The organism is Microcoleus sp. A2-C3 (genome assembly GCF_036706065.1).
Lineage (GTDB): Bacteria > Cyanobacteriota > Cyanobacteriia > Cyanobacteriales > Microcoleaceae > Microcoleus.
In genome coordinates this window covers 1-44,373 of the sequence record NZ_JAUBVX010000052.1, presented here as the reverse complement: position 1 = coordinate 44,373, position 44,373 = coordinate 1, and the positions used below count along the sequence as shown (strand labels likewise).

The window sequence follows — 44,373 nt, the reverse complement described above, 5'->3', positions numbered from 1 at the left end:
GCCATCAATTTTACCCTCGCTGATCCACGAATCAACACCAGTTTACTTGACGATAGGGCTTAACCGAGAAGTATTGGGAAGCAACCGAGAATCAGGCTGTTCTTGTGTAAGTTTTGTTCAAGACAAAAGAGTTTACAATACTTAACAGTAGCTTCGCTCTGAGTATCAACTGTGTTTTTTAATCTAAATTAATATTATGTCAACTTTTTCTCTCAAGCGCTTAGCAGCTAAACTTTCAGGAAAAACGACGCTGCAAACTGTACTCATAGTTCCGTTTGTCTTGCAAGTATTTGCCGCGGTGGGAATTGTGGGATATTTATCATTTAAGAACTCTCAAAGAGCAGTCAACGATCTTGCGGATCAGTTGATGGGAGAAGTGAGCAATCGCATTGAGCAAAATTTGAAAACTTATCTGCAAACTCCGCACCAAATCAATCAAACCAAGCTGGATTCAATCAAACTGGGTTTTGTGAATATAAAAGACTTGTCAGCTTGGGAAAAGTATCTGTGGCGGCAAGTGCAATTATATCCTTATATCAATTTTACCTCGTTCGCCAATCGCAATGGAGAATACCGCACCGGCGAAAAGATGTCGGATGGGACTTTGTTGATTAACGCCTCCGGCCCGTCTACCAAATTTAATTTTTATTCCTACAATACTAATGATACGGGCGATCGCACCAAACTAGCAGCCACCATCAAAAACTTCGATATCAGACAGAACCCTTTATACAAAGATGCGTCTCTAGCAGGCAAACCCACTTGGAGTTCAGTTGATATCTCCTTGCTAGAACCCACACTGATCGTCAGCGCGCTGCAACCAGTTTACAACAACCAGAAACAGCTAGACGGAGTATTAATTACTGCTTTGCGTCTGGACGGTATCGGTCAATTTTTAAACAGCCTCAAAATAGGCAAATCCGGTCAAACTTTTATTATCGAAAGAAAGGGAACGCTGCTGGCAACTTCCACGCGCGAAAAACCTTTCCGCAACAAAAACGGTAAAAAAGAACAGTTTCAAGTCAAAGCAAGCAGCGATATCGTAACGCAGAATACAGCTAAATACTTAGAAAGTCACTTTCAAGATTTGCAGCAAATTACCAAATCGCAACTAATCCATTTTGAAATAAACGGCCAGCCGCAATTTTTAAAAATCCTGCCATTTAAAGATGGCAAAGGTTTAGATTGGCTGATTGTCGTCGTCGTTCCCGAAGCCGACTTTATCGAACAAATTAATGCTGGCAATAGAACTACAATCTTGCTATGTCTGGCAGCTTTGGCCATAGCAACTGTGCTAGGAATTCTCACTGCTCGCTGGATTACCAAACCAATTTTACAATTAAAAGATGCAGCAATAGATTTGTCTGAAGGACAATTTGACAGAACTGTCAATCTCGATCGTTCCGACGAGTTGGGCGTACTTGCCGCTGCTTTTAACAGCATGGCAGCACAACTGCAAGCATCTTTTAGTGCCTTAGAAAATAAAAATACCGAATTGCAGCGACTGGACAAACTGAAAGACGAATTCTTAGCCAATACTTCCCACGAACTCCGCACTCCCCTCAACGGTATTATTGGGATTGCAGAATCTTTAATAGACGGTGCTACCGGGAAACTGCCAGAAACAACTAATTTTAACTTAGCTTTGATTTCATCGTCGGGAAAAAGATTGTCTTCTTTAATTAACGATATTCTCGATTTTTCTCAGCTCAAACACAAAACTCTAGAACTGCAAACTAAGTCCGTCAATCTCCGAGAAATAGTCTTTATAATTCTCAAATTATCTCAACCATTGGTAGGTATAAAAAACTTGCAATTGATTAACTCAGTTGCTCCCGAATTGCCGCCAATAGCAGCCGATGAGAATCGCTTGGAGCAAATACTTTACAACTTAATTGGCAACGCGATTAAATTTACTGAAAGTGGCACAGTTGAGATTTCAGCAGCATTGATAACGAGCCATGAAGAATCATCGCCTAATCCCGAATTGGCCATTACGGTATCTGACACGGGAATTGGCATCCCCGAAGATAAATTAGAACGAATTTTTGAATCCTTTGAACAAGCTGACGGTTCCACTGCTAGAGAATATGGTGGCACAGGTTTAGGGTTAGCTGTTGTCAAGCAATTAGTGGAATTACACGGCGGTAAAATCTCGGTATCTTCAGATGTCGGGGTCGGTTCCCAATTCATCTTTACTTTGCCTCTATCTGATAGTCAGCCGGAATTTAGTAGCAAACAGCCGCGTTTGACTGAGGGCGAGGGGATTTTAATTACTCCTGAATTAGATCCCCAATCATCTCTAGTAAATTCTACTCTCTCAGCCCAAAGGAACTTGATAGAAGAAGGTGAAAAAATAAAAGTTTTGGTAGTCGATGATGAACCAATTAATATTCAGGTCATTGCCAACAATCTTGCTGTGGAAAACTATGCGATAACTCAAGCGAGCAACGGCAGAGAAGCTTTAAATTTGATTGAATCGGGATTTAAGCCCGACTTGATTTTACTCGACGTAATGATGCCACAGATGACTGGTTATGAAGTCTGTCGAGAAGTTCGCAAAAAATACTCGCCTTTAGAAATGCCAATTTTAGTGCTGACTGCAAAAAATCAAACTAGCGACTTGGTAGAAGCTTTTAATTCAGAAGCGAATGATTATCTAACTAAACCTTTTATCAAAAAGGAATTGTTGGCGAGAATCAAGACACAAATTACCCTGGCAAAACTGAATGCAGCTTACGGCAAGTTTGTGCCACACGATTTTTTAAATTTGCTTGAAAAACCGAGTATTATTGAAGTCAAATTAGGCGACAATCAGGAAAAGAATATGACTGTACTCTTTGCTGATATTCGTTCTTTTACGGTGCTTTCAGAACAGATGACACCTGCTGAAAATTTTGCATTCATTAATAGTTACTTGGGAAGGGTTAGCCCTGCAATTAGGAAAAATAACGGATTTATTGACAAATATATCGGCGATGCAGTTATGGCTTTGTTTCCTACATCTCCATCAGATGGTGTGCGAGCAGCAATTGATATGCAAAAAGAATTGAATATCTACAATGAGCAGCGAGAACAAAACGGCTTGTTGCCGATCGCGATCGGCATTGGTTTGCACGCGGGAAATTTGATGTTGGGTACAATTGGCGAGCCAGAACGGATGGAAAGTACCGTGATTTCTGATGCGGTGAATCTCGCGTCTCGTTTGGAAGGATTGACTAAGGTTTACGGATCGGGAATTCTCGTTAGCGGTGAAATTATCGATCGCCTAAACGATTCAGAAACATATAACTACAGATTTGTCGATCGAGTAACGGTGAAAGGAAAGACAACTGCTGTGTCGGTATTTGAAATTTACGATACAGAAACAGAGAAGAGCATTCTCCTCAAGCAGCAAACTGCGGAGAGTTTTCAAGAAGCTCTCAATTTTTACTACCAGAAAAAATTTGTTGCCGCCCAAAAAATATTTGAGAATATTTTAGACATCAATCCTGACGATCTGGTAGCAACGCTGTATTTCAAACGCTCTCGCAAGTATCGAATGTATGGAGTGCCGGAGGGGTGGTCTGGGGTGGAAGATTCGGCCGAAAAATAGGCGGTTTTTTGGCAGGAAAAGGGCTCGCTTCGGCTGCGCTATTCGAGTAAAAAGAGGGAAGAGGGAAGAGGGAAGAAGGCTTTAGTGAGCTAGGAGAGAAGACTTTAGTTCTGGAGGAGAGAAGGAATCGATCGCATTGGTGTCAGCAATTAAAAACGTCCTCAGCATCGGGCCAGGTTGCAATAAAAGATAGGGCGCGCACTGCACGCCCTACTCTGTTTAAGATATGGTAGTACAAACTTTAAAATACAGTTGTACAAACGCCCAATTTATTCCAAGTTTTGGGGCCGACAATGCCATCAGCAGCGATTTGTTTTTGCTGCTGAAAACTGATGAGTGCTTGTTGGGTTTTCGGGCCGAACGATCCATCAGTATTTAGGGAAGCTCCACTGACATTTAAAAGTCGTTGGAGGTAGCGGACATCCTCATTTTGAATGGTGGCATCTTTGCGTTGGAGTAGGGGAAAATAACGGCAGGAAGGTAATTCAATGCGAGTTGCGTTTGTGGTTTGCATGGTTTGATTATCTATTTATTGTTTGCAAGTTGCGATCGACAGAGAAGTGCGGGAAAATGTTGGCAGTGATTTAACAAGGAGGTTCGGTAACGCAAGCGCCTAATTTATTCCAAGTTTGCTGGCCGACAATACCATCAACAGTAATTTTATTTTTCTTTTGAAAGTTGATGACTGCTTGTTCGGTTTTGGCGCCGAAGAATCCATCAGTTGCTACGGGATATCCTTTTTTTAGTAAGGATTGTTGGAGATAGCGCACGTCTTTATTGGAAGCGCTGCTATGATTTCGTTCCAGTGTGGGCAAGGAAGAGCACATAGGTAATTGAGCTTGAATTTCGTTTGTGGTTTGCATGGTTTGATTGGGGATTAGTGGTTTGCGAGTTGTTTGAACTTGCTATTCCCCAGTTGTAGCTGTGGAGGAAAGTGCTTTAACAGTCGCTTTTTTTAGTGACACTTATCTGGGGTAGCTTAAATGAGTGACAGAAGAAAGGAATTTCCACAATGGATTGAACGGATGTAACAGATGGATGTTGAGAGTTGAGGGTTGAGAGTTGACTCAATTAGACATTCTAGGAGGCCGAACTTAATTATGTAAAGTTTCAGGGAATAATTGTGTAGCATAGATTTATAGCATAAGGTATAGCCTTTCTCAGAAAGATCAGGTACGCTTTCGGAATAGGGCATAGGCTTCCGTGGGCATAGGGCATAGGGCATACCTCACCACGCTTGAGAACCGCTATATTAGAGAGCGATGTCGATCGCACCGACGAAGTAGGCCAGCTAGCCAAATCCTTTGCCAGCATGGCATCTCAACTACAAACATCCTTCGCCGGATATCAACCGATTCAAGTCGGCGTAGGAGTGCATTTCGGACACATGATGGTGGGCATAGTTGGGGAAGCGGAGAGAATGCAGGGAGATGCTTTTTCGGATAATGTGAATTTAGCTTCTCGTCTGGAAAGTCTCACTAAGTTATAGGTCGTATCTTTGATAATTTCCGAGAAAGTTTTAGATAATGTCAACCATTTGATTGAGAAGGGCGTACCGGAAAATTGGTCTGGGGTTTGGACTTTAACTCAGAAGTGATATCGTAGTATCGGTAGATCGTAGATTTGCGGCTTTCAAACAACTTGAGAATTGAGTCAACGACAATTTCTGTAACTCTTGGGTTAAAGTCGGAAATAAAGTTATCGGCTGCCAAATTTTCCCGAAAAAACTCCTTAGCCCGATCGCACTGATAGCGCATTTCGTCAAAACCCACAATTTTGACGATAAATGTTGTGAGGGGCGAGTTTTCCAAATCGGTATTATAACTGCTTTTCGCCCGCCCATTTTCTAATAAATTCAATACTTCCGTTTCTAAAGCAGTTTGAGGTTGGTGAGGTTTATCTGTTTCTGGAAAAAAGCTTTCCAGACGGATGCCTCCAGCGGCTCTATCTGGAAGTTCTCCCATCATCATCACCAGAGAAACATCGAGTCCCAAACCCGAAGAAAGGGCTTCCAGCAGGGCGATAGCAGCCAGTTTGCATCCCAGATAAAGCTGGGCAATTTGGAGATTGTACTTAGCGGTAGTTTCCCAGCGTTGATATGTGCGATCGTCTGGATATCCCTCAAACTGCCGGAAAATCACCTCTGGCTTGAGATAACTCAGAAAACCCTCCATCTTCTGCAAAGCAATTCGGTAGTCGCGAACCGTGTAAAAACCGCAGCAGGTGAGATTGTGATTAGTTTCCGGCAGTAAATTCCAGGTATTTGCCAAAAAAATGGCTGAACTCTGGTAAGCAAAACTGATCACATCCCGGTTAGCGATTCGCACAGCTTTTTTCACAGTTTCCCGCATTTCCTCGTCAGTCAAACTGAGGTTAAACAGGTTAGTTATTGCTTGCAAGCGGTGATAAAGGCGCTGGCTTGCTGTGATTCCCGACTCGGCGGCGGCGCGAAACGGGATTGTGGCTTCAATGCAGCCTGCAATTTGAAGCAATTGCTCGCGTTTGAGAAATGGTTCGAGAGCTTTTGCCGCCACCACAGCGCTGAGAAATTCGTTTTGTCCGGCGAAGGGATTGAGCACTTCTCCGGGTACAAAACCGAATACCAGCATTACGATCTCGAATGTAGCATCAGCAGACAGTTCAGATCGATCGCGAATCTGTAGCTGTTTGTTAACCTCTTTGGTAACAGGAGTGATGTAGTAGCTGACGTTAAAGTTAATGCTGCGATCGACTTGCACGTAGACGATATCGTGAAATAAAGCTGCCAAAACCTCGATCGCATCTTCATTTCCTCCCACCTCAAAAATATGTTCGGGAGTGTGAAAAAACCGCCAGGGCCCGGTCATCGGCTCAACTATCAGTTCGGCAATCCGAGCGAGTTCAGTTGGTTCGACTTTTACGTTTAGGCGATCCGTCGCCCAAATCAGCTTTTCTAAGCATTCTAAGTATGCTTCTTTGCTATCAATCACAGTCTTTTCCAATAACATTACTGTCACGTCAGCTATCCTCTTGTTAGTTGGATCTTTTCGTAGATGTGCCCCGATTTTTTTGGTTTCTAAGTTTTTTGTTGAAGACTTTCGCTGAAATTTAGGAGGCAAATACTTACTTAAAATCCACTTAATTTCCGGTAGCTGACCTCCCCTGTTTCCCCAATCTAATTACCACAAAGTATGACAAGTAAACCACATAAATTGCTAAACCTGTCAGACCCAACAATCCCAAAAATTGAGGGTTTGCCCTACCGTGAAACATCTCTTTGTACAGCCAAGGTGGATCTAACCAAATGCGGCAGAAAGGTTCGTCAATTACCTGACTTTGGGATTTAAAGGCACAGGTTAAGAAGGGAATTTGAACTAGAGCGCCCAAACCGCTGTAAACAGTAATCGCCCACCGCCAAGCTGTAAAGGCCAGTTTTAAAGACGACTGGGGGCGATCGGCAATTTCCTCGTTTAAATCCTGCCAAAACCATAGACAAGCAGGAATCAAAGCCCTACCCATCACTGACGACACAAAGCTCAGAGGCATCGCAGCCATCATCAGGTAAAGTGTAATTGCCAGCAAACTCGCCACTCGCCAATAAATCATCAACAAACGGGCGATCGCATCAGCCTTTGCAAAAACAGCCCAAATCAGCACTACCAGCGGGATCGAAATTGTTAATAACACCGACAAGCGGTAATCCATCCAGACAAGCGGTTGAAACCAAGGCCCGGTGGCTGCTAATAAAAGACTCAACATATTGGGGAAAATATACTCACTTATTTGTGACAGATTCTACTACAAAAGCGCTCAAGAAGATAAGACGGCGGTTGAAACCGCTTCTTGTCAAACGTAGGCGTTAGCCTTCGGGAAGGGTAGTCCGCCGACGCGGTGTAAAGAAAACAACTTAATTTCAAACATCGGTTCTTCAACCCGCTTGGAGTGGGTTTTGTCTGTGTAGACGCGGTTTCAACCGCCCGGTCTTCTTGACAAGGTAATTTATAAACCGATGAAAGAATCCCGCGCCAAAAGCTAAATTTCGGCGCGGGAGGGAAGACAAGGAGCTAAATTCCTCGCTTATTCGTCGTAGATGCGGCACTCAGCAGCGTCAGGATTGTCGTCGCAATACTTTTCAAAAGAATTTTTAGGTTTGACTTGCTTTTGGTGGGAAGCTTCAGCTTGCAGTTCTTCAACTGCGTCCCACGCCGCAGCGCATTCCCCGGAAGTTGCGCCCTTGATGTCACAGACGGTACGAGCGCTTTCTAGTTCTTCTTCAATTTTTTCTTCGATGTTGCCCGCGGGTGTTGTTGTCATAAACTTATTGACTAAGAAAGGTTTTCTTTTTGGATGTTAGCTTGTGTTTGACTTGCAGTTTCGCTCTGGCGACCTCAACTAATACTAGCTTGAGATGCGCTGCTGTGGCAGCCCAGATAAAAACCATCCATAACTGCGATCGCAGTAGCGGTCTCTACTTCCTGCTTTACTTTAGCCGATCGGCGGATTCTAGTCCACAGGCATCAATGCAGGTCGAGCCGACCTGACTTTTGATAAAAACATTACAGGAAGTTGTGGTGTCAAACTGTATTGAGCTTTATCTTTTAAGATTTCGCTGAAGACAGCATTTAACACTCAACAGATTGATTCGAGACTCATGTTAACTTATGTTAACACAAGAACGGCCAGGGAAGGGAATCGATCGCCCCAGAAAACCGTCCCGCCAGTGGCCAGTTCCGGTTAGCCTAATGTAAGACATAGTTTTATAAAAAAGTTCGCCTTATGGACAAGCAAAACCAAATGCAATGGGTCAGCGCCTTATCAACCCGTCCGTCTTTGGAATCAGCCCTCAAAGAAGTTGTAGAACAAGCCGATCGCGAATTAGAAGGCCCGGCCGATTTAGCGCTGATTTTTATCTCATCTGCCTTTGCCAGCGAGTATTCTCGACTGATGCCTTTACTCGAAGAATTACTGCCAGTGCCTGCGATTCTGGGCTGTGGCGGTGGAGGAGTCATTGGCACGAATCGGGGCGGGCTCACCGAAGAAGTAGAGGGTTCTCCAGCAGTCAGCCTGAGTCTCGCCCGCTTACCGGGAGTAAACGTCAGAACATTTCACATCAGTGCAGAAGAACTACCGGACTTAGACAGTCCGCCGGATACTTGGGTGGATTTGTTGGGCGTGCCAGCCGACGAAGAACCGCAGTTTATCATCTTGGCCGACCCTTTTTCGGCAAAAATTAACGATTTGCTGCAAGGGCTAGATTATGCGTATCCGGGTGCGCCGAAGGTAGGGGGACTCGCCGGCGGGGACGGTGCGGGCAGGGGCGCGGCGCTGTTTTGCGACTATCAGCTTTACCGAGAAGGGACGGTGGGAGTGGCTTTGAGCGGGAATATAGTTTTGGAAACGATCGTTGCACAAGGCTGTAGACCGATCGGGCATCCTTATCGGGTGACGGAAGGAGAGCGCAATATTGTGCTCAAACTCGAAGAACAAACCGACGATATCGGCACCAGGAGTGTCGAGCGATCGCCCTTAGAGGCCCTGCGAGAGTTAGTTCAAACTTTGAGCCAAGCAGACCAAGAATTAGCGCAGCACTCGTTATTTGTCGGCTTAGTCAGCGATGAATTCAAGTTTAAATTAGAGCCGGGAGATTTTTTAATCCGCAATCTGTTGGGAGTAGATCCAAAAGTGGGGGCAATTGCGATCGGCGATCGAGTCCGTCCCGGACAGCGCATCCAATTCCACCTGCGGGACGCGCGCACCTCCGCAGAAGACCTAGAAATGCTGCTCGATCGCCATCAGCGGGCGGCCGAGTACAGCGGTACATCCAGCGCCGGTGCCTTGATGTTCTCTTGTCTGGGGCGCGGCGAAGGGCTTTATGGCCAATCGAATTTTGACTCACGACTGTTCGGCAGATACCTCAAAAACATCCCGTTGAGCGGCTTTTTCTGCAACGGCGAAATCGGCCCCGTCGGCGGCAGCACATTTCTGCACGGCTACACATCCGTATTCGGGATTTGTCGGCAAAATTCCTAATTTTGTTGACAGTTGACTGTTGGCTGATGACCGATCAAATTGGTTTGTAGATCAGACGGCGGTTGAAAACCGCCTCTACAAAAACGAAGATCAGACGTACGGTTGAAACCGCTTCTATACAAACCAAGTCCGCCTCCGCGGACTAAAGAAAATCAAGAATTCCCACGCGCTTGGAGTAGATTTTGTCTCCATAAATGTGGTGTCAAGACTTACTCTTCAACCTGCGGAGGCAGGTTTTGTTTTTATAGACGCGGTTTCAACCGCCGGAGTCTTCTGAACCCAGGCGTCTTGACCCATAACCAAAAACTAAAAGCGGCAGGTGACTGCCGCTTTTAGCTCTAACTAGATGTCTGGAAACCTTAGAAACTAAAGGTTGTCCGCAGGACTCCTACCCAGATATCGTCATTGCGTTTGTTTTGTTCGGGATTCAGAATCACGTAAACGCCCGGTGTCACCGAAATAAAGTCATTCACTTGGAAGCGATAGAAACCCTCTAAGTGATAAGAGGTGTTGCGGTCTCTGGCGACATCGCTCTCAGTAACTTTTGGCGGTACGCCGGCGATCAAACCGAGGAGGTTCCCAGGCTTACCAAAATCTGGCAGCGCCAAGAAAACAGCACCATTCTGAACAGTAGCGTCATTGTGGCCGCCCCGTTCTTGCTGAGCCTTCGTGTAACCGTACCAACCGCCAAGCTGGAAGCGGCGGCTGGGTTTGAAGTTAACTTGCACCCCATAGTTATTGGATGTAGTCGATGCTTGACCGAAGGGGCGGTTAGCCAAGGCACTACCCGTACCGCCCATGATCCCAACATCGCCTCCCCGATTGTATTTGTGGTTGTAGCTAACACCAATGTCAAATGCTTGGCTCAGATTTAAGTTGAGCTGACCCAAAGCGCTGAAAGAACCGTCGGCAATGCCCCGGCCGTTGGCTGGGTCGGGAGCGTCGCCGTCGGAGGCAAGATAGGCTGCTGTGGCTCTCACGGGACCCAAGTTGTATTTCAGAGCAGCACCTGCTCCTTCGGGACCGCGGAACACTGCTGGGTTGTAACGTCCAAATCTGGAGAGAGCACCGTTGCCACTACTTTCCAAGGGAGCAGTAAGCTCAGCAACGTCATCGAGCCTCAGTCCTTTCGGGCCGAAGTAGACTGTAGCGTTGCCTACCGGAAAGCGATACCACAATTGATCGAGGGAGAATTGGCTGCCGTCTTCGCCGTCGATGGCGACGCGAGCCATGTTCGTACCAGTGGCAGTTGCTGCACCGTAGTTGGCGATGTTTCTAGCTTGCAAGCGGGTTCTGAGCAAGTCTTTACCCGTGAAGCTGGTGTTGAAGTTCAACCGCACTCGGTAGCCGAGGTTGGTCACAGTTTTGTCGTCCCGCAGCCCAACACCATCTCCGAAGGTGTCGCTGGCGAGAAAAACGGCTTCTCCTGCCAGTTTGGTTGTGGTGGAGAACTGGTTGGCTTCGAGTTCTGCGGTGCGAGCTTCTAGGCCATCTACTCGTCCGCGCAGGGTAGCCAGTTCGGCTGCAAATTCTTCTTGCAGGCGTTGCAGGATTGCTAAGTCGTCTTTGGTGACGAAGGTACCTGTTGATGAGCTAATTAGCTTGGTTACTTGGTCTAAGCAAGCGTTGACGCCGGCTGCAAATTCGTACCGAGTCAGGGCGCGGTTGCCGCGGTAGGTTCCGTCGGGATAGCCTGCGATACAACCGTAGCGTTCGACTAGGGATTGCAGGGCTTGGAATGCCCAGTCTGTCGGCCGCACGTCGGAAAGTTGAGAGACCGATGTCACTTGGGACATGGCTCCAGATGGTTCGGCGGGGAGGGCTTGGGGTGCTGCTGGGACGATCGGGCCACCCATGCCTGCGGGTGCTGTCTGAGCAATTTCTACCTTGGCGGCTGGGGTGCTAGCAATTGCTGGCACTTCAGTTTTGGCGGTTGCTGCCGGGGTGCTTTCCACTGCCAAGTCTGAGGCTTGGGGCGATGGTTCGGCTGTGGTGGCAGCAGCTAGGGGCTCGGTCGCGGCCGCTGTGGTGGCAGCAGCTAGGGGCTCGGTCGCGGCCGCTGTGGTGGCGGGGGCGATGGGGGCTGCTGCATTGATATCAATCGCTGCTGTTTGCAGTGCTGTGGCGCTGGTTTCTGGTGCGATTGCTGCCAGTTTTTGGGCGTCTGCCGAGGCCGGAGCGATGCTGTTTAAAGCCAGCTTTTCTGGGGCAGCAGGGGTTGCTGCAACTGGTTCTGCAATTTTTGACTCAGATGACTGAGCTGTGGCTACTTGGTTGGCTTCAGCGGTTGCGGTCGCTTCGGTGGCGATCGCACTGGCACTGACAACTGATGATAGCCCCAGAATAGCCGGGGATACTAGCAATAAATTCCAAAAAATTCTGTTCATTTTCCTCACACCTTCACACTATAAATTCAACTTGATCAGCAATTCTCAACTGCTAATTTTTGTGGTTGCTTGCCTGCTGACAATAACAACTGCCAAAATAGAACATATCCATAGCTGCTGATTCACAGTAGGCGTGTTTAGTTCCCGCTTGAACGTAGGGGCTGGCCCCTTCTACGGCCCAGGCATCTATTCAGGTCAAGCCCACATTACCTTACGGTTGATTATATCATCACCTGGTGACGTACCCACACGCTATGCGAAGCATACAGTCTGGGCTTCCCGTTTCAACCGCCGCTGCCTATACCATTTTTGAATGATGTTGGTCTTATGCAGCGTCCGGAGGTTTGACAAGCCATCTTGTCCTCACTCCCATCGCACGGCGTGCGATCCGGGCAGACTCCCTGCGCCCCAAGGAGTTCATTGTTTGATTCGTAGAACACACCAGGGGATTTACTGCAATGGCATACCAGTTAGGCGTATTCTTTCCCCGAGCTCTGGTCTTTCTGTGGCAAGCGTATCACCGCTACTTTAACCTGTCTGTTCGAGAATTCGGGCGGGTGATGAACCGTTTGTACCATACCAGATTCTTTCGCTTTGTTGTTGAAAATTGGCGATTCCTCATCGATGTCAAAGGCAAAAGTATGGTTCAGGCAAAAGCCGACATCCATTCGTCATCGCCCTGGCTTTCATCCCACACCAGCTAAGAGTAAGGTGTGGGGGTTCGCGCGCCCGCTAGCTAAAAAAGCCAAATTTTAGGCTTGACCAATTTGGACTCTCTGACGATCCCAGCATTCGGGACTTGCCAGGGCGATCGTCCTTTTTGAGACAAGCTGTCGCCCAGTTTAATTCCCTGCTACTTTAACACAATTTTTGGGTTTTATGAGTGTGGCTGCAATGGGTGTTGCTTAATATCCAATCACGCCGGGAATGCTCTGTTGCTTGAGACACCAACTCTACCGAAATTTTCTAGCGATTTGATGGCTGTTTTTGGCGTAGGGCGATCGTAGGAGTTTAATGCTAAGCTGGCAAAAATGCACAACTCAAAAATAGTGCTGTCGGAACAAAAAAACCCAAACGCTGTGGGTGGAAATTTTAGTAAAAGAATGAGGGGTTATGAAAGATTTTGGTATTATTATTGCCTGCTGCGACCAGGATTATTTGTTTGCTAAGGGTTGCTGTGCTAGCATTCGATATTTCCTGGGAGATGTGCCGATTTGTCTGCTGATTGACGGTACTTTTTCTGTGAGTGCTTTGGAAAAGTCTTACGGGGTACGAGTGATCGATCGCACAACGGTATCTGAAGAGGTGCTCAGGAAAAGAAGTTTTGGTTGGGGAAAAACTAAAATGATTGCTTTCTGGGAAAGTCCTTGGTCAAATTTTATGGTTTTGGATGCCGATACCATCGTCTGGGGCGATGTTCTGAAGTTGGCTAATTTTCAAGAATTTGATTTTATTGTAGACAAGCCTTGTTACGATTACTCGGATGCGGATGTTTCAGAATTTTTCTTTGATATTCCGGGCGTTGAGAAGTATTTTCCGAAGTTTCGGTGGTCGGAATCGCGATCGAACTATTTCTGCACGGGTACTTTTTTTGCTAAACGTGGTGTTTTTAGCTTGGAAGAATACGTAGAAATTTTAGATTTTACTGAGGCAAATCCGGGGATATTTAAGTACGGAGAAATGGGGTTTTTGAACTTTATGATTTTTCGGGCGGCGCAAGAAAATCGGCTGCGGGTGGAAAATGTGGATATGCAGTTGTTGGTACCGGATTTTGACCAGGATTTGCTTAAAAAGCGGTTTCCGGTGGCAGAAAGTGGGCCTGCGGCCGATCGCACTTCGCCGACTGTGATTCACTGGTGCGGCCCGAAACCAACTTTATCGACATCTAAAGTTTACTCGGAACCGATGAATTTTTGTCGCCGCAAGTGTCAGGAGGATGTTTGGAACCGCACGGGTTTGGCGGCCCAGATGTCGCTGCAAGTTGAGGATTTACAGCGATCGATCTATGTGTATAAGAATAAGTTTAAGAAGAAGTTTCGGCAGTTAGTGCGATCGACCTAAAAAATTACCTGAATTCAGTTCTTATATCGTTTCCGGTTGCATCGGAATTATATATTTGAATCGTCGAGAGTGCGATCTTAAGAACTCGTGGCCTCTCACTGCCAGCGGGGACAGCACTACATAATTCCGATGTTACAATAGTATTTGTAGGGTGCGTCGCCATTGAAAATATCTCGCATTCAATCGACAATTTAATGGCGACGCACCTTATACCATTTTATAAAAAGTCTTGCTACACAACAATTGTTGGGCGAGAGTGAAACAGAGGGTTGTTTCTTCAACGATTGTGTAAGGTGCGTCGTTGTGAGATTGTTGCCTTTCTCTAGGGATTCTCGATGGCGACGCACCCTACAAATACTACTTTTTAATCAAATTTTGGAACGGGCAAGATGCCCCTTCCACATAAAAAATTATTTTTGTGGAACGGGTATCTTGCCCGTTCCTAGCTATTTTTGCAATAGGTCTACTCATCCAAGGGCAAAAGGGGGCCGGCTGGGGGCAAAACTTGGCGGTGAACGCTGATTTTGTGACTTTCCCGCTGAGTTTGCATTTCCACGGCGATCGCCTCAAATTCAACTTCCATGCAGCCGTAGGGAATCTCTAACTCGATACTTGCTCGCATATTTCCTAATCCGTTAGCTTGAAATTCGGTGATCCAGCGCGGCCCGTCGAGAATGAGATAGGTTTGCCGATCGAATACCCAAACTTTCACATAAATCCGGGGCATCAATTCCGGCAGTTGCACTTTCACTGTTACAGCCTGGCCCGCGAGGATTTGGGTGCGCGGCAATTCTAAGACGGGCATCGGTACTAACTCGTCTTCTGGCAAAACGTAGGGAGTTGGGGGAGTTGATTCTGCTTCGAGTTTTGTGGTTTTTTGAGCAACTTGTTTCGGCTGCGGGGGCTCGTCAAAAACTACAAATTCTCTGGATTCCGGGCCAATATATTTGGGTTCGGAAATTGTTGCCCCGATCGCCCGTTGCTGCTGGGTTGGGCTGATTTCTTCCACGACGGCAATTGCTTCGCTACTATTTACCTCCGGTTTTGGAGTTGGCGACAGGGTGGTTGCTTTGAGCCATTCGGGGGATTCGCCGGTGCTGGCTAGGGAGCTGAGTCGCGACCAAAATCTATTTTCGACGTTTAGCGTTTGAAATGCCTGTTTTGAGGCTGCTGGTGGGGATTCTGGGGCTGGTGTTTCTGGTTCGGCGGTGTTTTGGGGTTTTTGGTCGATCGCTCGAACTTCGGCCGTTTCTGGGGCTGTTGGGATGTCTGAGGGTTTGGTTTGTCGGTCGATCGCCCCTGCGGATGTCCGAGGGGGATTGGAGATTTCAGAGAGTAATTGCGATCGGCTGCTGTCGGGCAGTTTGTTACCGAATGCGGGCAATTCTAGACCGCCTGCACTTGCGGTTTGGCGGGAATTCAGTTGAGGGGGTAAGGGCTCGTTTGTTGAGACTTCGGCGGGGGATGGAGGCTCTAAGGATTTTTCTACTAGCTTGAGAAAGGATAAATTTGTGGCGCTCCGAGGCGGTTTTGCTGCTGTTGGAGAGGGCTCTGCTTGATGCTTTTCTTCGATGAAATTGTCTTTAATTGCTTCTAGAAGATGCTCTAAACGAGCTGTAATTGTGAATAGTTTGGTGGCTAGGGTGACGCCGCCGCTGCTGAGAATTGCTTCTCCTAAAATTAGGCGGCTTTTGCACTCGGCTGGGATGTAGGTGACGCAGGCGAAGATGCAGGGGGGAGCTTGTTCTGGCATCGGCTGCTCGATTTGGGCGAGTATTTGTGAGGTTTGGGGGTCTCGCAGGTAAATTTGCAGTTGGGCTGAACCGATGAGTTTTTGGAGTTCTTCGGTTTGGGATTCGGGGATGAGAGTTGCTGTTTTTCTGGTTTTTTGGGGTGGTTGGGGAATGTCGATTTTGCCGGAAATGATTAAGGGGCGACCGAGTTGAGTCACGAAGGTTTCTCGATCGAGTACAAGTTCGAGTTCGAGTTTGACTGGGGCTTTGGGCGGAGGCCCAGGGGTTTGGGGATTGGGGAATTGGTAGATTTTGGTCGGCTGCGGTGCTGGTTGGGCTGGTGGGATTTGGGTTGGTGCGCGATCGACCGATGCTGCGATTTTTGGGGCCGCGTGATCCCCTACGGGATAGCTAGGCTTCACGACTGCTGCTGGGTTTTCTGAGGCTGAGGAGGTGGTGGCGGGTTCGGAGGAGTCGATCGCGGGTAGGGGTTCGGAACTGTCCGATTCTGCGGGCAATACTTCTAATTGCACGCCGTACTGCCAAGGTTTTGCTGGTGCTAATTTGGGATCTGGTAAGCAGGAGAGTTCCCACATTCCAGGTTTGAGCCTGGTGTAGGGAATGATCACGACTAATCCTTCGGGGTTGGTGCGGGCCGATCGGCTTTGGACTTTCCGCTGGGGGGCTACTTCGTCGAAGGATGTATGGGTGATGCGAATTTCGATGTCGGTGTTGGGGTGCTGAATGCGCGCAACGACGCGATATTTGCCTTCTAGAATTTCCACGTCGGGGGTTTCTAGGGGCAACCAGGCGCGATCGCCTTCTTTCTGTAGTAAAAATTCTAATTTTTTCATGTTTGTTTCCCCTTGAAGGCTCCCGCTTGATTGGTCACAGGTTGTGGTTGGTTGAGCGACAGCTACAGATATTGAATTACTTTATGTTGTATAGCCTATCATCTGTGTCGGTCAAGAGGCCCCAAAAGCGCGATCGGTAGAGCCCGTATTCACCAAGCAGTCCTGCACCGGAAACGGCATTGCCGTTTCCCTACAGCAATTCGGCAGAGTCTGGCGCCGGACACGGCATTGCCGTTTCCCTAGAGATGCTTGCATGATAGAACAGGCCGAAAAGCCTGTTTCTTCCCCGCAATTACCACGGACTGCCGATCATACTAAAAGCTGCCCAATAATAAGGATGCGATAAATCTTTGCTATCGAGTTTGGGGATAGACGGCGGCAACGGAGTTTCTCCCCTAGAACTTCGCAGTTGACCGTTTTCTATGGTGACTTTACCTTTGATCGCAGCAATTTGTGCTTGCCTGAGAGCTTCAGCTTTAATGATTGGAGGATCTTGAGGTTTGCGGACTTTTAATTGCTGGTAAAACTCTGTCATCAGCGCCAGAGTCCCCGCATCGCTGACATACCACAAGCTGGCGAGGGCAGATTTTGCTCCCGATTGCAGCGCTAAACCGGCAAATCCGAGTTCTGCTTCTTTGTCTCCCAAGGCAGTTCTACAGGCGCTCAATACTAACAGTTCCAGTGGCGGATTGTTCCATTTCAAATCTCTCATTTGAGATAATCTGAGTTGGGTGTCCCAAAATTGAATGTAGGAGTTATCTGGGGTTCCAGGGCGGAATTCGGCGTGAGTCGCGAGGTGGATGATGCCGTATCTTTGTTGCAGTCGCTGTGATTGCAAGTTGACGATGGTAAAATCTTCGTTGATAAAGGATTGACCTGCCCACTGTCGGGCGATCGCACTTAATTCTAACGGCACTGCTGGTAGCGGTTCTTTATTCACGGTTTCCGAGAAAATTGCTGCTCCCATTGCTAAGACGTGGGAGTTTCTGAGATCGGCGTAATTGATGTCTGTAAGCTTGAATGCCGGAATGCGCGCCATGCTGTATTTTTCGATCAGAAATTGCTTGCCATCGTGCATTGCTGCTATGGGTATGGTTCGCAAACCTTCGCCGACGCAGAACAGCAATGTGTCAATTTTTGCTATTTTCAAGTCGGCTTCTAGCGGTGCAATTATCCATTGATAAAGTTGTTGAGCTGATTCTAGATAGCTGGTGGTATTAATTTTGACTGGGTTGGTAATTTCGCTGGTGAATTCTTGGACGACTTGCAGCAGTTTCTCTTGTTTTGCTGAGGGGATGCTGCGGTGAACTGGCGGGCGATCGGGCAATATTAAGATTAGTTCTAGTTGGTCTGTACGCGGGATAGCGTAAATTAAAGCTGGTTTTTTCTTGGTTTTAACTGCTAGGCGGGAGAGAGTTTTTGATATTGATTGGGCGGTTTTTTCACGGGCTGTAAAGTCTTGTTCAAAGTATTTTTGATAGTCTTCTTCCCAGTCTTTTTCGATTCTGGTGACGGCTTCGGTGAGGTTTCCGCGATCGAGCAAATTTCTCATTTCTTGCCCGTTAAGCCCGCCTGGGGCTGTGTTTTGGGCGATTGTAGGGAGGTTCGCGGTGCTCCAGCAGAAAAATATGGTTGTCAAACAGTAAAAAATAGCTCTTTTGATTTTTTTATGAGTCGCGTGTTTTTGGCGGTGCTGCTGGGACTGGTAGTGCATGGTTTTGGGGCGGTTATACCATTTTCGCATTCGAGCATTGAAGATTAAAGAATTGGCAATGAATGATCAAATAAAGGTTTGGATATCTCCTAAAGTTGGATTTTTTTTGAACTATTAATGGCGTATTTCGCTGCTGCATCCCTCTGGAGTGTAAAAACGTTGTTTGAGAGTGCGATCGTCCTGCTCTCTTGCCGTGTTCGCTTGGGGCGGATATTTGATGCTGGCGAGCACGATTATAGCATTCAACACCAACCCCAAGCATCTCCCGCCGAGCCCCCACACACCCCCAACCCCCTGAGCCCATAAATTAGGGGTTTATATGAACTTTGGTAAATTATGTAAAAATTTTGCGTAAAAATCGTAGATCCTGACAGATAGACAAATAGAAGGTTATGCAGGAGGATGCGATCGCTCGAATGGGGCCATCAAGCACCATTGATCAGAGCGTTCGCTGAACTCCGGCGGCCTGCATTAGCTGGTTGGAGACAATTTTTCTGAGTAACCTTGGAACAAGAGATGCCTACTAAGGACGAAATTGACGATCGGCTCAAACAGCTAGCCATAGCTGCCAAAAATCACCAGCCTAAAACTTTAGGGCGACAGAAAGCTGTGACCAGATTAATCATGGAGATTGAAAAACATCAAATTATTAAATGTCCTCAAAATCCAAATTTTTCCTATGCAATCTATCGGGAAATTTGTGCGGAAGCAAAACAGGAATTGATGTTTCGCATCTCCAGGGAAATTCACAACTATCCACCGGAAAAAGGAGCATAACACTTATAAAATTAATATTTATACTCATAAATATCAGGTCAATCATTAGTCCATAATTAAATATATTTACCACTCTCGAACAATCATGAATCCAGAGAAACAAAGAAAGCTGCAAGAATATACCAGAGCGGTAGTCCTGCATAACAAGGAAAATGTGTTATAATTTTACTCTTTCAACCTACATTAAATTTTAGCTTATGAACTGTCCCAAGTGCAACTTTGAATACATCTTGAAAAATGGTCGCACTCGCTCCGGCAAACAAAATTTTAAATGTCGAGATTGTAGCAGACAATTTGTCATATCTCCCAGACATCAACCGATTTCAGCACCAACAATCATGGTTGATAGATCGACTTTTATTAGAAAAGATATCTCTGGCTGGGATTGTGAGAGCGACTGGAGTTTCGGAACGGTGGTTACAATACTATGTGAACCAAAAGTTAGGAGCTGTAAAAAGAGAAGTAGAAGTGAAGTCAAAAAAGAAAGAGAAACTAACAATTCAATGCGATGAAATGTGGTGATTTGTATGCTCTAAGGATAACAAGCAGTGGATCTGGTTGGCAATTGATGTATCAACCTTCATAAATTGTTGAAGTATATATTGGCAAAAGAGATCAAGGTGGTACACAGGGATTATGGGATTCTTTACCACCAGTTTATGGTCAATGTGCCGTGAGTTATACAGACTTTTGGAATGCCTAGGTCACAGTTTTTCCTAAAAATAGAGACAAGGCAGTAGGAAAAGAAACGGGTCTGACAAACTATATAGAAAGATTTAATAATACTATGAGACAAAGAATATCTCGATTGGTCAGAAAAACTCTTTCCTTCTCTAAAAAACTCTCCAATCATATAGGAGGAATTTGGTATTTTATTCATGAGTATAACGCGAGTTTACTTATAAATTAAAATCCTTAATTTTCCTTGCTATGCAGGACTACCCAAAATTGTTGCTGGCAATGTCAAGCTCAATCTGCCGAGCCTTGATTTCGGCGGCTTTGCAGTTGATTTGGGTGTAGGGCAAGTTCATGGAGAGCCAATAACGCTTACCTTGCCAACGCCAAGCCAGTCTCAACCGTTCCTGAAAATTTTCAATTCTGACAGTTCCTGCCACTGGTTTCTCCTTTAAAGCAAACCTCATTTTCAGAGGTTAAAAAGCTGTAACCCGCTTCGCTGACTATCATCGCTGTTTCATCGCTAATCTTGTCAGAGCTTGTCACATTTTGTCACTCCTAATTGAGAATGTCTAATGTCGTGGAATTCATAACAATAGCTGTAAAAACAACAAAACCCGCTACCAGAGCGGGCTTTATAAGATGGACGCAACTGGACTCGAACCAGTGACCCCTACGATGTCAACGTAGTGCTCTAACCAACTGAGCTATGTGTCCTCACGAATTAATAACTTAGCACAACATTCGATCGCCTGTCAAGCATAAATATAAAATTTTTCAAGCAGACACCCACAACCACCGCCCTAATTCCCAACCCGCCAAATCTTCACAGTTCGATCGCCCGAACCGCTAGCCAAACACCCCCCATCAGCACTAAACGCCACCGACAAAACCTCCCCCCCGTGCCCCGTCAGAAGTTCCAGCAAACCCCCCGTCGCCGCATCCCACAAATAAATCGAACCATCCCGACTCCCCGTCGCCAAAACCCCACCATCCGGGCTAAACGCCACACACAAAACATCCCCAGAATTATCCCTCATACTCCGCAGCAGCGTCCCTCGCCCCCCTGCATCCACCCGCCACAACTTCGCCGTACCATCCCGACTCCCACTAACCAAAATCGATCCTTCTCCAACTCCCCCCCTTACCAATGGGGGGCTAGATCCTTCTCCAACTCCCCCCCTTACCAATGGGGAGCTAGATCCACCTCCAACTCCCCCCCTTACCAAGGGGGGGCTGGGGGAGCTAGATCCTTCTCCAACTCCCCCCCTTACCAAGGGGCTGGGGGGGGTTCCAACAAAGGCGATCGCCCGCACCCAATCCCCATGCTCTGCTAAAGTACAAATCGATCGACCATTTTGCCAATCCCACAACTGCACAGTCTGATCCCGACTACCACTAGCCAAAAACTCCCCACCAGGACTAAAAGCCACCGCCTCCACCCCACCAGCGTGACCAGTCAAAACCGACATCAGCCTACCCTTATTCAAATTCCATAACTGCACAGTCTTGTCCCGACTACCACTAGCCAAAACCTGACCATCGCGACTGAACGCCACAGCATAAACCCGATCCTCATGACCGCGCAAAGCGTACCACCACTTACCCTTATTCAGATCCCAAATTTGAATCGTCTTATCCCGGCCACCGCTAGCCAAAGTCGCACCATCAGGACTAAACGCCACACAAGTCACCCAGTCAGAATGACCCGTCAGAGTGTACCAGCGCTTACCCGCCTCCAACTTCCAAATCTCAATCGTCTTATCCTCACTCCCGCTAGCCAAAGTCGCCCCATCAGGACTAAAAGCGATCGACGTGACAGCATTAGAATGCCCTACCAGAGTATGAACACACCTCCAAGTAGGCGCGCGGGCCGGCAAAACCCGCTGCTTCCGCGGCACAGGTATAATCGTGCCTGCAACCGTTGGCGGCACCGTATTCTGCACAGCAGGCGCAGTCTGTGGCACTGGAATTGTAGGCGCTGGTAGGGGCGGTGCCCCCGTGCCCGCCCCAGTCCCCGTGCCCGCCCCCGCCGACTGCTGCGGCTGCAAATCTTGGAGAATCTCAGCTACAGATTTGTAGCGGCGACTGAGACTCGACTCGATCATTTTGTCCAGAATGCGGCTTAATTTCGGATCGATTTGAACCTTCAAAAAATCTCGCCAAACCCAAACATCCTGATGGATATCGAACAAATCAAAAGGAGATATTTGAGTCAGCAAATAAATGCAAGTAACACCCAAACTGTACAAATCGCTGGCATAAACCGCTTGACCTCTAATTTGTTCCGGTGCCACGAATTCCGGCGAACCGATGACAGTACCTGTTTCTCTCAAACCTTCTACAAGTTTGGCCGCGCCAAAATCAACTAAAACTAATTCCCCGGTTAATTTTGGGTAAGTATAAATAATTGGAGTTTGAGAAAGACGGCGGCGGATAATATTGGGCGGTTTAATATCTCGGTGAATGACACTGCGCGAGTGTACAAATTCTAATACTGGCAATAAATCATTTAGCAAACTACGAATCTGATTTTCGCTAAAAGCCCCAGCCCCCGCCAATTCTTGCTGTAAATTTTGACCTTCTATAAATTCCTGCACCAAATACTGATATCGTTCCTGCTGAAAGTGCGCCAGCAATTCGGGAATTTGCGGGTGTTTCCCCAATTCGTCCAGCCGCACGGCTTCTCGGTTGAATAATTCTGCTGCTTTCTCGCTGCTGCTGGTTCCTTGGGATAGGGGGAAAAACTGTTTAATTGCACAGCGCGGTTTTGAGGGTTTGTCTTCGTCTATTGCTAAAAAAGTGCGACCGAAACCGCCGCGCCCCAGGGGTTTAATGGCGCGGTAACGCTCTCTGAGCAACAGTTTGGAGCCGCAACTCAGGCAGTATTGGGTTCGATCGGCATTTTGCGGGTTTTGACAGGCGGGGTTGAGGCAATAACTCATAACTGAACCGGGAAGCAATCAGCAGCATATCTCTATGATACTGAGGCAATACCAAATCCGACTTAAATATCCCCTTGATTTCTTAGTCCGCGGAGGCGGACATCGTTTGTGTAGTCGCGGTTTCAACCGCCGAGTCTTATCTGAAGTCCTGACTACAAACGAAGATGCGGTTTGTAGTCAGGACTTTAGTCCTCAAAATTCAAGATGTCGCCTTAACTTTCAAAGCATACTCTTTAAACCTTTCCAAGTCAGCCTGAAGAGTCGATTCAACTACTCCCGCTAGAAATGAATTGTCCATCAATTTTGCCAGCCAGCCGGGAATTCCGTAAGCTACCGTTAGTTTGACAATACTGGTGTTTTTGCGATCGTAAAATCGCACCGCACCACGATTTGGCAAACCGTCCACCGATTCCCACTGCATGATCTGATTCGGGACTAATTTGACAATCCGAGAAAGCCAGCTAAATTCTAACCCGCCCGTTGCGAGTTTCCAGCGCGATAATTCTGGATTTTCTTCGAGAATATGAACAGATTCTATCCACTTCATCCAGCGTGGCAATTGCTCTAAATCAGACCAGAGTTCCCACGCTAATTCGATGGGAATTGCCACTTCTACTTGTACACTATGTTCTAACCAATCAGTCATTCTATTTTAGATTTTAGATTTTAGATTGTTTTTTTTCTAATTTTTTTTTCGTTCCCAGTCTCTGGCTGGGAACGAGAGAAAATCATTAGCTTTTAGCATTTTACATTTTTCAGTCTATCGACTAATGACCAATGACTAATGACCAATGACTAATGACCGTAAGCTTCGAGAATTACCTTGGCCGCTTGATGCCCGGAAAGTGTCGCTCCTTCCATACTGTCAATGTAATCTTGCTGAGTGTAACTTCCTGCTAGAAAGAAGTTAGAAACAGGAGTTTTTTGAGCAGGGCGGAAAACATCCATTCCCGGTGCTTCGCGATACAAAGATTGAGCCAACTTAACTACACTGTACCAAGTCATGTTTAATTCCCGTGCTGAGGGAAATAAATCCTGAACTTGCTTGAGTACGTGTTGGGCGATCGCCTCATTGCTTTGTTTGATAAACGGATCGCCCGGTGTCAGAACCAATTGCAACAGAGAACCTTGTCCTTCTTTATAATAATCCTTGGGACTTGTTAGTGCCAAATCGGCAAAACAAGAAAAATCTGCATCTGCTGAATATAGCAAATTATCGATGCCTACAGCGTGGCTCAACTGTTTGCGCTTGGCTTCATCTTCCAGTTCCGTTACCCAACCGTCGAACCGTAATTGTACAGTAGCAACCGGCACCGTATCTAACTTATAAATGTTGTCAAATTCCGACCACTTTCGCCAAGCTGGGGGCAATATTTTCTGAATTCCAGGAACGTCGCAGGCGAAAACATAAGCGTCTGCGGTGATATTTTCTTCTGTTTCGCCGTTAGCTACTACCAGACCTGTCACGCGCGTTTCTTCGGCTTCTTGAAACTGAATTTCTCGAACTCTGCGTCGCGTGTAAATTTTGGTTCCTTTGCTTTCCAAATATGCCACAATTGGTTTGTGCAAATATTCGTTGGGAGAACCGGCTAGCATCCGCATGACAGAGGCTTCGGTTTTTGTAGCAAAGAATTGGAAGATTGTCAACATACACCGGGCAGAAATATTTTCGGTGTCGATGAAACCTAGTGCGTAGGCGATCGGGTTCCAGAGTCTTTTGAGCGAGTTTTGGTTGCCGCCTTGACCCCGGAACCAGTCAGCAAAGCTAACTTTATCTAAATTGCGGATCGTTTTCATAGCCCCGTCAAAGTCTATCAAACCACGGACGATCGGGCTAGTTCCCAGGGCGATCGAATTTTGGATTTTGTCTTGTACGGTTAGCTGGGATGTAGTAAAAAATGCCTTCAAACCGTGCAAAGGAGCACCCACGGGAAAGCGAAAATCTAAAGAACCGATTTCGCCGCCTCGATTGATAAAAGTGTGGACGTGATCTTTGAGGAGCAAATCGTCAAAAGCTCCCACTTTTTTCATCAGAGCAAATAAGTTATAATAGCAGCCGAAGAAGACGTGCAAACCCATTTCAACGTGATTGCCGTCTGGATCTACCCAACTGCCGACTTTGCCGCCGACAAAGGGGCGGGATTCAAAAATTTCTACTTCGTGGCCAGCATCCACTAAATCGACTGCTGTGGTCATTCCAGCCAGTCCCGCACCTGCGATCGCAACCCGCATTTTACCTATCCTTTCCAGTATTTTTACAGATTGTAACAAATTTTAGAATTTCCGAAACATTCAAAGTGCGTAAATGCCGATCGCCACTTGTACCCCTCTCTGAATTCTCCCTAAAAAATCCGCACTAATTTCACCGTAAGGGCCTTGTTCCAGATAAGTCTTTTGGACTGCTAGAATTTGCTCGCAGACGGCGAGTGAGTCCGATTCTAACCCTCCTACCCCGGCAGCAATCAAAATCTGAGTCGGAGTTTCCCCCCCGCTCAAATCGCTAGTAAAAGGCACAATCAGTACAGTACGGCTCAATTCATTGCGACTATTTATGGAAACGACAGCAACAGGACGTTTTTTAGTATCTTCTATTGCTCGCAAAGCTCTCACAAGATATAAACTTCGCCTTGTTGCGGATAAGCTTCTGTCATTGTATCAAAGACCTTCCTCTCTTAAAATTTCTTCCATTTGTTCCTCGGCAAATGTTGCCCATTCTTCTTCAAAGTCAATATCTTCTTGACTGCGGTTTAGATAAAATTTCCGCAACTTATCTTCTATTTGCTTAGCGTACCAGAGACGGAGAGCTTGTTCGATCGCCTCCGTCCAATTATCAGTAAGCTGGTCTATTTTGTCAGCGAATTCGGCGTCAAGGGCGACCAACACTTCTCACTTTTGAGTAGAATTTGACATAATAATTCTCCTGAATAATTCAACAAGTAGGGTGCGCCGAAGAGCACCTTACATATTACTTTTACATCTTCCCTCTTCCTTCTTCCTTCTTCCCTCTTCCTTCTTCCTTCGTTTAAAACATCGGCATCAACTGAAGCGGCCCAATTCCCAAATCTTTAGCCGACACCCAGCGTACCTCCAGCAAAGCGATCATATCCTTAAGCTGAGGCTGACCACGAGAAGCACCCATCAACCCTTTAGCAATAATCAAACCGCACCAACCATTAGTTGATTTGCAACGTCGATCCCACTTCTTGCGAGCTTCCTTATGGACGGGATCATTTTCATTAAACTCCCCAAACAGATACAAATCCCCATTTTTAGTTTGCAAAATACCCAAGTCGTATTCCTCCTCCTGAAAAGGATTTTCGCCCGGATTAAAACCAATTGCCTTCACCCCTCCAGCTTCTTTCAAATCCTGAATCATAGTTTTCGCTTTCGGATGAGAAGTTTGAATCATGATTATTGGCAAACCATCTCCGGCGGCATTAATATCACCTTCTGCACCTTGGTGAAATTGGACATTTTCGCGCAGAAAGTCTATCGTATCCCAAGGTACTGCGCCCAGACTCAAAAATGAATTCGGCGGTACCAAATCGTCCCGCAGCAACGGCGTTTCAAAGTCATCATCATCATCATCGTCCTCATCATCGTCACCAAGCATCTGTAATAATTCGTCAGATACTTCGGGCATAGTCGAAACTTTAACGGAGATTTGTTGAATTTCTCCGTCTGACTGTGGAATTGGGATGCGGTAGCGACTGCTGAGAGTGGGAAATGTATCTGCTCCCAATTTCCGGCGGCCGTTGCGGAAAAAGCGGTGAAATGCTTCGAGAGCAACTAACATCGTCAGGGCTTCTTCTTCGTAAAGAATCGATCGCAATCCTTCTAAAGGATGGAGGTTGCCAAAATTCGGTTCAATTTCCGATGGAGGCAAATCGGCTAAATCAATTTCGTCTTCTTCGTCATCTTCATCAAAATCGCCGGCACTTTCAAAGGTGAGAAACAAACAGTCCTGTCCTAAGAAAGCCTGTTCTAAATCTTCAAAAGAGTCATCATTGACGACTCGCTCTCGAAACCGCTTCAAGGATTCTAGAGAGCGGTACAGCAAAACTCCGTAATCCATTCTGCCTTGGCCCAATACGGACACGTAGAGGCTGGCGACATCCCATTGATTGATTTCAATCGATATAATTTGGTGTTCGCTCAAAGTCCGCCACGGAGCATCGTGCCAAATTTGAGCAGCTTTTTCCATTAGAACTTCGGCGTACTCAGGCGGTAATTCGGGAGGCCGATTGACAGCGACTTCTTCCATGCCCCGAAATATTTCATCAATTAGGGGCAATTCCGGTACGTAGTCAATGGAAATCCCTAAATCTTGAAGTACGCCCCGCAGATAAAATTGAATTTCTCGGTTTTTAACTACGATTTTTTGGGGGCGGACTGCGGGAGCCGGACTTTGGGGATGTTCCATTGCCCGCAGCAGAGCCCGGACGATCGCCTCTGGGCCGGCATCTGGGCCAACCATGTCCATAGCCCTGACGATGCCTTCAGAGCCATCCACCCAGAGAATGCACTCGCCACCGGCTTCTGGATCGTCGTCGTCCTCTAGCATCATGTGGGAGTCAGCATTAGATAACGGTCGGCGATCGCCCTCCCACACGCTGGGAATTTGAGGTAAGTTTTGTAGCCGACGAAAAGTAGAGCGATTCAGCGCTGCCATAGAGTAAGCCCGTTGGGTGAAGCATTGTTGCGGTGCCACAAAGGGTCAACCGCTGCTTCTCAATCATAAACCCTATGGGGGGAGAGGACATCGAGCTGGGAAGGCGCTGCGGGAATTAAAAATTTAAAACTCAAAATTCTGCCTTCAGTGGGCAGTTGAGAGTTGAGAGTTGGCAGTTGGCAGTTGAGAGTTGGCAGTTGAGAGTTGGCAGTTGACTATTTACTGGCTGATGACTGATGACTAATGACTAATGACTTCCTTCTGCCCTGTACAATGGATGAATAAGATTAAACTCTTAGCATTGGACAGTCTCAGGAGTTCGACAAATTATGACTCAAGCAATTTCCCAACAGCGGGGCATTCAAATGACGGACTCTGCTGTTCGTCAAGTTTTAGCTCTTCGAGAAAAACAAGGTAAAGACCTCTGCTTGCGGGTAGGGGTGCGCCAGGGTGGCTGTTCTGGTATGTCTTACGTGATGGATTTCGCAGACCCCAGCACTGTGAAATCTGATGATGAAGTGTTTGACTACGAGGGTTTTCAGGTAGTGTGCGATCGCAAGAGCATTCTTTATCTCTACGGTTTGGTGCTCGACTTCAGCGATTCCATGATCGGCGGCGGCTTTAAGTTCACCAACCCCAACGCCACTCAAACTTGCGGCTGCGGCAGTTCTTTTTCTGCTTAAATGGGAAAATTGCTTGGGACATGGGTCTGGGGCATTGGTAATTGGTCTCAACCGGCGTTGGTGAGAATTCGCTGACAATAGCGCGATCGATCATTAGCCTCGGATTGACTTCCTTTGTCCCCTACCCAATGCTTTCGAGCAATTATTGAATCCAAAATCCAAAATTGCAGAACATCAGATTGACTTCTGGTGTCCCGCACGGATGCTTTCAGTCAATCTAAAATCCAAAATCCAAAATCCAAAATCGAATGACCCCTGAAGAAATGTTTAAAGACGGTTTCGATCGCTATCAAGCTGGCGAAGCCCCTGCTAATCTGATCCCCGTGTTCAAAGAATTGTGCGAGAAATCCCCCAAAAATGGCAATGCCTGGGCTAGCCTCTCCTGGCTTTACCTGCTGGAAAATAAACCCACATCGGCTCAAAAGGCAGCGAAAACCGCCGTTAAATTGAACCCTCACGACCCCCAAGCTCGCATCAACCTAGCAATCGCGATCCTCGATCTCAAAGAAAAAGGGGTGCGCCCCCACGTAGAAGTCGCTCAGCAACTCCTGATGGCTTCCGATGAGTTGTTCGACGAAGTTAAAAAGAATTTTGAAGAAGGACTAAGCCGAAAACCGGACTGGAAGAGCCTCGCCCGCGTTAAACAGTGGCTTATGGAGCCGTAACCGCGTAAAAAAGTCGATTTTGTGTCGGGGATCAACGAAATCGGCTTTGGAATTTATTACAATTTCGTAATAAATCAATAAATAACTTTATGTAAAACTCAGAAAGGCAGTGCTAGTATTTGAAAACTTAGACGATCGACAAACCGGCACAGCGGTTTTCAGACTTGACTACCACAAATACTAGGAGTTGTAACGATATGAGCAACGACAGCCACGTTAACATCAAACCAGCAACCCGCAACCACAAAGGTTTCTTTATTCAGCCCGCTTCTTACAAGTTGATGAGCATAGATAAATCCGGCTGGGCCTTGATTTGCATGGACAAAGCAGTTTGTCATTATGTAGATCCTGATGATTTGCAATTGCCAAATAAATCGGGAATGTCTGAAGGTTAATCCTGAAGTTTTGAGAGACATTAAAATGCTTTACTAAAGTAGCTGCCCTCGATTGAGAGGCAGCATCTTTTTTTTGTCAGTAGTCAGTAGTCAGTAGTCAGTAGTCAGTAGTCAGTAGTCAGTAGTCAGTAGTCAGTAGTCAGTAGTCAGAAGGAAGAAGTTCGGCAACGAATTTTGTAACGGATTTAACGGATGTAATGGATAGAAGTTCGGCAACGGATTTTGTAACGGATTTAACGGATAGAAAAATTACCAATTACCGATTCCCGATTACCGATTCCCAATTACCAATTATTAATTATCAATTACCAATTACCAATTACCGATCGCCAATTACCAATTCCCGATCGCCTAATTGTGAGATTTTAAGGCAAACAGCATTTCAAGCTGAGCAGTTGTCGGTTCTGTCGAAGTTGTGGCTACGCTGACTCCTCGGAGAGAATTGAGCAAATCAGCGACTGGTGGCGAAACTAAATTGGGCTGTACTGCGAGTAAATAACGGTTAGCCCAAGACATGGCTTTTTCCATATCTATGTAAAAGTAACCTTGGTTGGCTTGCGGTAAAGAAGTGGCGATCGCCTGAAAACTCGCACTGCTGCTTAGCGGTTGCGGTGGCGTTGTCGTGATGACATCGACTAAAGGGCCGCCGAAAGCGACAAACACAGAATTTTCATTCAGCCAACCGTGCCCGAATAAAGTGCCTTGCTGCGGTATTGTCCACTCTGTAACTTCTTTTCCTTGGACTTGTCTGGGGGCGACGCTGACTGTGGGATTGCTTTTGGCGATCGCATCGAGTTTTTTCAGGGTGGCTTCCGCTGCGGGGCGATCGCTCGTTTCAAAAATCATCGCCGCCCCCATCCCCAACTGAGACAAAATACCTTGATCCGAACCGATCGCCCCGATCGCAAATTCCCCATTCATCCATCCAAAAACATCGCGATCCGCATCCAAATCCAACCGTTTAAAACTACTCCTCACCTGCTGAATTCCCCTGTCTACTTCGGGGCTATCTTTTGCCTCTGTCGTCGCCTGCGACCAAAATTGATTAATGCCATTGCCACCTATTACAGCAATGGTTTCACCGGGAAATCTGGGTAACAATTTCGATGCGACTTGCGGCTTTTGCTGCACGAATTTAGGGTCTAACTGAGCGATAGTTTTGATTCTCAATCCCGAACTGTCCGCCCCAATTCCCGCTACCAAAGACTTAACTTGTTTGAACTGGGAAAGCACTGTCGAAGGCAACTGAAAATCATCTGGTAAATTAGCTTTCAATTGCTGCATGGCGGCAGGATAGTTAGCAATGTAAATAGTTGCGATCGGATTCTTGACCCCAGCACTCTCGGAAAAAAACTTAGTTGTACTCTGCTGCGTGGCGAGGGAGGGTGCTCCTTTAAAAGTATCGATCGCCAATTCCACAGGTTTTCTCAAAGGAGCCATGACTAATTGGTCATTTAGCAAAGCCACACTGTAGCGCTTGCCGGTTGGCTCTGCAATTTCCGAAATTTTCACTCCTTTATACTCAGTTTCTTGAATTGTTGCACCTTGCTGAGATTTTAATTTATTCGCAAAATTCCAAGCGCTAATTTTATTTTTGACGCTGACTACAACCAGCAGCTTAGGAGCCTCGGTTGTTGCCCCAGCATCCGGCGGCAACAAAGCGACCATCACCCCCCCCAGCCAAGGCTTTAAGTCCCTCTCAAAGTCGATTTGAGTGCCTGCCAAGCTTTGTTCTTGAAAGGTCTTCAAACCCTGACCGACCAACTTTTGAGCGCCCTGGGTGCCAAATTGCTGCAACTGGGACAGCGCTTGGGGATTGGGGGAGATGAAGGCGGCCATCGTTGCTTCGTCTGGTATAACTTTGGCGCTTTCTTGGGGGTTGGAGACTTGTTGGCTCAAACCCTGGAAGTAAAAGTAGACCGCAGCGCTACCTGCTGCGACGATGGAGGCAGCAATTAGAAGCTTTGATTTTTTTGCAGGCATGGTTTGTGTTCCTCGCGTCCCATATCAGTTTAACTAGATAGACTTGGCTTGTGGTGAGCCGATCGAGCTTGCTGTTTATTTTTGTAGAATTTAAAACGGGTTTGGGCGATCGTGTAAACTGCTGTTGATATGAAGTGCGGGAAGGAAGATGAAAGTAGCGATCGCGGGAGCAACGGGATTTGTAGGTAGCCGGCTGGTGGAGAAACTGCAAGCTGCGGGACATCAAGTGGTGGTTTTGAGCAGGGATGCGGCGAAGGCTGGGCGAGTTTTTCCGGCTTCAGCTTATCCGAATTTGGAAGTTGTCGCCTACACTCCGGCGGAGTCTGGTGATTGGCAAAACTCGATCGCGGGCTGCGACGCTGTTGTCAATTTAGCTGGGGTGCCGATTGCGGAGGAAAGGTGGACGGAGGCGCGCCAGCGGGCGATTTTGGACAGTCGCAAACTGACGACGGAAAAATTGGTAGAGGCGATCGTCAATGCTAATCCTAAACCATCGGTATTTGTGAGCGCATCGGCGATCGGCTATTACGGCACCAGCGAAACGGCCGAGTTTGATGAAAACAGCCCTGCGGGAAACGATTTTTTAGCAACAGTTTGCAAAGAGTGGGAAGCAGCGGCGCAACCTGCAAAAAATGCGGGCACAAGGCTAGCAATTTTGCGGCTGGGGATAGTTTTGGGAATGGGAGGCGCGTTGGCTAAAATGCTGCCGGCTTTTAAACTATTTGCAGGCGGCCCAATTGGGACAGGAAAACAGTGGTTTTCTTGGGTTCATCGCGAGGATGTGGTCGATTTAATTTTGTACACCTTGCAAAATCCGCAAGTTGAAGGCGTTTTGAATGCGACAGCACCGAATCCAGTGCGGATGAATGAATTGTGCGAAACTTTAGGGGCAGTTTTAAGTCGGCCTTCTTGGTTGCCGGTGCCAAGTTTTGCTTTAGAATTGCTGCTGGGAGATGGTGCTAAAGTTGTTTTGGAAGGGCAGAAAGTTTTGCCTAAACAAACTTTGGCTAGCGGTTTTCACTATCAGTATCCGACGCTGAAATTAGCACTTGAAGAGATTTTGGCGGGTCATTAAATCCTGCGTTTTTAGATAAGATGGCGGTTAAAACCGCCCCTACACAAACGATGGCCGCCTCCGCTCCCTTAATAAAATAACGCAATTTTATCCGCATGGTCTTCAACCCGCGGAGGCGGGTTTTGTTTGTATAGACGCGGTTTCAACCGCCCTGTCTTCTTGTCTTTTCTCTCTTCTCGCTCCTCTGCGCTCTCTGCGCCCTCTGTGGTTCATTAAAAAAGAAAAAATTTATGAACAAAGAAGAAGTGCAAGCCGCATTTAAAATTCCCGCACATCTCCCATTTCTTCAGGCTATCTGCTGGCAAATTGCTGATGTCAAACATTTGACTCTCAAAGAAATGCTGTGCCGCTACGAATCGGGCTGGGATTATTGGGGAGTTTTGGGAAAACCTAGCTCGGAGGAACTGTCTTTTATTACAGAAATCAGCCAATATTATCAGTCTTGGTTGGTGGCGGAACTTGATAGGATTTGTCCCTCGCCAGAAACTTCAGAAAATAACGTGATTGATCGATCTACCTTTAAACACGAATTCCATCAAAAAATCTTAACTGTACTCAGCCTGTTAAACGTAGAATTTCTACAGGAATGTCGCGCTTACTTTGGCGGCGGAACGCTGGTAAGTATGCAGCAAGGGGAATATCGGTTGAGTAAGGATATTGATTTTATGTGTCCGATGGATGGTGGCTACCGTTTGCTGCGCCGTCAAGTTGCTGAAGGCGGCTATGATGCGATTTTTTCGGGGCGCAGCGGCATTTTTTTGCCGCAGGACATTCAAACGAACCAGTACGGTATCAGATTTCCGGTGATTGTGGAGGGGACAACGATTAAGTTTGAGATGGTTTGTGAAGGACGAATTGAGTTTGGTGAACCGATTTATCCAAGTTGGTCGCCTGTTCCTTGTTTGAATTTAGTCGATATTTTTGCGGAAAAATTGTTGGCTAATGCGGATCGATGGCCTAGCGATCGGGTAAATTCGAGAGATTTAATCGATTTGGCAATGCTCAGGTTGGCGAGTGCTATTCCTCAAGAGGCGATCGACAAAGCTGAAGCTGCTTATCAAGTTATGCAGCCGCTAGGGCGATCGATTCAGTATTTCCAAGAACGTCCTGAATATCGGGAAAAGTGTTATGAGGTTTTGAGTATTGCAGAGCCAAATCAAGTTATTGACGGTATCGATTTACTAGCTCAGGATTTAGGGAAGGAGTTAACAGTCAGGACTTTTAGCGAAGATGTGCAGGATTTTGACTTGATTTAGTTCTGCACGTGGAAAACTGGGTTGATCTGTTTTCACTAATGATTTGCGATCGCCATATCACGATGATAATGATATAATTAAGTGAAAATTCAAAACTCAAAATTTTTTTTATTATACCATGACTAGCCCTACTGCAACTCTTTTAATTTCCTGTCCCGATCGCAAAGGACTTGTCGCCTTACTGGCTAATTTTATCGCCTCCCATAATGGCAATATTATCCACGCCGATCACCATACAGATTTTACCGCCGGATTATTTTTAAGTCGTCTGGAATGGCAATTAGACGGTTTTGACTTAAATATCGAAGAAATCACACCTGCTTTTAGTGAACTTGCCAAGGATTTACAAGCAGATTGGCAATTACATTTTTCCCATAAAGTGCGACGGATTGCGCTCTGGGTAAGTCGTCAAGATCATTGTTTATTAGACTTGATTTGGCGACAACGTTCTCAAGAAATCCGGGGTGAAATTCCGCTGATTATCAGTAATCATGAAAATTTAAAGCCGATTGCTGCACAATATGGTATCGACTTTGAGTATATTCCCATTACTAAAGATAATAAAGCTATTCAAGAAGCACAACAGTTAGAAATTCTTAAAGATTATAATATTGACTTGGTGGTTTTGGCGAAATATATGCAAATTTTGAGTCAAGACTTTATGGTGAAGTTTCCCACTGTGATTAATATTCACCATTCATTTTTGCCAGCTTTTGTCGGGGCAAATCCCTACGAAAGGGCTTATGAAAGAGGAGTGAAAATTATTGGTGCAACTGCCCATTATGTGACACCTGATTTAGATGCAGGGCCGATTATTGAGCAAGATGTTGTGCGTGTGAGTCACCGCGATGAAGTGTCTGATTTAGTTCGTAAAGGTAAAGATTTAGAAAGGGTTGTTTTGGCAAGGGCGGTGCGATATCATTTACAAAATCGTGTTTTAATTTATGGTAATCGGACTGTTGTTTTTGCTTGAATTTTTGACTTTAATTGCTAGTGCGTTGCTCTAATTTTGGGACGGGCAAGATGCCCATCCCACAAGAAAAAATAAATATTTTTTCGGGACAAGCCTCTTGCCTGTCCAGCTATTTTTGTAAGAGGTATAATAAGCAATCCGGGGAATGCGAGGTGCATGAAATAGCTCCTCGCATTTGATTTATCTCGGCAACTTACATTCGGGGGAATAATGTTTCGGCGTAAGCGCGATCGATCAATTGGCGAGCAACTGTCTGAATTCCGGTATGTTCATAATAATTGGTAGTCATGTCCAAAAATGCGGCGACATAATCCAATTTGTCATCGGTAACATCGACGTATTGCTTGAGGTTGCCTAAAACTGTGGCGGGAGTTAAGCCACGAGATACCACTAAATTGTTCATCCAACCTTGGGCTGAGGCGAAGGTTGTTGTGATGAATCCGAATTTTTGGGCGTTATTTGCGCCGGGAATTAGGTTGCTGATGTTTTGGAATGTTGAGTTTTGCTGCAAGGTTGAAGGATTTAAACCGCCTATGGTGTTTTGCGCTACTCTAAGGAAGTCCGGGCCGAGGGGAATTAAACCGTCAGCGCATACTAATGCAGCCATCCGCATCAGAGATTCGTCTTTGTATTGTGATAAATGATTGGCAAAGCTTCCCACGTTGTCAAGGGAAATATTGTTAAGTTTGCAAAAGACTATGAGTTCGATCGCCACTTTGACGCATAAGTCGATCGTTTGAGTGGTGTCAGCCTTGGGAGTCAGGCGGCTCATGAAGGAGAGAAAGCCGATTTTTTCGCCGATTTTATTCGCCATAGCGGTGGCACCCAAGGCACTGTCGGCGCTGTCTGCAAGCTGGTAAAGCTTGACTGCGTCTTGATAGGGCTCGTTGGAGTTGGCGTAAAGCTCGATCGCCCTGGCGCGAATTTTTTCCACTAAAGCGCGATCGGTTTCCCCTGTGAGCGATCGAATAGTATGATCAAAACCAGATAGATTATTCCACTCCCCCGGAACCACAAAATCCAGGGATTTGAGCATCATCACAGTAATCCCAGAATCCGGCAAATTGTCAACCAATTCCACAATTGATTTGCTCACGACAAACTCCTAAATAACCATATTTGATAGTGTTCTTCCCAATACTCCAACTCCCCCAAATCCGATTCCAGATTTTCCGGTAATCTCAGATGAGATCTAATGCTCATAGTCAGATTGGCTTGCAGTGAGGAATGCGAGTCAGCATCCAAAAAAGAACTAAAGTCCTCACTACGAAGCTTGTAAAATTTCATTGTCTCAAATCACGAAAAATGACATATATATGTTATAGTAGATAGCGCAAAACAGAAAAATATAAAATATGACTGTTGCAGTTAACAAAACTCCGGGATTAGCCTCGCGTTTAGTAAATGGCGTACTCTCCATCAAGCCTTTGGCCGCCCTAGCCAAGCACCAAGCGCGGGAAATGATGATCAAAAGAGCTGAAAGAATCGGAGTGCATTGGCGACAAGAAGCGCAAGCACTTTTGGCCCGCAATTGGGATGCAGAATTGCTCAGCGTAGAAAATCCCAATCTGGTTTACCCAAAATATTATCTAACTTCATTCCACGCTTACGAAAAAGGTAATATGAGTTGGGAAGCTGCGACAGAAGTTGAAGTTGCAGCCCGTGCAGTTCATGCGGGAATTTGGCCCGAAGCGGGTGCAGATGGTGATGCGAAACTCCGCGCCAGTTATCACGAAATTGTCAAAGCTAAAATTGGCAAAGCACCCCAAGATATTGTGGATTTGGGATGCAGTGTGGGAATGAGTACGTTTGCGCTTGGGGATGTTTACCCGGAAGCAAAGATGACTGGGGTGGATTTGTCGCCTTATTTTTTGGCAGTTGCTCAATACCGTTCCCAACAACGAAAATCTGAATTTCCCAATCAAAAATCTCCGACTTGGCTTCACGCTGCTGCTGAATCTACTGGTTTGACTGCGCGTCGTTTTGATTTGGTTTCTATTTGTTTAGTTTGTCATGAATTGCCGCAGAAAGCTACTAAAGAAATATTTCGGGAAGCTCGGCGTTTGCTTCGCGCTGGCGGACATTTGACAATTATGGATATGAATCCTCAGTCGGAAGTTTATGCCAAAATGCCTCCTTATATTTTGACTTTGCTCAAGAGTACGGAGCCTTATTTGGATCAGTATTTTGGGTTGGATATTGAGCAGGCTTTGGTAGATTCTGGTTTTGCAGCGCCGACAATCACTCGCAATACTCTCCGACATCGGACTATTGTTGCTGAGGCGATATAGCGGTTTTCAGTTGACTGAATTACAGATGCTGGGTTAGGACATGGCATTGCCGTGTCCTACTCTATTTAAGTAAAGGTTGATGTGTAAAAACTTTTGCGCGTCAATGACGATGCCAAACTGGATTCGATCGCAAATGTAGTAGAATTAATACTTAGACAGCAATCTTAGCTAAGCTAGATCATTTTGATAGAACTCTAAATAAAGGACATCATCATGAACCCGACAGCCCCTCCTCAAAACGTCATTGATTGTTTGCAGGTTATTTTGGATGCCACTGCCTCAAAAAATTACGAGCTGTTTACCACCGTGGGCGATGCAGGTTACAAAGCCGGCATTACACAAGAAATGTTCGATCATGTTAGTGATGAACTCGGTTATCGTCTGCAAAACGGCTATTCAATTAGTTATTTTGGTGAGTTGACACAAGATGGTTTGCAGGTTTATTTGTGGAAGCTAAGTTTTGCAGATGGTGGAGATGAATTTGTGGCACGCATGACTATGAATGAAGATAAAGTTGCTGGGATTTTCATAGCATGATGTTTGATCTAGGTTGGTATTGAGGACTTCAGTCTTCGTAAAACATAAAACTATGAGGACTTCAGTCCTCACTACCAACTTAGTTGCACTCTGAAATTTATGTGCAATCGGCAAATTAATGCGAGGCAATTAGGTTTTAATAGATAGTTGTTGTCATACATTGAATTATGGTACAGGTTAAAATCTCCGGCTTGAGACAGTATCTCGATCCCATTAAGCCGCAACTCTCTGATGTTATTAATTCCTGTGTCGTAGATGCACTCCAATATCCACCCGATAAACGTTCACATCGATTCTTTCTGTTCGACTCCTCTGATTTTTTTTATCCTACAGGGCGCACAGAACGTTACACTATCATTGAGGTGAGCATGATTACAGGACGCAGTGGTGAGATAAAAAAGCAGTTGATTCGTTTAATGTTTGAGCGATTACAGCCCTTTGGAATTTCCCCACAGGATTTAGAAATCACGATTTTTGAGAATCCCAAGCACAATTGGGGTTTTCGAGGTTTGCCCGGCGACGAGCATCAACTCAACTATAAAATCGAAGTCTAGCCGATCGCCCTTAACTTAGCAGAAAGTGGTCGATCGACTAAAAGCTCGATCGACTGCCAATCTCTCCCCTCAGTTAAAAAAGCTCGATCGCCCTTAACTTCCCCGCAACTGCTTGACCAAGTGAACTAATTCTGGTAAAATCAACTTTTCCACAGCTAGTTTTACGCCATTGCTAGAGCCAGGAAGAGAAAAGACTAACTTACCTTGATACACGCCTGCAACGGCGCGAGATGCGATCGCCCTCGAACCAATTTCTTGATAACTCAAATACCGAAAGATCTCCCCAAATCCCGGTAAAATCCTGTCCAGCAAACTCTCCATCACATCGTAAGTAGTATCTCGTGGAGAAATACCCGTCCCGCCACTCAAAATAATCGCATCCACATCTTCGCGCTGGGAAAACGCCTGCATTTGCAATACAATTTTTGCGGCATCATCTTTAACAACAGTGTAAGCTACCACAGAGTGACCGGCATCTTTTAGCAACTTTTTTGTTAACAAACCGCTATTGTCTGTGTCAGGAGATCGCGTATCGCTAACAGTCATGATAGCACAATTGACGGTTATTTTAGATGAATCGGGGTGAGGAATTTGCGTCATAGTTTCTCGTCGTAAGTAATCGGCAACCAGCAACTGGCGATCGGCTTCCTTACCAATCACCAATTACCAATTACCAACCACCCATTATGCCTTGTTAAATCCTAAGCCGTTTGCTTCCGAGTAGCGTTCCATGAAACGCATAAAGCGTTCCCATTCATCGGCAGTTTTCATGAGATAAAGAGCTTCCAAACCCGCAGGTTGACCGTTGATGAACTTAGCCTTAACTTCGCGAGTCACAAGTTCCCCTTCTTCGTCCATCATGTACATTCCAGTAATATCTTGGGTACTATCGTTGCTCAGAGATTTGGGATTTTCAAAGATAAACGTCGCAGTGCCTTGAGCTCCGCTTTTAGAACGGGTTAGGCGGACTTCAGGCACAGTATCTTCGTCTATACCGCGGGAGAATTGAATTTTAGCCATAATCTGAGAGTTGAACCTTAAAAATTGCTTAATTTCTTAATGTTTTAATCTTGACACTCCCCGCGCTAAAGCGACGGGGATTCTTAAGACTTTTCAGCCTTAATATCCCTATTGCTAGGGTTTCCGGGCGCAATCCTTTTGCCAAATGGCGGTCTGCTATCCTAGTCTTACAACTAGCTCCTCAGTCGTGACTTTCCTCCAGTCCGGGGGTAGGTTTTTAACGTCTATTACTGACGATTTAATAGGCTCAGAATCTTAGTATTAGTTGTGATTAATTGTTTTGAGCATCCGTACTGCTGTTAAGCTAGATACTTGATTTCTCAAAATTCGCAACTTTTGACTCATTTGATGATAGCACACTTGCCAGATATTTGTGCAATTGGTATATTTAATAGGCAGGATAAATCCTGCGACGCCCTTTCATCCCTGGACTAAAGTCACAGGGTTTTCAGGGTATTCTCTATAAAACGATTTGGACACTCGGAAGTCAAGACTTGGGAGGAGGAGAGAGGTTGATTGCAACTCTGCCTTGTCCCCTTTCTCCCAATTGCCTTAGACGATGTAGGGAGAGTTAATGGGTTGTGCCCGGTTTGTGGCTACGAGAGTTTGGTAGACGAGGGCGGATATCTCGCCACGGGTGATGTCGCGGGCGGGGGAAAGCTTGTCGCGCGCGGGATAGTTGACTACGATTTTGCGCTCTGTGGCGGTTGCGATCTCGTCGGTGGCAAAACTCGGAATTAAAGCCCGATCGGCATAAACGCTCAAAGAATTAGGATTGCCGCCCGTAAACTGCAAGCCATTTACCAATGATACGATCGCCTGAGCTCTAGTCAAATTCTGTTCCGGGCGAAACGTGCGATCGGGATATCCAACCAAAAACCCACCTCGATTCGCTTTGACGATCGCACTTTGCGCCCAAAAATCCGCCGCCACATCCTTAAACACCGTCGCTTCACGGCGCGGCTGCAAGTCAAACGCCCTCGCCAGCAACGCTGCATACTGAGCTCTAGTTAAACTCTGATCAGGTTTAAAAGTGCCGTCGGGAAACCCGCTGACAATATTCATCTTAGCGAGGCGATCGATAAAATCCTTAGCCCAGTGCGTGCTGATATCGCTAAACTTTACGCCCCCAGGAGTTGGAGTCGGAGTTGGAGTTGGAGTCGGAGTTGGAGTTGGAGTTGGCGTCACATTTCCCAGCTCAAATAAACCTTTTACTCGCGAAGGATTGAGCTGATTTCCCAGTGCAAAAATCTTAGCAGTAGTCGCATTTTGCAAATCAAATTCGCCATTATTCGCAAAAATATTCCCCCCCAAATCTTGAGCCGTACCAAGATCTGGCAGCGATTTCCCCACAGCAGTCAAACCGTCTTCGGTATTTTTTTCAATGCGATTCTTCCGCACAACGGGCTTAGATTCCCCTGATAAAACAATACCGGAGCGATTTTCCAAAATTTGGTTATCAACAATCAAAGGAGCAGATTTGTCTTGCAGAGAAATGCCGAAACCAGTATTTTGAAAAACATTGCGCCGCAGTACGCCTTTAGCAGTTTCCGCCACGATTACCCCAGCAGCCGAGTTTTGTACAAATCTGTTGTCGAGAATCGCAGGATTCGCCGAACCTGTGATAAAAACACCTTCGCGCTTGCAAAGTGTGAAAGTGCAGTTAGCCACTGTGGGAGCAGTTGACTCAATCCAGACTCCGGTGCCGCGACTCTCCAAATTAGTCACAGTTACGCCGCGTAATTCGGCATCGGTTTCTAGCAATATGGTGATATTTTGACTGGCTGCGGTGGGACTGACAAATTTGCCGCTTCCTTGAATCAGAGTGCCGCTTCCTTTGTTAGTTTCGCTACCGATAACTTTGACTCCAGAGGGAATTTCTAAGGGGAATTGTTCGCCGCTGGCTGCGCTGTAAGTTCCCGGTGCTAGCTGAATAATTGTTCCCGATGCAGCGCGGGCGATCGCGCGGGCGATCGTTTTCAAGGGAGCCGATTGGCTGCCGGCGGCTGCATCGCTGCCTGTTTGCGGGTTAACGTAAAGTGTTGCCATGTTTTTGCTGTATGGATAATTTGTGATCGGGCCTTTGTGTACTTTTCATTCTCTACTAAGCTGACCCCGGATCTATATTCACCTTTAATTTCGCAGATTATTTACTTGCAGGATATCCGTAATATCACCCATCAGGAGCAACAACCGCAGGGGGGATTGCCCCTACACAGCAGTAATTCGATTTGAGATTGTAAAATTGAATAATTTGTAGTGCACTGCGCACCGGTGTCTAAGTCAACTGGTGCGCATTGCGCACCCTACAAACTCAATTTTTAGTCATTTTCACAATACAAGATGCCTCCAAAACTACTACAGTTTCATTCTGAAAAACAGCACAACTTGTCATTGCTGGAGCTAGTGCGGGAATTTTCCCTTGTTTGAGAGCAAGCATCGCCTCCGGTGTCGCATCAAAGTCATCCATCCAGCCGTAATCTTCTACATACTTCAGAGTCAAAGCATTCCGAGTGAGCATCCAAAAATCAATTCCATAGCTGTTAATAAAGTTTTGCAAAACAGCCCGATCGTCCGTATATTGAGCGCGAATTAAATCGCTAACTCGCTGCCGAAATCTGCTATAATAGCCTTTTTGATACGGCACTGAATATTCCTTTGCCACCAAAACAGAACGCTGGCTAAAAGTCGGTATGTTGTCGGCTTCGGAGGCGATCGAAGCAATCAGAATATCTTTAGGTTGTTGCTGAAAAAAACTGTACAAACTGGGCATTTTACCTTCTATATACCCGACTATAGGAAACTTTTCAACAAAGCAGGGATAAAAAACAACGGCAACAAGGATTATGGCTGTGGTAATTAGTACAACTAAATTTTTGAAGTGAAATTTTGTTTCGGTGGTTAATGCCCAATTACAGATTCCATCGATAATTAACGTTAGGACGATCGCACTTATCGACACAATAATAAATCGCAAACTATACGCAGTATAGCGTCCAGGTTGATAAAGCTTAAAAATGGTGGCGTGAGCCGCTAAAAACATCACCGATGATCCTAAAAATAGCTGAAGTAACAGCCAGATTTTGCTAGTAATGCGACTCGCTAAGGGAAAGGCCGATCGCCAAAACAGCAACAGCGGAAATAACAGCGCCACACAGTGAGTTACAGGCGTAAACAGCGACTTGGGAAACATCCCGCTGCCCCTACCAGTCAGCCAATAATCTACCGGATTTGGACGAAAAAAAGCATTTCTGCCGTCTGGTGCAAATACCCCCATTTTCTTGGCTTCGGCTGCGGTATAAGTCGGGCCAAATTCAGATTTATCTAAGGCATAGGGCAGCATTACTAAAAAGATTATTCCCAAGCCTGTAGTGCAAAATAGGTAATTTGTGCGATCGCCCGACAAGTGCAAACGGCCGTTTTCCCAGCTTAGCAGCCGCAAAACTAAAATTCCGGCAGCCACCAAGGCGTAAGGAGGGTAAAATAGTCCGATTAGGGCGATAGCCCCCAAACATGGTAGCAACGAATTCCGGGATAAATAATATAAAAAGCCGAGAAATATCGGGTAAATAAAAGCTCTGGGCGTTGCGGAAGCCAAATCGTCAGTCATCCAGATATGCTGATTTAGCAGCAAAGATGCTATAAATCCAGTCAGCGGCACCGGCAGCATTTCTAGGCAAAGTCCAAAACAGTAATAAGTGGAGATTAAGCCGAGAAATAGCGGCAATATTTTGTGCAATAATAGGGGGTGAATGCCAATTGTTACTGCTATTTTGTAGAGCGTGCTGTATCCTGCTGGAGCGACTGATTGAAAGTAGTTAGCGATGAAATCGTTGGGGAATAATTCGCGATCGACAAACCGCATCATCCAGAAAACGTGCTGTCTCGCATCGTCTTGCACCACATACTCGGCGCTAAAGGCTTGCTGGATGCCTAACAAACCATAAATTGCGGCAAATGTCAAGCTCAGAGTCAACCAAAATATTGTGCGCGATCGGGATTTTTCATCCACAGTCGCCGTCAGAAACTTGTGCAAGCGGGCTATTAATACCATTTTAGATTTTAGATTGGGAAAGAATGTGAAGGACGCACAACGCGAACCAGTTTACCTTGCAAAGATTCTGCTACTGTAATCGCAATGTGAATTTGGTTAGCGAGTGCTTCCCAATCGCGATCGTTCATACATTAGACCTCTTACAAAAATAGCTAGGACGGGCAAGATGCCCATTCCACAATTTTTTTTTTTCTTTTGGAATGGGCATCTTGCCCGTTCCAAAATTTGATTAAAAGGACTTTTGCAAGAGGTCTAGTAGCCGCGGTTTCAACCGCCGAGTCTTATGGCGGTATATTGCCTAAGTAATTGTGTCCATTGCGTAAATCCTATTAATTAACTCAATTACTGCGGCCGAATTCCATTGAGAAACTCAGTCCTTGCCTCAATTATTGAAGGCATCAAAACGCAGCGTACCAGCAATTCTAAATCCAACTCCGGCAAAAACTCACTTCTTGAAACTTGCTCGTAATCATCGTCGCGCAGCCGATAGACAGCCAACTGATTATTTTCCCAAAACCAAACTTCTGGGATGCGAAGTCGCAGATATTTAGCTAGTTTATTTGTGCTACCGCTAGAAATCGTTACTTCCACGGCTAAATCGGGATGCTCTTTCCTGGAACCTATATAATAAGACTCATCAGGTTCAAAGGATACATCTTTTGCCTGGTTTCTGCGAGTTGCACTCCCTACAGGAATGAAATTAATCCCTTTCTCAAAAAAGTAAAGTCCTATAAATATAGCCAAAACACTTTTTATCTGTTCGTGGTCTTCGCCTAGTGTCATAAACTCCACACACCCATCTAAATAAGTTATTCGCAATCCTGGGGCATTTTCTATTAAGGTTTCTAGCGCCTCAAATTGCTCCCAGGTATAATAACCTGGTAAAGTAAAGCGTTCTTCTTTAAGAGTTGTTATTGGTTCTGAAACTTGTACGATCATGGGCGTAATGCTCCGAATAAAAATCAGTAGCCCTGCCTTAGTATAACATATACAGGGATTACTCATTAATAAAAATTAGATATGATTAAGTTACAGATCAGACGGCGGTTTCAACCGCATCTACAAAAACGATGTCCGAGTTCAGAGGGACTAAGAAATAAAGGGGTATTTAAGATTGGACATACGGTTTCAACCGCCGAGTCTTATTGCATATTGCCTCAGTACAGGTGAAATCGTGTAAAAATTTGCTTGTTGTTCAATCAAGCAGCGCCGCGATAAAGATTGCAGCGCATTTACCAAATCTGAGGCGGGAATTCGGCTATTTTCTAGTAATTGGGTGAGATTAATTGCATCGCTTGCTTTCGCCAACAAGGAGAGGACTTGTTTTTCGAGTTCCGATAGGCGGCTAAATTGCTGCTGTAAAACATCTTTCAAATCTTCGGGCAATAATATATAGCAATCCTAAATCATTATCTACACTTATTATGATATAATTATATGCAATAATTGATTGTGACAATAAAAA

General features: G+C 46.0%; 38 protein-coding genes, 1 tRNA gene and 2 pseudogenes. 16 read left to right on the top strand and 25 right to left on the bottom strand.

Annotated features, from left to right (window positions below):
- Positions 1 to 196: 196 nt before the first annotated feature.
- The gene (locus tag QUB66_RS23630; protein ID WP_332969943.1) at positions 197 to 3,595 is read left to right on the top strand and encodes an ATP-binding protein; all 3,399 of its coding nucleotides are present in this window, start codon (positions 197 to 199) and stop codon (positions 3,593 to 3,595) included.
- 241 nt (positions 3,596 to 3,836) lie between these two features.
- Here QUB66_RS23630 and QUB66_RS23625 read toward each other — a convergent pair whose 3' ends face one another.
- Positions 3,837 to 4,109, bottom strand: a complete 273-nt coding sequence (locus QUB66_RS23625) for a peptidoglycan-binding domain-containing protein (protein WP_265238117.1) — start codon at positions 4,107 to 4,109, stop codon at positions 3,837 to 3,839.
- 70 nt (positions 4,110 to 4,179) lie between these two features.
- Positions 4,180 to 4,458, bottom strand: a complete 279-nt coding sequence (locus QUB66_RS23620; RefSeq protein WP_265238115.1) for a peptidoglycan-binding domain-containing protein — start codon at positions 4,456 to 4,458, stop codon at positions 4,180 to 4,182.
- Between the two features lie 374 nt (positions 4,459 to 4,832).
- Between QUB66_RS23620 and QUB66_RS23615 the strand changes: the two genes are divergently transcribed.
- Complete coding sequence (locus QUB66_RS23615) at positions 4,833 to 5,084, top strand: adenylate/guanylate cyclase domain-containing protein (protein WP_332969942.1); 252 nt, start codon at positions 4,833 to 4,835, stop codon at positions 5,082 to 5,084.
- Positions 5,085 to 5,124: 40 nt separating this feature from the next.
- Here the strand turns inward: QUB66_RS23615 and QUB66_RS23610 are convergent, their stop codons facing one another.
- From QUB66_RS23610 to QUB66_RS23600, 3 genes are all read right to left on the bottom strand, one after another.
- On the bottom strand, positions 5,125 to 6,582 hold the full coding sequence (locus QUB66_RS23610) for a hypothetical protein (RefSeq protein WP_332969945.1): 1,458 nt from the start codon (positions 6,580 to 6,582) through the stop codon (positions 5,125 to 5,127).
- A 130-nt stretch (positions 6,583 to 6,712) separates the two neighbouring features.
- On the bottom strand, positions 6,713 to 7,333 hold the full coding sequence (locus QUB66_RS23605) for a DUF3177 family protein (protein WP_265238112.1): 621 nt from the start codon (positions 7,331 to 7,333) through the stop codon (positions 6,713 to 6,715).
- Positions 7,334 to 7,651: 318 nt separating this feature from the next.
- Complete coding sequence (locus QUB66_RS23600) at positions 7,652 to 7,888, bottom strand: Calvin cycle protein CP12 (RefSeq protein WP_106148740.1); 237 nt, start codon at positions 7,886 to 7,888, stop codon at positions 7,652 to 7,654.
- A gap of 480 nt (positions 7,889 to 8,368) precedes the next feature.
- On the opposite strand from QUB66_RS23600, the gene QUB66_RS23595 reads away from it, so the two are divergent.
- Positions 8,369 to 9,604 carry an FIST signal transduction protein gene (locus tag QUB66_RS23595; RefSeq protein WP_321161636.1) on the top strand — a complete coding sequence of 412 codons (1,236 nt, stop codon included), beginning with the start codon at positions 8,369 to 8,371 and terminating at the stop codon, positions 9,602 to 9,604.
- Positions 9,605 to 9,963: 359 nt separating this feature from the next.
- On the opposite strand, the gene QUB66_RS23590 is transcribed toward QUB66_RS23595, so the two are convergent.
- A complete protein-coding gene (locus tag QUB66_RS23590) occupies positions 9,964 to 11,991 on the bottom strand; it encodes an iron uptake porin (protein ID WP_265238109.1) in 2,028 nt (675 codons plus the stop codon).
- Between the two features lie 458 nt (positions 11,992 to 12,449).
- Between QUB66_RS23590 and QUB66_RS23585 the strand changes: the two genes are divergently transcribed.
- Both QUB66_RS23585 and QUB66_RS23580 read left to right on the top strand, forming a co-directional pair.
- Positions 12,450 to 12,695, top strand: coding sequence for a hypothetical protein (locus QUB66_RS23585; protein ID WP_332969941.1), 246 nt, complete (start codon positions 12,450 to 12,452; stop codon positions 12,693 to 12,695).
- Between the two features lie 409 nt (positions 12,696 to 13,104).
- A complete protein-coding gene (locus QUB66_RS23580; RefSeq protein WP_265238105.1) occupies positions 13,105 to 14,052 on the top strand; it encodes a hypothetical protein in 948 nt (315 codons plus the stop codon).
- Positions 14,053 to 14,515: 463 nt separating this feature from the next.
- On the opposite strand, the gene QUB66_RS23575 is transcribed toward QUB66_RS23580, so the two are convergent.
- From QUB66_RS23575 to QUB66_RS23565, 3 genes are all read right to left on the bottom strand, one after another.
- The gene (locus QUB66_RS23575; protein WP_332969940.1) at positions 14,516 to 16,639 is read right to left on the bottom strand and encodes a hypothetical protein; all 2,124 of its coding nucleotides are present in this window, start codon (positions 16,637 to 16,639) and stop codon (positions 14,516 to 14,518) included.
- Between the two features lie 292 nt (positions 16,640 to 16,931).
- Positions 16,932 to 18,383 (bottom strand): CHAT domain-containing protein, encoded by a 1,452-nt coding sequence (locus QUB66_RS23570; protein ID WP_332969939.1) that lies wholly within the window; start codon positions 18,381 to 18,383, stop codon positions 16,932 to 16,934.
- Positions 18,384 to 18,467: 84 nt separating this feature from the next.
- On the bottom strand, positions 18,468 to 18,599 hold the full coding sequence (locus tag QUB66_RS23565; protein ID WP_265238099.1) for a hypothetical protein: 132 nt from the start codon (positions 18,597 to 18,599) through the stop codon (positions 18,468 to 18,470).
- Positions 18,600 to 18,869: 270 nt separating this feature from the next.
- On the opposite strand from QUB66_RS23565, the gene QUB66_RS23560 reads away from it, so the two are divergent.
- The gene (locus QUB66_RS23560; protein WP_265238098.1) at positions 18,870 to 19,130 is read left to right on the top strand and encodes a hypothetical protein; all 261 of its coding nucleotides are present in this window, start codon (positions 18,870 to 18,872) and stop codon (positions 19,128 to 19,130) included.
- A gap of 197 nt (positions 19,131 to 19,327) precedes the next feature.
- Positions 19,328 to 20,040: pseudogene (locus QUB66_RS23555) on the top strand (IS1 family transposase).
- A gap of 28 nt (positions 20,041 to 20,068) precedes the next feature.
- Here QUB66_RS23555 and QUB66_RS23550 read toward each other — a convergent pair.
- The 8 genes from QUB66_RS23550 to QUB66_RS23515 form a co-directional block, all read right to left on the bottom strand.
- Complete coding sequence (locus QUB66_RS23550) at positions 20,069 to 20,245, bottom strand: Arm DNA-binding domain-containing protein (RefSeq protein WP_265238096.1); 177 nt, start codon at positions 20,243 to 20,245, stop codon at positions 20,069 to 20,071.
- Between the two features lie 203 nt (positions 20,246 to 20,448).
- Positions 20,449 to 20,522, bottom strand: a tRNA-Val gene (locus QUB66_RS23545).
- Between the two features lie 86 nt (positions 20,523 to 20,608).
- Positions 20,609 to 22,750, bottom strand: a complete 2,142-nt coding sequence (locus tag QUB66_RS23540; RefSeq protein ID WP_332969938.1) for a serine/threonine-protein kinase — start codon at positions 22,748 to 22,750, stop codon at positions 20,609 to 20,611.
- A gap of 199 nt (positions 22,751 to 22,949) precedes the next feature.
- Entirely contained in the window at positions 22,950 to 23,396 is a 447-nt protein-coding gene (locus tag QUB66_RS23535; protein WP_265238093.1) for an SRPBCC family protein, read from the bottom strand.
- 149 nt (positions 23,397 to 23,545) lie between these two features.
- Positions 23,546 to 24,982, bottom strand: coding sequence for a 9,9'-di-cis-zeta-carotene desaturase (gene zds, locus QUB66_RS23530; protein ID WP_265238124.1), 1,437 nt, complete (start codon positions 24,980 to 24,982; stop codon positions 23,546 to 23,548).
- Positions 24,983 to 25,042: 60 nt separating this feature from the next.
- The gene (locus QUB66_RS23525; RefSeq protein ID WP_332969937.1) at positions 25,043 to 25,360 is read right to left on the bottom strand and encodes a type II toxin-antitoxin system PemK/MazF family toxin; all 318 of its coding nucleotides are present in this window, start codon (positions 25,358 to 25,360) and stop codon (positions 25,043 to 25,045) included.
- Positions 25,361 to 25,405: 45 nt separating this feature from the next.
- Entirely contained in the window at positions 25,406 to 25,633 is a 228-nt protein-coding gene (locus tag QUB66_RS23520) for a hypothetical protein (RefSeq protein WP_332969936.1), read from the bottom strand.
- 139 nt (positions 25,634 to 25,772) lie between these two features.
- Complete coding sequence (locus tag QUB66_RS23515; protein ID WP_332969944.1) at positions 25,773 to 27,422, bottom strand: DUF6930 domain-containing protein; 1,650 nt, start codon at positions 27,420 to 27,422, stop codon at positions 25,773 to 25,775.
- Between the two features lie 329 nt (positions 27,423 to 27,751).
- On the opposite strand from QUB66_RS23515, the gene QUB66_RS23510 reads away from it, so the two are divergent.
- The 3 genes from QUB66_RS23510 to QUB66_RS23500 all read left to right on the top strand — a co-directional run bounded on the left by QUB66_RS23510 (position 27,752) and on the right by QUB66_RS23500 (position 29,165).
- Positions 27,752 to 28,105 (top strand): HesB/IscA family protein, encoded by a 354-nt coding sequence (locus tag QUB66_RS23510; RefSeq protein WP_265238087.1) that lies wholly within the window; start codon positions 27,752 to 27,754, stop codon positions 28,103 to 28,105.
- 248 nt (positions 28,106 to 28,353) lie between these two features.
- A complete protein-coding gene (locus QUB66_RS23505; protein ID WP_265238078.1) occupies positions 28,354 to 28,770 on the top strand; it encodes a tetratricopeptide repeat protein in 417 nt (138 codons plus the stop codon).
- Between the two features lie 197 nt (positions 28,771 to 28,967).
- A complete protein-coding gene (locus QUB66_RS23500) occupies positions 28,968 to 29,165 on the top strand; it encodes a hypothetical protein (RefSeq protein WP_172187588.1) in 198 nt (65 codons plus the stop codon).
- 351 nt (positions 29,166 to 29,516) lie between these two features.
- Here the strand turns inward: QUB66_RS23500 and QUB66_RS23495 are convergent, their stop codons facing one another.
- Positions 29,517 to 31,148 (bottom strand): DUF3352 domain-containing protein, encoded by a 1,632-nt coding sequence (locus QUB66_RS23495; RefSeq protein WP_332969935.1) that lies wholly within the window; start codon positions 31,146 to 31,148, stop codon positions 29,517 to 29,519.
- Between the two features lie 148 nt (positions 31,149 to 31,296).
- Between QUB66_RS23495 and thyD the strand changes: the two genes are divergently transcribed.
- From thyD to purU, 3 genes are all read left to right on the top strand, one after another.
- Positions 31,297 to 32,223, top strand: coding sequence for a thylakoid membrane protein ThyD (gene thyD, locus QUB66_RS23490; RefSeq protein WP_332969934.1), 927 nt, complete (start codon positions 31,297 to 31,299; stop codon positions 32,221 to 32,223).
- A gap of 230 nt (positions 32,224 to 32,453) precedes the next feature.
- Positions 32,454 to 33,479: a nucleotidyl transferase AbiEii/AbiGii toxin family protein gene (locus QUB66_RS23485; RefSeq protein WP_332969933.1), complete on the top strand. Its 1,026-nt coding sequence runs from the start codon at positions 32,454 to 32,456 to the stop codon at positions 33,477 to 33,479.
- Positions 33,480 to 33,597: 118 nt separating this feature from the next.
- Positions 33,598 to 34,452: a formyltetrahydrofolate deformylase gene (gene purU, locus QUB66_RS23480; protein ID WP_332969932.1), complete on the top strand. Its 855-nt coding sequence runs from the start codon at positions 33,598 to 33,600 to the stop codon at positions 34,450 to 34,452.
- A gap of 193 nt (positions 34,453 to 34,645) precedes the next feature.
- Here purU and QUB66_RS23475 read toward each other — a convergent pair whose 3' ends face one another.
- Complete coding sequence (locus QUB66_RS23475) at positions 34,646 to 35,548, bottom strand: hypothetical protein (protein WP_332969931.1); 903 nt, start codon at positions 35,546 to 35,548, stop codon at positions 34,646 to 34,648.
- Positions 35,549 to 35,807: 259 nt separating this feature from the next.
- On the opposite strand from QUB66_RS23475, the gene QUB66_RS23470 reads away from it, so the two are divergent.
- The 3 genes from QUB66_RS23470 (at position 35,808) to QUB66_RS23460 (ending at position 37,834) form a co-directional block, all read left to right on the top strand.
- Positions 35,808 to 36,743: a class I SAM-dependent methyltransferase gene (locus QUB66_RS23470; protein WP_265239495.1), complete on the top strand. Its 936-nt coding sequence runs from the start codon at positions 35,808 to 35,810 to the stop codon at positions 36,741 to 36,743.
- A gap of 213 nt (positions 36,744 to 36,956) precedes the next feature.
- Positions 36,957 to 37,280, top strand: coding sequence for a hypothetical protein (locus QUB66_RS23465; RefSeq protein ID WP_332969930.1), 324 nt, complete (start codon positions 36,957 to 36,959; stop codon positions 37,278 to 37,280).
- A 167-nt stretch (positions 37,281 to 37,447) separates the two neighbouring features.
- Entirely contained in the window at positions 37,448 to 37,834 is a 387-nt protein-coding gene (locus QUB66_RS23460) for a tautomerase family protein (RefSeq protein ID WP_332969929.1), read from the top strand.
- A 93-nt stretch (positions 37,835 to 37,927) separates the two neighbouring features.
- Here QUB66_RS23460 and QUB66_RS23455 read toward each other — a convergent pair whose 3' ends face one another.
- The 6 genes and pseudogenes from QUB66_RS23455 to QUB66_RS23430 form a co-directional block, all read right to left on the bottom strand.
- On the bottom strand, positions 37,928 to 38,434 hold the full coding sequence (locus QUB66_RS23455; protein ID WP_265239691.1) for a MogA/MoaB family molybdenum cofactor biosynthesis protein: 507 nt from the start codon (positions 38,432 to 38,434) through the stop codon (positions 37,928 to 37,930).
- An 84-nt stretch (positions 38,435 to 38,518) separates the two neighbouring features.
- A complete protein-coding gene (gene psb28, locus QUB66_RS23450) occupies positions 38,519 to 38,854 on the bottom strand; it encodes a photosystem II reaction center protein Psb28 (RefSeq protein WP_265239688.1) in 336 nt (111 codons plus the stop codon).
- Positions 38,855 to 39,406: 552 nt separating this feature from the next.
- Positions 39,407 to 40,903 (bottom strand): DUF1565 domain-containing protein, encoded by a 1,497-nt coding sequence (locus tag QUB66_RS23445; protein ID WP_332969928.1) that lies wholly within the window; start codon positions 40,901 to 40,903, stop codon positions 39,407 to 39,409.
- A 265-nt stretch (positions 40,904 to 41,168) separates the two neighbouring features.
- Positions 41,169 to 42,908 carry a hypothetical protein gene (locus QUB66_RS23440; RefSeq protein ID WP_332969927.1) on the bottom strand — a complete coding sequence of 580 codons (1,740 nt, stop codon included), beginning with the start codon at positions 42,906 to 42,908 and terminating at the stop codon, positions 41,169 to 41,171.
- 342 nt (positions 42,909 to 43,250) lie between these two features.
- Entirely contained in the window at positions 43,251 to 43,847 is a 597-nt protein-coding gene (locus QUB66_RS23435) for a Uma2 family endonuclease (protein WP_332969926.1), read from the bottom strand.
- Positions 43,848 to 44,036: 189 nt separating this feature from the next.
- A pseudogene (locus QUB66_RS23430) lies at positions 44,037 to 44,300 on the bottom strand (ATPase); the annotation flags it as partial.
- Between the last annotated feature and the right edge of the window lie 73 nt (positions 44,301 to 44,373).

What these genes read in the sequence shown, in the direction of transcription:
- QUB66_RS23630 (WP_332969943.1), top strand. Translation starts at nt 197, where the DNA reads ATGTCAACTTTTTCTCTCAAGCGCTTAGCAGCTAAACTTTCAGGAAAA.
- QUB66_RS23625 (WP_265238117.1), bottom strand. Translation starts at nt 4,109, where the DNA reads ATGCAAACCACAAACGCAACTCGCATTGAATTACCTTCCTGCCGTTAT.
- QUB66_RS23620 (WP_265238115.1), bottom strand. Translation starts at nt 4,458, where the DNA reads ATGCAAACCACAAACGAAATTCAAGCTCAATTACCTATGTGCTCTTCC.
- QUB66_RS23610 (WP_332969945.1), bottom strand. Translation starts at nt 6,582, where the DNA reads ATGTTATTGGAAAAGACTGTGATTGATAGCAAAGAAGCATACTTAGAA.
- QUB66_RS23605 (WP_265238112.1), bottom strand. Translation starts at nt 7,333, where the DNA reads ATGTTGAGTCTTTTATTAGCAGCCACCGGGCCTTGGTTTCAACCGCTT.
- QUB66_RS23600 (WP_106148740.1), bottom strand. Translation starts at nt 7,888, where the DNA reads ATGACAACAACACCCGCGGGCAACATCGAAGAAAAAATTGAAGAAGAA.
- QUB66_RS23595 (WP_321161636.1), top strand. Translation starts at nt 8,369, where the DNA reads ATGCAATGGGTCAGCGCCTTATCAACCCGTCCGTCTTTGGAATCAGCC.
- QUB66_RS23590 (WP_265238109.1), bottom strand. Translation starts at nt 11,991, where the DNA reads ATGAACAGAATTTTTTGGAATTTATTGCTAGTATCCCCGGCTATTCTG.
- QUB66_RS23585 (WP_332969941.1), top strand. Translation starts at nt 12,450, where the DNA reads ATGGCATACCAGTTAGGCGTATTCTTTCCCCGAGCTCTGGTCTTTCTG.
- QUB66_RS23580 (WP_265238105.1), top strand. Translation starts at nt 13,105, where the DNA reads ATGAAAGATTTTGGTATTATTATTGCCTGCTGCGACCAGGATTATTTG.
- QUB66_RS23575 (WP_332969940.1), bottom strand. Translation starts at nt 16,639, where the DNA reads ATGAAAAAATTAGAATTTTTACTACAGAAAGAAGGCGATCGCGCCTGG.
- QUB66_RS23570 (WP_332969939.1), bottom strand. Translation starts at nt 18,383, where the DNA reads ATGCGAAAATGGTATAACCGCCCCAAAACCATGCACTACCAGTCCCAG.
- QUB66_RS23560 (WP_265238098.1), top strand. Translation starts at nt 18,870, where the DNA reads ATGCCTACTAAGGACGAAATTGACGATCGGCTCAAACAGCTAGCCATA.
- QUB66_RS23540 (WP_332969938.1), bottom strand. Translation starts at nt 22,750, where the DNA reads ATGAGTTATTGCCTCAACCCCGCCTGTCAAAACCCGCAAAATGCCGAT.
- QUB66_RS23535 (WP_265238093.1), bottom strand. Translation starts at nt 23,396, where the DNA reads ATGACTGATTGGTTAGAACATAGTGTACAAGTAGAAGTGGCAATTCCC.
- zds (WP_265238124.1), bottom strand. Translation starts at nt 24,982, where the DNA reads ATGCGGGTTGCGATCGCAGGTGCGGGACTGGCTGGAATGACCACAGCA.
- QUB66_RS23515 (WP_332969944.1), bottom strand. Translation starts at nt 27,422, where the DNA reads ATGGCAGCGCTGAATCGCTCTACTTTTCGTCGGCTACAAAACTTACCT.
- QUB66_RS23510 (WP_265238087.1), top strand. Translation starts at nt 27,752, where the DNA reads ATGACTCAAGCAATTTCCCAACAGCGGGGCATTCAAATGACGGACTCT.
- QUB66_RS23505 (WP_265238078.1), top strand. Translation starts at nt 28,354, where the DNA reads ATGACCCCTGAAGAAATGTTTAAAGACGGTTTCGATCGCTATCAAGCT.
- QUB66_RS23500 (WP_172187588.1), top strand. Translation starts at nt 28,968, where the DNA reads ATGAGCAACGACAGCCACGTTAACATCAAACCAGCAACCCGCAACCAC.
- QUB66_RS23495 (WP_332969935.1), bottom strand. Translation starts at nt 31,148, where the DNA reads ATGCCTGCAAAAAAATCAAAGCTTCTAATTGCTGCCTCCATCGTCGCA.
- thyD (WP_332969934.1), top strand. Translation starts at nt 31,297, where the DNA reads ATGAAAGTAGCGATCGCGGGAGCAACGGGATTTGTAGGTAGCCGGCTG.
- QUB66_RS23485 (WP_332969933.1), top strand. Translation starts at nt 32,454, where the DNA reads ATGAACAAAGAAGAAGTGCAAGCCGCATTTAAAATTCCCGCACATCTC.
- purU (WP_332969932.1), top strand. Translation starts at nt 33,598, where the DNA reads ATGACTAGCCCTACTGCAACTCTTTTAATTTCCTGTCCCGATCGCAAA.
- QUB66_RS23470 (WP_265239495.1), top strand. Translation starts at nt 35,808, where the DNA reads ATGACTGTTGCAGTTAACAAAACTCCGGGATTAGCCTCGCGTTTAGTA.
- QUB66_RS23465 (WP_332969930.1), top strand. Translation starts at nt 36,957, where the DNA reads ATGAACCCGACAGCCCCTCCTCAAAACGTCATTGATTGTTTGCAGGTT.
- QUB66_RS23460 (WP_332969929.1), top strand. Translation starts at nt 37,448, where the DNA reads ATGGTACAGGTTAAAATCTCCGGCTTGAGACAGTATCTCGATCCCATT.
- QUB66_RS23455 (WP_265239691.1), bottom strand. Translation starts at nt 38,434, where the DNA reads ATGACGCAAATTCCTCACCCCGATTCATCTAAAATAACCGTCAATTGT.
- psb28 (WP_265239688.1), bottom strand. Translation starts at nt 38,854, where the DNA reads ATGGCTAAAATTCAATTCTCCCGCGGTATAGACGAAGATACTGTGCCT.
- QUB66_RS23445 (WP_332969928.1), bottom strand. Translation starts at nt 40,903, where the DNA reads ATGGCAACACTTTACGTTAACCCGCAAACAGGCAGCGATGCAGCCGCC.
- QUB66_RS23440 (WP_332969927.1), bottom strand. Translation starts at nt 42,908, where the DNA reads ATGGTATTAATAGCCCGCTTGCACAAGTTTCTGACGGCGACTGTGGAT.
- QUB66_RS23435 (WP_332969926.1), bottom strand. Translation starts at nt 43,847, where the DNA reads ATGATCGTACAAGTTTCAGAACCAATAACAACTCTTAAAGAAGAACGC.